Source organism: Nocardia sp. NPDC004151 (genome assembly GCF_042874235.1).
Lineage (GTDB): Bacteria > Actinomycetota > Actinomycetes > Mycobacteriales > Mycobacteriaceae > Nocardia.
Map to the genome: position 1 here is coordinate 675,406 of NZ_JBIAMR010000003.1, position 52,175 is coordinate 727,580.

A 52,175-nucleotide genomic window follows, 5' to 3' on the forward strand; every position below is an offset into this window, starting at 1 on the left:
GGATCGCCTTGAGCAGTTGCCACAGGAATTTCACGTCACCGTGCCGGGCGGCCAGCTTCACGGCGCGGTCGTGCAATTCCTTGGTGGACAGGGTCGCCAGATCCGGAGTTTCGGCCATGGTCTCGACTGTAATGGAGGCCATGACACAGCAACCGGGATACCGGGTCAAGCGCGTCTTCGACGCCCCCGATGCCGCCGACGGCCGCCGCGTGCTGGTGGACCGGCTGTGGCCGCGCGGGATCAGCAAACAGCAAGCGGCCATTGACGAATGGGCCAAAGACGTGACCCCATCGAACGAACTTCGCAAGTGGTATCACGCCGCGCCGGAGACACGCCGTGCCGAATTCGAGCGCAAGTATCGAATCGAGCTCGGTGCGGACGTGGCCCGCGAAGGTCTGGCGCACCTCCGGGCGGAGGCCGCGGCCGGTCCGTTGACCCTGGTCACGGCTACGAAAGAACCGGAGCACAGCCATGTCCCGGTGCTTCTCGCGGAATTGGGCGAAACACCCTAACGGGACTCCCGTTAACCCGATCTTCACGAATGTGCCCGATAGACGGGCGGCCGGATCGCGAATTCGGCGGTAGCGTCGGGGGTGCGGGCCGCGTAGGTGTGGCTCGTACGGGAGGTCCTGATCGTGACTGAGCAACTCAGTACGAGGGGGCCGGCACCCGGCCCTCGGGTCGTACGACCCCAAGGCTGACCGGCCCAGCGAGAACGCTCGCGCGGTGTCGCGCGAGTGGCAAAGGAGCCCACCGTGACTGATGCACGCTCCGTCAACGCTCCCACCAGGGACGCCGGCTCTGACCAGAGCCCGCGGCCCACGACACGGGGAGTTCGCGCCTCGCAGTCGTCCGATTCCGGACCGAAAACCTTCGTAGTCGACACGTCGGTGTTGCTGTCCGACCCCTGGGCCCTGACCCGCTTCGGCGAGCACCACGTGGTGCTGCCGCTGGTGGTGATCAGTGAGCTCGAGGCCAAACGCCACCACCACGAACTCGGCTGGTTCGCTCGCGAGGCGCTGCGCATGCTGGACGATATGCGCTTGGCGCACGGTCGGCTCGATCAACGGGTGCAGGTCGGCACCCAGGGCGGGACACTCCAGGTGGAGTTGAACCACACCGACCCCGCGGTACTGCCCGTCGGATTCCGCACCGACACCAACGATTCCCGCATCCTGGCGTGCGCGCTCAACCTGGCCGCCGAGGGCCAGCGGGTCGCGCTGGTATCCAAGGACATTCCCCTGCGGGTCAAGGCCGGCGCGGTCGGCCTGCAGGCCGAGGAATACCACGCCCAGGATGTCGTCATCTCCGGGTGGACCGGCATGGTGGAGCTCGAGGTGGCCACCGCCACCGTCGACAAGCTCTACGCCGATTCGGTCATCGATCTCGACGAGGCTCGGGACATGCCCTGCCACACCGGGATTCGCATGGTCAGCCCGCGCGGCAGCGCCCTGGCCCGGGTCACCCCGGACAAGCGGGTGCAGCTGGTGCGCGGCGACCGGGAGGCGTTCGGACTGCACGGGCGCTCGGCCGAACAGCGGATCGCACTGGATCTGCTGCTGGACGAGAGCGTCGGCATCATCTCGCTCGGCGGGCGGGCCGGTACCGGTAAATCCGCGCTGGCGCTGACGGCCGGACTGGAGGCGGTGCTGGAGCGCCGCACACATCGGAAGGTGGTGGTGTTCCGCCCGCTCTACGCGGTGGGCGGGCAGGAGCTCGGTTACCTACCGGGCTCGGAGGCCGACAAGATGGGTCCGTGGGCGCAGGCCGTCTTCGACACCTTGGAGGGGCTGGCCAGCCCCGAGGTGATGGAGGAGGTGCAGGCGCGCGGCATGCTGGAGGTGTTGCCGCTCACCCACATTCGCGGACGCTCGCTGCACGACTCCTTCGTGATCGTGGACGAGGCGCAGTCGCTGGAACGCAATGTGCTGCTCACCGTGCTGAGCCGGTTGGGCAGCGGATCGCGGGTGGTGCTCACCCACGATGTGGCCCAGCGCGACAACCTGCGGGTGGGCCGGCACGACGGCGTGGCCGCGGTGATCGAGAAGCTCAAGGGGCACCCGCTGTTCGCGCACGTCACCCTCACCCGCAGTGAGCGGTCGCCGATCGCGGCTCTGGTCACCGAGATGCTGGAGGAGTTCGGACCGAATTCCTGACAGTCGGCAGGTAGTTCACCCGCCCGGCCGGAGAGCGGCGCGCCGCCCTCCGGCCGGGCGGGGTCACCGAGAAGTAGCCCGGCCGCTCCGGGGCGTCCCGTGCGGGCGTCCCGGACCCGGGAACGGCCATAGCGAAGACGAATACTCGCGAAGATCCCCGCGGTAGCCGATCTGCCGCTAGGTTGTTCGCGTGCACAACGTTTTGGCCGATCGGGACCTGCTGGATTCACTCGAGGCGGAGGTGGAGACCAACCTCACGCGGCATATCGACGCCAGCCCGGAGTGGCAGCCCCATGATTACGTGCCGTGGTCCGACGGCCGCAACTTCCAAGCCATGGGCGGAACCGATTGGGACCCCGCGCAATCCGAGCTGAGCGAGGTCGCCAAGACCGCCCTCACGGTGAGCGTGCTGATCGCCGACAACCTGCCCTCCTACCACCGTGAGCTGGGCAAGCACCTGCGCACCGGCCCGTGGTGGCGGTGGGTCGGCCGTTGGACCGCCGAGGAGAACCGGCACGAGATCCTCATCCGCAACTTCCTCATGGTCACCCGCGCCGTCGACCCCATCGCGCTGGAGCGCATGCGCATGGCGGCCATGACCGCCAGCTTCAACCGTCCCGGCATGCACCTGCTCGAGGTGCTCGCCGTGGCCGCCTTCGAAGAGGCCGCCGCCGCCGTCCGGCACCGCAACACCGCCCGCCTCGCCGGCGACGTCATGGTCGCGTCGATCGCCGACCGCCTGGCCGCCGACGACGAACTGCAGGCCGTCTTCTTCGCCAACCTGATCTCCGCCGCCCTGGACCTGGCCCCCGACCAGACCCTGCGCGCCATCGCCGACCGCGTCGCCGACTTCCAGGTGCCGGTGATCGAACTGTCCGACGGCCGCTCCAGCGACGAGGTGCTGGCCGCGGCCGGGATCTACGACCGCGCCCGGGAGCCCGAGCTGGTGTTCGGACCGCTGCTCGAGCAGTGGAAGGTGTTCACCCGCACCGACCTCGGCGAGGACGGGGAGAAGGCGCGCGCCGAACTGGCCCACCTGCGCCCCTGAACCAGCCGATACGGCCGGCTCGGTCGAGGCGCCAGGACAGCCGCCGCGACCGAACCGCCTGCCGCGCCCCGGAATCGCCGGGGTACCCGACCTGACGCCGCGCCTCGTGCGCGGTTTCGATGCCGACGCCCGCCGCGAGAATCGTGGCGGGCGTTGTGCTTTCACGGGGTAGCCGTTGCCTGCGCGGTTCAGTGTGGAAGGATCGCGCGCACCACGCCGGTCGCGGTGCCGCGCAGGACGTTCTCCCACGAGAAATGGTCGTGCCAGAGCGTGATGCGGCCATTGCGGAACTCGAAGGTGCCGCACACCCAGAACGCGATCTCGATCGGGCCCACCCGCAGGTAGTCGGTGCGCTCGGTGAGCACCACCCCGTCCTCGGTCGCGGCGATGTGGTGCATATCGGCCCGGAAGCCGAAGCGCGGGTTGTTGAACAGGCCCAGCACCCAGCGCACCCGGTCGATACCGCGCACGTCGGGCAGCGAGGTGTTCTTCCAGACGATGCCCGGGTCGGCCAGTTCGAGGGCCTCGGGCACGATGTTCATCTCCAGCGCGGCGAAGAATTCGCGCACGGTGGTGACCGGATCCTGCTTCAGCTCGGGTAGCTCCGCCATCTGCCGAGCGTAAGCCGAATCAGGGCCGCGGCACAGACATTCCCGGCAACTACCGCCGTGTCGCGATGAGCGCCGCCACCCCGTCCAGGATGCGCTCGATGCCGTAGTCGAGGGCGTTGTCGCGGCCCGCCTCGGCCGCGCTCTCGGTACCGGGCACGGCTTCGGCGAGCGCCACCGCCGCGTGCGGGAAGCGGTCGGCCTGGGTGAGGAACACCGCGGTCATCTCCCGCGCCAGTTCGCCCTCGAGGTCCGCGCCCGCGGTCCCGGTCTGCAAGCCCATCCCGCGCACGTGGTTGAGCAGCAGGACGACGGTGTCGAGGCGTTCCGCGTGGGTCAGGCCGCTGCGGTCCAGCACGGCGAGAGCGGTCTCCAGCCAGGCCAACTCGTTGGGGCCCATCACCCGGACGCCGGTGGCCAGTTCATTGAGCCACGGGTGGGCGACGGCATTGCCGAAGAAGGTCCCGGACCACTCCCGCAGGTAGGCCCGCCACGATTCGGGATCGGCGGGGTCGGTGTGGTTCTCCGGCGGCGAGCTCAGGGCGGCGTCCAGCATGAGCGCGGTGAGCTCGGTCTTGCCGGGGACGTAGCGGTACAGCGCCATCTTGGCGCAGCCGAGCCGTTCGGCGAGCCGGGCCATGGACAGGCTGGCCAGGCCTTCGGCGTCGGCGAGGTCGACGGCCTCGGCGACGATGCGCTCGAGGGTGAGCGAGGGTTTGGGCCCGCGCCGGGGGCGGTCGGTGGTGCCCCAGAGCAGTTCGCGGGTGGTGGGTGCCGGCATGGTCGCCATCCTTCCGGATTTCCGAGTTGACACCTAACTGCGTCCACCATACTCTATTAATCATCAACAGCGTCCGCCGGACGCAGTTACTGAAGGGGTCACCACCATGCGCAACACCACCGTCCTCGTCTCCGGCGCCAGCGTCGCCGGTCCCGCGCTCGCCTACTGGCTGCACCGCTACGGCTTCCAGGTGACCGTGGTCGAGAAGGCCCCCGCCCTGCGCACCGGCGGACAGGCCATCGACTTCACCGGCGAGACCCACATGACCGTGCTCGAGCGGATGGGCGTGCTCGCCGACATCGAACGCCGCCAGACCGGCAAGACCGACATGGTCATGCTCGACGAGTCCGGGCAGCGGCGGGCCCTCATCTCCGGCGATTTCACCGGAGGCGACATCGAGATCCTGCGCGGCGACCTGGCCGCGATCATGTACGAGCACACCGCCGACACCTGCGAATACCTGTTCGGCGACACCGTCACCGCGCTCACCGAGACCGCCGACGGCGTGGAGGTCGAATTCGCGCACGCCCCGGCCCGGCGCTTCGACCTGGTCTTCGGCTGCGACGGAATCCACTCGCGGGTACGGAAACTGGCCTTCGGGCCCGAATCCGAATTCCTCTCCTACCGCGGCTACTACTACGCGCTCGCGGGTGCGTCGCAATGGGAGGACGCCGACGGATCGCGCGAGCGGGCAGTGTCCCACGGCTGGACCGCGCCCGGGCGGCTCGCGGTCAACGGTGGGGCGAAGGCCGTGCAGATGTACATGTTCGCCTCACCCGAACTCGACTACTCCCGAGACGATTTCGACGAGCAGCGACAGATCGTCGCCGAGCGGTTCGCGGGCATGGGCGGCGACGTGCCCGCCATGCTGGCCGACCTCCCGCACCTGGACGGGTTCTACCTGGACTCGCTGAGCAAGGTGACGATGAAGAACTTCGTCTCCGGACGCGTGGCCCTGGTCGGCGACGCCGGTTACGGCAACACCCTCGCCGGATTCGGCACCGGGCTCGCCGTCGTCGGCGCGTACGTCCTGGCCGGTGAACTGGCCGTCGCCGACGGCGACCACACCGTCGCCTTCGCCCGCTACGAGGACATCATGAAGCGCTACCTGCGCAAGGCCGACGACGCCCGCCCCGGCCCGTTCCTGGCCCCGAAAACCGCCCTGGGCCTGCGTTTCCGCAACTGGTTCCTGGGATCCTGGGCCTTCGACATGATGTTGAAGTACGCCGACTCGGCGAAGAACGACATCGAGTTGCGGGACTACCCGGCGCTGGTCTCCCACTGAGTGGGCCGCCGTGGGTTCAACGCCAGGGCCCGAACAGCCCGTTCGCGTATTCGGTCAGCGCGTTCTGCAGGAACGGCCCGAAACTCACTCGGGCCACACCCAATTCGGCGAAGTACTCCCGCCCGCCCTGGGTGGGGATGCCGATGGAATTGATCGGCAACGGCAGTTCCCCGGTGAGCCGCCGCAACACCTCGGGCTCGTGCCGGCCGACCGGATAGAGCACGTCGGCCCCGGCGGCCGCGGCGAGACGCAACCGCTCGAGCGCGCTGTCCAACCGCTCCGCCGGAGTCCCGGTATCGGGACGCAGGAACACATCGGTGCGCGCGTTCACCACGACATGCACCCCCGTCGCGTCAGCGGCCCGCCGCAACTCACCGACCAGATCCGCATGCTCCTGCGGCTCCCGCAACCGCCCACCCTCGCTGTGCACGGTGTCCTCGATATTGAGACCCACCGCCCCGGCCTCCAGCAGACCCTCGATCAGAGTCGCGGGCTTCTGCGCATACCCGGATTCGATATCCACCGAGACGGGAATGTCCACCGCGGCCGTGATCTCCCGAATCCGCGAGGTCACCTCGGAGAAGGTCATCCCCTCCCGATCCGCCTTCCCCAGCGAATTCGCGAGCGGATGGCTCCCGACGGTGATCGCCGAGAACCCGGCCTCCCGTACCAGAGTCGCGGACCAGGCATCCCACACGGTCGGCAGGATGACGGGATCACCGGGCTGGTGAAGAGCGAGAAAGTCGGCGGCTTGCTGCTCGAGGCTCATGGTTCGATCCTGCCTGATGGTGTCGATCGGCGAAAGGTGGACTGCGCCACCGGCACCGGTCTCACGCCGGTGCCGGACGGTGCCGAGGTCAGTTGCCGTCGACCTCGGCCATGGAGAGCACGTTCAGGCGGCGGTCGAGTTCCTCGAGGGAGAGGTTGTCACCGATCAGGCCGCGGTCGATGACCGTTTGGCGGATTGTCTTGTGTTCCTTCAGGGCCTGCTTGGCGACGGCGGCCGCTTCCTCGTAGCCGATGGCCGAGTTCAGGGGGGTCACGATGGACGGGGAGGATTCCGCGAGGTGCCGGAGGCGGTCGACGTCGGCGACCAGGCCGGAGACGCACTTGTCGGCGAACAGGCGGGAGACGTTGGCCAGCAGGCGGATCGACTCGAGGACATTGCGGGCCATCACGGGGATGTAGACGTTCAGCTCGAACGCGCCGTTGCCGCCGCCCCAGGCGATGGCGGCGTCGTTACCGATGACCTGCGCGGCCACCTGCGTAACCGCTTCGGGGAGGACCGGATTCACCTTGCCGGGCATGATCGAGGAGCCGGGCTGGAGGTCCGGGAGCCGGAGTTCGGCCAGGCCGGTGAGCGGGCCCGAACCCATCCAGCGGATGTCGTTGGCGATCTTGGTGAGGCTGATCGCGACCGTGCGCAGCGCGCCGGACAGCTCCACCAGGGCGTCGCGGGCGGCCTGGGCCTCGAAGTGGTCGCGGGCCTCGGACAGGTGGTCGAGGTCGGTCGCCTTCGCCAGCTCCGCAACGACTTTCGCGCCGAAACCGGCGGGCGCGTTGAGGCCGGTGCCGACCGCGGTGCCGCCGATGGCCAGCTCACCGACGCGCGGCAGGGTGGCGAGCAGGCGTTCGACGCCCGCGCCCACCTGCCGGGTGTAGCCGCCGAACTCCTGACCCAGGGTGACCGGGACCGCGTCCATCAGGTGCGTGCGGCCGGACTTGACCACCGACTTCCACTCCCGCGACTTGTCCTGCAAGGCCAGCCGCAGATGATCCAGGGCCGGGATCAGTTCCTTGACCACCGCCTCGGTGGCCGCGAGATGCGTTGCGGTGGGGAAGGTGTCGTTGGAGGACTGTGACATGTTGACGTCGTCGTTGGGGTGCACGGTGACGCCGTCGCGGGCCGCGATGCTCGCGATCACCTCATTGGCGTTCATGTTGGAACTGGTGCCCGACCCGGTCTGGAACACGTCGATCGGGAACTGGTCGTCGTGGCGGCCCTGAGCGATCTCGTTGGCGGCGGCGATGATGGCGTCGGCCTTGGCCTTGTCCAGCAGACCCAAATCGCGGTTCACCGCGGCGCAGGCCGCCTTCAGCAGGCCGAGCGCGCGAATCTGCGCGCGCTCCAGGCCCCGTCCGCTGATCGGGAAGTTCTCCACCGCGCGCTGTGTCTGCGCGCGCCACAGGGCGTCGACGGGGACACGAACCTCACCCATCGTGTCGTGCTCGATCCGGTACTCGGTCATGAATTCGACCCTAGGCCGGTGCCGCGCCGCGCGGGAGAGGCACGCCTGAGGGAATCGGCACACGGCGGCCGGGAATAGGGCCGCCGCGCCGCCGGAAAAGAAGCCGCCCCGGTGGATGTATCCACCGGGGCGGCAATCAGTTTGGCGATGCCGATCAGGGCAGCGGCGGGGTGGCGTGCTCGTCGCCGACGAAGTCGACCGAGGCGTACTCGCGCAGCTTGGTCAGGCGGTGGAAGCCGTCGATCATGCGGATGGTGCCGGACTTGGCGCGCATCACGATGGACTGGGTGTAGGCGCCGCCACCGTAGTAGCGCACGCCCTTGAGCAGGTCACCGTCGGTGACGCCGGTGGCGCTGAAGAACACGTCGTCACCGGAGACCAGGTCGGTGGTGTTCAGGATGCGGTCCAGGTCGTGGCCGGCGTCGATGGCCTTCTGGCGCTCCGCGTCGTCCTTCGGGGCCAGCTTGGCCTGCAGCGCGCCGCCCATGCAGCGCATGGCGGCCGCGGCGATGATGCCCTCGGGGGTGCCGCCGATGCCGATCAGCATGTCGACGCCGGACTCCGGGCGGGCGGTGGCGATCGCGCCGGCCACGTCACCGTCGGAGATCAGGCGGATGCGGGCGCCCGCGTCGCGCACGGCCTTCATGTGCTCGGCGTGGCGGGGGCGGTCCAGGATGCAGACCGTGAGGTCGGAGACCGAGGAATTCTTGGCCTTGGCGACCCGGCGCAGGTTCTCCGCGATCGGCGCGCCCAGGTCGATCACATCGGCGGCGTCGGGGCCGACGGCGATCTTCTCCATGTAGAACACGGCCGACGGGTCGAACATGGCGCCGCGCTCGGCGACCGCCAGCACGGAGATGGCGCCGGGGGAGCCCTTCGACATCAGGGTGGTGCCGTCGATCGGGTCGACCGCGAAGTCCAGTTCGGCGCCGGTGCCGTCGCCGACCAGCTCGCCGTTGTACAGCATGGGCGCTTCGTCCTTCTCGCCCTCACCGATCACCACGATGCCGCGCATGGAGACGGTCGCGACCAGCTGACGCATGGCGTCCACGGCAGCGCCGTCGCCGCCTTCCTTGTCACCCCGGCCTACCCAGCGGCCCGCGGCCATGGCGCCGGCCTCGGTGACCCGGACCAACTCGAGTGCGAGGTTGCGGTCCGGTGCCTCGCGGCGGCTGGATGCGGTCATGAGAGGAGCCTCCTTGTTGTCAACTGCTGCGTAAATTGTCGCATTGCGGTTTTGGGCTCCATGCAAGTACTGACGTTTCACTTTCGCGCCGGTCGTGGACGTTTACGGGAAACGCCGGACACGAACGGGTTCGTCGACGGCACCACAGGGATTCGTTGACGGCAGTGTGAGCCGGGTCGCATCCGGGGGCCGTGGATACTGTGTGCGTGTCGTACCAAAAGCCGCGCAGCCAGAACGACTACAAGGACCTCATCTGGTCCTTGCTCCCGCTGGTGCTGATCTGCCTGGTCATCGCGGGCATCGCGAGCCAATGCTCCTTCACCACGAAGGGGCCGACACAGGGCCAGATTCCGAACTTCGACGTGAAGACCGCCCTCACCGACGATGCGCGGCACCTGTCGTTCCCGATCCGGCTGCCCGCCCTCCCCGACAGCGGCCCTGACAAGTGGACCCCCAACTCCGGCAGCCACGACACCATCACCGGCACCGGCGGCGGCGAACTCAGCACGGTCGGGTTCATCAGCCCCGAGGGCACCTACATGCAGCTGACGCAGTCCAACGCCACGGTGGACGCGCTCGCCAAGAAGTACGCGCCCGTGAAGGTCGCCACCGGCAGCGAGCAGCGCGGCGACCACAAGTGGAGCGTGTTCGCCGAACCCGGCTCCGAGCCCGCCTGGATCTCCGACTTCGGCGACGTCCGGATCCTGATCAAGGGCGCGGGCAACGGGGCGGCCTTCAACACCCTGTCGACCGCCATCGGCCAGGCCCAGCCGCTGCCGCGCAGCTGATCCCGGCGGCGCCGGGCCCGCTGTCCGGGCCAGGCGTCCCGCGTAGTGCCGTCTACTCCGCCGAAGTGCGGTGCGCGAGGGCGTCTTCCACGCGCTTGCGCGCACCGGCGAGATGCTGTTCGCAGCGGGTGGCCAGCGCCTCGCCGCGCTCCCACAGCGCCAGCGACTCGTCCAGATCCATGCCGCCCTGCTCCAGCATCTTGACCACGTTCACGAGCTCGTCGCGAGCGCGCTCGTAGCCGAGCCCGGCGATCTCGGTGCGTTCGTCGTCGGTCATCAGGAGTCCTTCCGGGTCGGGCGGGGAGCCAGGGATTGGGAGCCGAGGGCCGCGGCGGAGATCGCGCCGTCGGCCACCCGGATACGGAGCTGGGTGCCGGGCGGCGAGTCCTCGATGGCCCGGACCACCTCGCGGTCCTTGCCGTTCACCCGCTGCACCACGGCATAGCCGCGGGCCAGCGTGGCGGCCGGACCGACCGCCGCGAGTTTCTCGCGCAGGTGCCGGGTGGTGGTGGACTCGCCCGAGAGCCGATGATCCACCGCGCGCTGGGCGGCGGTGCGCAAACGCTCCACCTCGTCGTGACGCTGGTCGAGCAGGCGCAGCGGGTCGGCCAGCACCGGGCGCGAACGCAATTGGGTCAGGGCGCGCGCCTCCCGGTCCACCCAGCCGCGCAGGGCCGCGTTGGCGCGCGACCGAAGCTCCTGCAGCAGTGCGGTTTCCGCGGCCGCGTCGGGGACGATCCGCTTGGCCGCGTCGGTGGGGGTGGCGGCGCGCAGGTCCGCCACATAATCCGAGATCGGATTGTCCGGTTCGTGGCCGATGGCGCTGACGATCGGGGTCTTCGCGGAAACGATGGCGCGGCACAGGGTCTCGTCGGAGAACGGCAGCAGATCCTCCACGCTGCCGCCGCCGCGCGCCAGCACGATCACATCCACCTCGGGATTCGCGTCCAGAGCCGTGATGGCCTCCAGGATCTGCGGCACCGCGGTCGGGCCCTGCACGGCGGTATTGCGGATCTCGAAGCGCACCGCGGGCCAGCGCTGCGTCGCCACCGTCACCACATCGTGCTCGGCGGCGCTGGCGCGGCCGGTGATCAGGCCGATCCGATTGGGCAGGAACGGGATCGGACGCTTGAGCCGCGGATCGAACAGGCCCTCCGCCGCCAGCAGCGCCTTCAACCGCTCGATGCGGGCCAGCAGCTCGCCGATGCCCACCGGGCGAATCTCGGTGACCCGCAACGACACCGTGCCGCGACCGGTGAAGAACGACAACTTGCCGTACACGACGACCCGGCTGCCCTCCTGCAACGGCACCGCGGAACCGCGCAGCAGCTCCGGATCACAGGTCACCGACAGCGACATGTCCGCGGCCGTGTCCCGCAGCACCAGAAACGCGGTGCGGGTGCCCGGACGCAGATTCATCTGGGTGATCTGGCCCTCCACCCACACCGCGCCCAGCCGGTCGATCCACTGCGCCACCTTGACGGCGATGGTCCGCACCGGCATCGGGTTCTCGGCGGATGAGCTCGGCGGCTTCGCGGCGCCCGGCGTCGTATCGGTGCTCACGCCGACGATTCTGTCAGTGCCCACCGACGCGACGGCGCAGCGCCCACCGACGCGACGGCGCAGGGCCCACCGATGCGACAGCGCATGGCCCGCCGACGCGACAGCGCCGACCGTCCGGGGCGTGTGCCGTACGGTCGGCGCCGATCGAATGATTACTGCGCCGAGACCGTCGCGATGCGGTTGGTCAGCATGGTGACGAAGGGGGCGCGGTCGAGCGTCTGCTTCTCGTAGTCGAGGAGGGTTGTCAGATCGTCCATGGACAGTTGACGTAGTCGCGCGCGCAGCTGGGCGATGGTCATGTCCCCGTACGCGAAGCGGGTCGCCACTTCGGGCTCGGTGACGGAGGTCTCGGTGACGGAGGTCTCGGGCTCGGCGGCGACCTCCGGCTCGGCCGGGGCGGGCTCGACGTCGGCCACGAGTTCCAGCTTCGCCGGGGCGCTGCCGTTGTGGCCGTTGGTGGCGGCCTTGGAAGCCATTGTGGGCGCGGGGGTCTCGGTGGCCTCCGGTTCGGCAGCCTCCTGCGCGGCCGATTCGGCGGGCACCGGAGCGGGTTCGGGCTCGGTGAAGAGGTCGAAACGGCTCCGGTAAGCCGATTCGGCGCCGAAGCCAGGAGTTAGCTCGTCGTCATCGTCCTCGTCGAAGGTGGCCCAGGCGGGCTGCTCCTCGGACTGGGTGAGCAAACGGTCGAAGACGGCGTCGCCTTTGAGGGCGAGGCTGGTCACGAACTGCTGGAGGTGCATGGTGGTCTGCAGCATCTGGCTGATCGCCGTGATCGGGAAATTGATCGCGGTCGCCGGTAGCCGACGAGTTTCCTCGAGGGCGTAGACGGCGGCCCCGGCGGCGACCCGGGCCAGGAACGGAGGTCGGAACATGCCCCTAGCCTGCCCGAAACGCCGTGTGATGCAAAGGTGACAGACCACGAAAAGTGATTGTGATGCCAACCTCCGCGCGAATGCGCACCGGGCCGCACCCGTATTCTGTGGGGCATGTCCTCGGGTATCCCTTTGAACGTCGGAATCGTCCGGTCCGCGGCGGGTGATGCCGGCGCGCCGCTGAGTCCTTCGCACAAGCGCGTACTACTCGCCGAACCCCGCGGTTATTGCGCCGGTGTGGACCGGGCGGTCGAAACTGTGGAGAAGGCGCTCGAAAAGCACGGCGCCCCCCTCTATGTCCGCAAAGAAATCGTGCACAACCGGCATGTGGTGGAAACACTGCGGGACCGCGGTGTGATCTTCGTCGACGACACCGAGGAGGTGCCGGAGGGCGCGCTGGTGGTGTTCTCCGCGCACGGCGTCTCCCCGGCCGTGCACGAATCCGCCGCCGCCCGCAAGCTGCGTACCATCGACGCCACCTGCCCGCTGGTCACCAAGGTGCACCAGGAGGCCAAGCGCTTCGCCCGCGACGACTTCGACATCCTGCTCATCGGCCATGAGGGCCACGAGGAGGTCGAGGGCACCGCCGGTGAGGCGCCCGAGCACGTGCAGCTGGTGGACGGCCCGGACGCCGTCGACGCCGTCACCGTGCGCGACGAGAACAAGGTGATCTGGCTCTCCCAGACCACGCTGTCGGTCGACGAGACGATGGAGACGGTCAACCGGCTGCGGCAGAAGTTCCCCAAGCTGCAGGATCCGCCCAGCGACGACATCTGCTACGCCACCTCCAACCGTCAGACCGCGGTGAAGGCGATGGCCCCCGAATGCGATCTGGTGATCGTGGTCGGCTCGCGCAACTCGTCCAACTCGGTGCGGCTGGTGGAGGTCGCGCTCAGCGCGGGCGCCCGCGCCGCGCATCTGGTGGACTACGCCCGCGAGGTGGATACCGCCTGGCTGGAGGGCATCGGCACGGTCGGCGTCACCTCGGGCGCCTCGGTTCCGGAGATCCTCGTCGAGGGCGTACTGGAACTGCTGGCCGAGCACGGTTTCGGTGAGGTGGTGCCGGTCACCACCGCCAATGAGACGCTGGTCTTCTCGCTGCCGCGCGAACTGCGCGCCGCGCGCGGGTAATCCCGCGGCCGGGTTTATCCGGCTACGAAAACACATTCGCGCCTGCCACATTCGTTGTGGCGGGCGCGAATTGCTATCCGGATGATCTTATTTCGTCCCGAATTTCGTGATTGCCGGAAATCTACGGCGATCGTCGCTCGGGTGTCGCGGTCAGCGTTCGATGCGGCCGGAATCGCGTTCGCGATAGCGCACATTCGGACGCGGGTGCGGGGGCACCTCGCCCGGCTGCGGGCGACGACGGCGGCCGCCCTCGGCCGCGGGGGCCGGATTGGCGCCGGGAGCCGCGCCGCGGCCCGCGGCCTGTTCGGGACTCTGGGCGCGCCGGCGGCGGCCGTCTCCCGCGGCGGGCTCCGGCGCGGGCTGCGCGGCCCGGCGTTCCCCGGTGCGGGTGCGGTCGGCCGGGGCGGCGCGACGCTCGCCGCCGCGGGGCGGCTCGGCGGGGACCGCGCGGCGTTCCCCGGTGCGCGGCGGCTGCTGCTCGCCGTACTGGCCGCGGCGGCGGCCCTCGGCGGGGGCGGCGGACTGGTCCGGGCGCGCCGGGCGGCGGCGGCTCTCGGTGGCGGGCGGGGTGCGATCGGCGGCGGCCGGATCGGCCTCGCGGGAGCGGCGGCGGGTCTCACCGGACTGCCGGTTCGCGCCCACCCGCGGCGGTCCGGCGGCGACCCGGCCGGTGGCGCGGCGGGACGAACGGGCGGACTCGGTTTCGGTGGGCTCGGTCACGCCCGCGCCCGTGGTGTCGTCGCCGGGCCGGAAGCGGCGTCTGGCGGGGTCCTTGGCGTCGGTGGGCCGGGTGCGCTGGGCGCGGGCGCCGCCGGACCGGGTGGCGCGACCCCGGAGCGTGCGGGCCTCGCCGTCGCCGCCGTCCTTGCGGTGCATGGCGATCCGGACCCCGCCGACGATCAGCACCAGCGTGGTGGCCAGCGCCATCGTGGGGAACCGGTTCACCAGCGGGATGGCCAGATTCAGCAGGATCTCGCGCAGCTTGAAGCTGCGGGCGGAGCCCAGCAGGAGCTGGTACGACACCGGCACCGCGATGAACAGCAGCAGCGGCGGCAGCACCAGCGCGGTGAACAGTCCCCGGAAGCGGACCGCGAGCACGGCCAGCAGACAGCCGATCACGTACAGGCTGGCGAACGTGCCGGTGAGCTCGTCGCCGCCCATCGAATCGATCAGGAACCCGACGAACGTGCACGTCACGGCGATCAGGACCGCGATGAGGGCCGAGACGCCGGGAACCGACGGCAGGATCGAACGGTGCGACGGGGGCACCTCGGTTCGCTCGCGTTGGGTAACTGCCACGTCAAGCACACTAAGGCATATCGGTGTTTCACGAGGCAGGCGACATCGGGCAGGTATTCCGAATCGTGTGAACCAGGAGTTAGCTACGGCGTGTGCGCCCTGGGACCGAGCGGTTGCTCAGGCCTCACCCGCCGCGTCGCCGCGGAACCGATAGTCGTCTCCGGCGAAGCTGACCGCGCGGGGCCAGCTGTCGATACCGCGGACCTCCGGCGGGGCGGCGTCCGCGACACCGAGATCGTGCATCTTGCGGGCCGTCACCAGCACGCGCGACTCCATCGACGCGACCGTGTGGTTGTAGGCGTCGACCGCCTTGCCCAGCTGGGACCCCAGCCGGTCCAGGTGGCGGCCGGTGGTGCCGAGCCGGGTGTAGAGCTCGCGGCCGAGCTGCTGGATCAGGGCCATGTCCGCCGACATCGCCTCCTGCCGCCAGCCCAGCGCCACCGTGCGCAGCAGGGCCATGAGCGTGGTGGGCGTCGCCAAGACCACATTGCGACCGAAGGCGTACTCGAGCAGTCCGGAATCGGCGGTGAGCGCCGCGTCCAGGAACGGATCACCGGGCACGAACAACACCACGAAATCGGGGGAGGGGTCGAAGGCCGCCCAATACTCCTTGGCCGCCAGCTGATCCACGTGATTGCGCAGGTGCCGCGCGTGCAGGGCCAGATGACCGGCGCGCTCGCGCGGGTCCTCGGTCCCCGCGGCGTCGAGGAACGCGGTGCACGGCACCTTGGCGTCCACCACGATCTGACGACCGCCGGACAGCCGCACCACCAGGTCCGGCCGCACCACCGTGTCGCCGCGGCGGGTCACCTGGGTGTCGAAATCGCAGTGCCGGGCCATCCCGGCCAGCTCCACCACCCGCTCCAGCTGGATCTCGCCCCAGCGGCCGCGCACCTGGGGCGCGCGCAAGGCGGCTACCAATTGACCGGTCTGGGTGGACAACTGGTGCGACATCCGCTGCATGCCCGCGACCTGTTCGCGCAGGCCCGAATACGCGTTGATGCGGTTGTGCTCGACCTCCCGGATATGCCGGTCCAGGCTGCCGACCGCGTCGCGCAGCGGTTCCACCAGCGCGCCGATCGCATGCGACTGCCGCCGCGCCGCGTCCTCACTGGCCGCCCCGAGTGATTGCCGCAACAACTGCTCGTTGTCCCGCATGGCCGCCAGTCTCGCCTCGGCCATCGCACCCCGCTGGCCCGCCCGCGCGGCATGCCCCAGCCAGCCCAGGGCCAGCCCCGAAATGAACACCAACAGCAGCGCGAACAGCATCGGTGCGGTCATGGCCTGTGATAGTGCCGTACGGCACCGACAATTCGGTGAAGCTCGCCCGCCTCCCCGTGTCTTCGGCGGACGGCAGCGAGCCGTCGACCCTGCCGGATCCACGCCGACGGCTGGGTGCCGAACCAACTCCGGGCGTACCCGGCGAGTTACCCGGACCGTCGCGAAAACAGTTGTCTCCTTGGCGGACGCTGAATCGCCCGGGCATACATCGGCGTGTTTCAGTCGACTCGCCAGGGTGTAGCCCAACCTGTCGGAGCGATCGCCTAGCGTTCTCCGGCATGCGGATCCTGCACACCTCCGACTGGCATATCGGGCGCACCTTTCACGGCGTCGATCTGCTGACGGATCAGGAGTGCTCGCTGCGGGCCATCGCGGAATTGGTGGGGGCCGAGGGGGTGGACGTGGTCGTGCTGCCGGGGGACGTGTACGACCGTTCCATTCCCAGCGCGGACGCGATCGCGGTGTGCAATCGGGGATTCGAGGCAATTCGGGCAGCGGGGGCGACGATTATCGCGACCTCCGGAAATCATGACTCGCCGACTCGGCTGGGTGCGCTCGGCAGTTTCGCGGCGGCGGGCGGATTGCATTTGCGCTGCCGGATCGCGGATGTGGCGCGGCCGATCGTGCTTTCCGACGAGTTCGGTGAAATTGCCTTTTACGGCATTCCCTACTTGGAGCCGGAGATCACCCGGGTGGAATTGGGTGTACCGCAGGCGCGTTCGCACGCCGAGATTCTGGACGCGGCCATGGGGCGGGTGCGCGCGGATCTGGCGGGGCGGACCGGGGCGCGTTCGGTGGTGCTGGCGCACGCGTTCGTGGTGGGCGGTGAGGCGACGGGCTCGGAGCGTTCCATCTCCGTGGGCGGGGTGGAGACGGTGTCGCTGTCGGCGTTCGACGGGATCGACTACACCGCCCTGGGGCACCTGCACTCGCCGCAGACGCTGTCGGAGTCGGTCCGGTATTCGGGATCGCCGCTGCCGTATTCGTTCGGCGAGCGCTCGCACCGCAAGGCCGTGTGGATCGTGGATCTCGACGCCTCCGGGCTCGCGGAGGTGCGGCGCCACGACCTCCCGGTGGTGCGCGGCCTGTCCCAGCTCACCGGACCGCTGGAATCCCTCCTGGAATCGCCGGAGCACGCCGAAGCCGAAGGCCACTATGTATCGGCCACCCTCACCGACACCGCGCGCCCCGTGGACGCCCTGCGCCGGCTGCGCGACCGCTTCCCGCACGCCGTCCACGTGGAATGGCAACGCCCGGACGGCAACCCGGAACTCCGCTACCGCGAACGCGTCCACGGCCGCCGCGACACCGAGATCGCCCAGAGCTTCCTCGCCGACGTCCGGGGCGTCCCGACCGCGGGCGAGATGACCTGGCTCGAACGCGCCCTCTCCGCCGCCACCCGCGAGAAGGACGGTCCCCGCCGCTTTTCCGCGCCGGATGAGCGCACGGCATCTCCTGCCGTGGCGGCCGCACCCGCGGCGGCTGCCCCCGTGGAGACCGCATCCGTGCCGGCCGAGGCGGTTTCCGCGCGGACGGCCGCGGTGCCGACCGAGGTGAGTGCCACTCAGGGCGCTGCCGCGTCCGCGGCGGCGGATGCCGCCCGGCCGGGGGCGGCCGAAGCGGAGCGGGTGGTCAGCGCGGCCGGATTCGACGGGTCGGTGCGCGGGGCGGACGCGGCGGAGGCCGATGCGGCGCTCGGGTTGTTCGATGTGGAGGAGTTCGGTCTCGGGACGGGTGAATCCGGCGAGACCGCGGACGGGATGACCGCGTGAGCGTTGGGGTGCGGGGCATTTCGGCGTGTCCCGCCGCCGCGGGCGCGCGATCGGTTGTCGAATGGGTCGAAGCGTTGCGGGAAGGGGTCACGGCATGCGGCTGCATCGGCTGGAGCTGACGGCGTTCGGGCCGTTCGCCGAGACGGCCGTGGTGGATTTCGACGAGCTGGGCGCGGACGGGCTGTTCCTGCTGCACGGGCAGACCGGGGCCGGGAAGACCACGGTGCTCGACGCCATCGCCTTCGCGCTGTACGGGAAGGTGCCCGGCGCGCGCGAGGAGGGCAAGCGCCTGCACTCCGATCACGCCGACGAGCAGACCCCGCCCCGGGTGCTGCTCGAGGCCACGGTCGGCGGCCGGACCCTGCGCCTGATCCGATCCCCGGAATTCCTGCGGCCCAGCAAACGCGCCAAATCCGGGTGGGTGAAGGAGAATTCGGTCGCCACCCTGGAATGGCTCGACGGCCGCGGCCAGAACCTGTCCCGCATCCCCGATATCGGTGACGAGGTGCTGCGCCTGCTCGGCATGAGCGCCGACCAGTTCTTCCAGGTCGTTCTGCTGCCCCAGGGCGATTTCGCGCGCTTCCTGCGCGCCGACAACGAGGAACGCGAGAAGCTCCTCGAAAAGCTCTTCGACACCGAACGTTTCGGCACCGCCGAACAGTGGCTCATCGACAAGCGTCGCGCGAGCACCGCCGAACTCGACACCCGCAAGCACGGCATCGATGCCTTGATCGCCCGCGTCGGAACCGCCGCGGGTCTACCCGCCACCGATTCCGCCACCATCCTCGAATCGGTCGCCTGGTCGCAGTCCCTGCTGACCGCCGCCCACGCCACGCTGACCGCCACCTCCGCGGACCTCCGACAGCGCCAACAGGATTCGTCGAAGGTCCGTGCCGCCGCCGAGGCCGAGCGCCGCCGCCACGACCTGTTCCGCCGCCGCGCCACGGCCCGGACCCAGCTCGCCGACTTCACCGCGACCGCCACCCACCGCGCGGCCCGCCAGTCCGAGCTCGACCGAGCCCGCCGTGCCGAACCGGTCGCCGCCGCCCTCGCCGAGGCCCGCACCGCCGCCGTCGCCCTGCGCCGCCGCACCGACGACGCCACCCGTGCCGCCGAACAACTGGCCGACCGCCTCCTCGACCCCGCGACCGCCGAACTCCCCGGAACCACGTGGGCCGCAGCCGACCTGGCCGCCGCCGAACTCGCGGGCACCGACCTCGCCACCGACCTGGCCGACCTCCCCGCGCCCGGAATCCAGCCGGGAACGGACGCCGGTTGTCCTGTCGAACACGATGAGCCCGGTCGTGACGGCGAAGCCCCCCGGGGCAGCGGCAACGGTGTGGACCCGACACGGCCGTCGGCCGCCGACACTCCAGGTCAGGTCGCCGGTGACGAGGTTCCACACCTTCGCGCGAACCGCCTTGGCACGCAGATCGATACGGGTTCGGCGGGCGCCGGTGGAAAGGACGACCTGTCCCGGGCCGGTTCCGGCGGCGGGCTCGAGGCCGCGGTGCAGCGGTGGAGTGCGCAGGTAGGGGCGCTGGACGAGGTGCGGGCCGATGCCGAGTCGGCGAATCGGCTGACTCGGGAATTGGCGGGGCTGCGCACCGAGCAGAAGGATCTGGCGGGTCGGGCGGCGACGTTGATCACGCGGCTGGGGGAGTTGCCGGAAGCTGTTGCGGGGGTGGAGGTCCGGTTGCGTGGGGCCGCGGATGCGGCGGCCGCGCTGGCCGGGCTGGAAGCCGATTGTCTGCGGTTGCGGACGTCGGCGCAGGCCGCGGTCGAGCTGGAGCGGAAGCGAGGTGAGCTGGCGCGGGCGGGGACCGGGTTCGAGCAGGCGAAGACCGCGCACGCGGAGGCGTGGAAGCGGACGCAGGCGCTGCGGGAGCAGCGTATGGCGGGGATGGCCGCGGAATTGGCGGAGGCGCTGGTCGAGGGGGAGCCGTGTGCGGTGTGCGGGTCCGACGCGCACCCGAATCCGGCGCGGCCCGCGGACCACGCGGTGTCCAAGGCGGACGAGGACGCGGCGCTGGCCACCGAACGGGCCGCGGAGGCCGCCCGGGAGCGGGCGGGTCAACTGGTCGCGGACCTGGAGCGGGACGTCGAAGTGCTGGTCGAGCGAGGCGGCGACGTCGACAAGGCGGAATTGGCGGCGGCGCTGGATGATTCGACGCGGCAGTTCACCGCGGCCCAGCGGGCGGCGGGGCTGGTGGGCGGGCTCACCGCCGAACTGAACACGCTGCGGGCGGATCAGACCCGGCTCCAGAACGAGGCGCGCGAGTGCGAGAGCCGCGTGAGTGCGACGACCGAGCGGATCGTGGCCACCGATCGTCGGCTGGCCGAACTCACCGAGCGGCTGCGCGCCGCCGCCGGAGCCGACGGCACGGTCGAGCGGCGGCGCGCACGGCTGGCGGCCCTGGTCGAAGAGGCCGGTGTGGTCCGCGCGGCCCGCGTCGAAGCCGTCACCGCCCGTGAGCAGGTGGCCGCGGCCGCCGTGCGGGTCGAAAAGCTGTCTTACGAAGCGGGTTTGGTGGAATCCGCGCCCCCGGTGATGGGGGAGTCGGGCCCGGATTACACCGTGCTGGGCGAGTACGCCCGCGCGGTCGACGCCGCCTCGCGCACGACCGCGCAGCAGTCGGAGATCGAAGACGAACTCGTGGCCGCCGATCGCGCTCGCGCCCACGCCGAGGCCGTCCTCGCCGAACCGGAGATCCGCGCCGCCGGGGACACGGAACCGGGTGATCCGGGTGAACTGGAAAACGCTGTGGCCCAGTCGGAATCGGAGCTGAACCGAGCGGTCGCGGCACACGCCGAAGCGGAGCGGCAGGTCAGGCAACTCACGGGCCTCTGCGCGCAATTGCAGTCCGACGTCGAACACATCGCCCCGCTGCAACGCGCTCACGACGAACTGGCCCGCCTGTCCGAGGTGGTCGCGGGCCGCGGCGAGAACAACCGCCGCATGTCCCTGCGCTCCTACGTCCTGGCCGCCCGCCTGGAAGAAGTGGCCCTGGCCGGATCGGTCCGCCTGCGCCGAATGTCCGGCGGCCGCTACGAATTCGTCCACACCGACGCCGCGGGTCCCCGCGGCCGTCGCGGCGGCCTGGGTCTCGACATCCGTGACGATTACACCGGCGCGGTCCGCCCCGCCAAAACCCTCTCCGGTGGCGAGACCTTCATGGCCTCCCTGGCCCTGGCCCTGGGCCTGGCCGACGTCGTCTCCGCCGAATCGGGTGGTCTGGTCATGGACACCCTCTTCATCGACGAGGGTTTCGGCAGCCTTGACGCCGACACCCTCGACTCGGTCATGGGAGTCCTCGACGAACTCCGCTCCGGCGGCCGTGTGGTCGGCGTGGTCAGCCACGTCGACGAAATGCGCCAGCGCATCCCCAGCCGCCTCCACGTCATTCGCGGCCGCACCGGCTCCCGCCTGGAAACCTCGGTCGGCGTCTGACCGCCCGCCTGCGCGGCCTCGCGGTGTCGGTCAGCTGCGGGCGAAGCGGACTTCGGCTCGGGCTCGGGCCTTGGCGGCTTCGACCTCGCGGTCCTTGGGCGGGGCGCTGGTGGTCAGGCCCTCGAGGAGGCGGGTGGTGGCGGCGGTGATCTCCTCGACGGCGAGGTCGAAGGCGGCCTGATTGGTTTGGGAGGGTTTGTTGGTTCCGCTGATCTTGCGGACGTATTGCAGGGCCGCCGCGTGCACCTCGTCCGGGGTGGCCGGCGGCTCGAAGTTGTGCAGGGTGTGGATGTTGCGGCACATGGTTGCGAGCGTACGCCGGGGCACCGACACCCCGGTCGGGGCGATACCGCTGGTCGGGGGTCGGATCAGGCGGATTCGTGGTCGAGCAGCCAGCGTTTGACGGGCAGCCCGTAGCGGAAGCCGCCGAGGCTGCCGTCGGTGCGGATGACGCGGTGGCACGGGACGAACAGGGCCGCGGCGTTGCGGGCGCAGGCGTTGGCGGCGGCGCGGGTGGCGGCGGGGCGGCCGGAGATGACCGCGAAGTCGGTGTAGGTGACCGGCTCGCCCGCGGGAACCTTGCGCAGGATCTCCCAGGCGTGGGTGAGGAACGGCCCGGAGACCTGCCGGACAGGAATGGCGTCGATGGCGGTCAGATCACCGGCGTGATAGTCGGTGATGGCCCGCGAGACCGGCCCGAGCGAGTCACGGGCTCGCAGTTCGGCGGGCCGGATGCCGGGGTGGATGAGCACGCGCAGTTCCTCCGCCGAGGCGGTCCAGCCGGAGGCCAGGACCACCCCGTCGGCGTCCACCACGGCCGTGAACGGCCCGGCCGCGGTGGTCGTGGTGGCGTAATCCGCTGGTGCGTGGGTGTTTTCGGAGCTCATGAGGGGTGTCCTCCGGGTGGGAGTCGGCGGCGTGCTCACTGGGCGGCGCGTCGGCCGAGTGGTTCGATTTTCGCGGAGGCCCGTGGCTCGGGGTTGGCCAGGGCGTGCTTCCACAGGTGCATGGTCAGGTAGGACCGCCACGGCGACCAGCGGGCCGTCGAGGTGAGATCCACGCCGAGCAGGGCGGCCCCACGCCGCACCACCAGATCGGACGGCAGCAGTACGTCAGGGTCGGCGAGCAGGCGCATCGTCACGTAGTCGGCGGTCCACGGCCCGACGCCGTCGAGGGCCAGCAGGTCGCGGCGCAGTTCGGCGGCGGTGCGGCCGGAGTGCAGCACCAGGTCTCCGGAAGCGAGGGCCTTGGCCGCGCCGACGATGGCGTCGATCCGCCGCCCGGGCCCGGTGAGCACCTCGGAGCCGCGTTCGGCGATGGCCTCGGCGGTGGGGAACAGGTGCGGGATGGGCCCGTCGATGGGCTCGCCCAGGTGCTGCACCAGTCGCGCGGTGTGGGTATTGGCGGCCGCCACCGAGATCTGCTGCCCGATCATGGTGCGCAGCAACAGCTCCGGACCGTCCAGACAGCCCGGCACACGGATGCCCGCGGGCAACACGATGTCGTTCGCCCGAACACCGCCGTTCGTACGCGGCACGACACCGTTCGCGGGCGACCCGGCACTGCTCGCCGCCGAGGCGCTGTTCGACCGCTGCGCGGTCGGATCCGCCCCCGGCGCCTCACCGGGTAGACCCAGACGTAACGGCATCCCCGCCATACCCGCCGTCAACGCCTCGTCGATACCGACCGGATCGGCGTCGAGGTCGAGGAAATGCCGGATGCGCGCCACGGTCGGCGCGAGGTCCCGCATGTCCTGCAACGACAGCGCCGCCCGCACGTGCCCGGGCTGAATCGACAGCCGAATGGTGGTGTGACCGTGTGGCGTTCGCAGGCTGCGCGTGTACACCCCGTTCTCGTACAGCTCCAGCCCGGGCGTCGCGTGCGCCGCGAGGAACCATTCCAGCCACGACCGGTCCAGCGGTTCGCGGTAGGGCAGGCGCAGGGTGAGCAGCCCGTTGGTGGCGGGCAGGGTGTCGCCGTTGCGGCGCCGGGATTCCTCGCGCAGCGCGGTGGGGCTGACCGCGAAGACCTCGCGCACGGTGTCGTTGAACTGCCGGATGCTGGCGAATCCGGCCGCGAACGCGATGTCGGACATGGGCAGCCGGGTGGTCTGGATGAGCAGTCGCGCGGTGTGGGCGCGGTGGGCGCGCGCCAAAGCCAGTGGGCCCGCGCCGAGTTCGCCGGTGAGCACCCGGGTGAGCTGGCGTTGCGAGTAGCCGAGGGCGTTGGCGAGGGCGGGTACGCCGCCGCGTTCGATGACGCCGTCGCCGATCAGCCGCATGGCCCGGGAGGCCAGGTCGGCGCGGGTGTTCCACAGTGGTGACCCGGGGGCGGCGTCGGGCAGGCAGCGGCGGCAGGCCCGGAATCCGCCCTGCTGGGCGGCGGCCGCGGTCGGCAGGAAGGTGACGTTGGCCCGTTTGGGGGTGATTGCCGGACAGGAAGGGCGGCAATAGATTCCGGTGGTGCGCACCGCGGTCACGAAGTGTCCGTCGAACCGGGAGTCCCGGGTGGCCACGGCGCGGTAGCAACGCTCGAAGTCCAAGTCGTTCGCACTCACGCATACCACCATGTCAGCCCGAGCTCACCCGCGCTAGCGGAAATCGGACACCACTGCCCCGCCTCCCCGATTCAGCGGGCGACTTGGGGCCGCCGACCGTCGGGCACCCGTGCCAGCGGTTCGGGAGCGAACCGATTTCGGGTGTACCCGGGGAGTTACCCCGAACGTCGCGGGATCAGCGGGCGCCGTGGCATTCGGATCAGCAGCAGCGGTTGGCTGGATTCCTGGTCGCGGCGGCGTGCCGGTCGCGCCAGTAGTCCCGCTCGGTGGGAATCTCGCAGCCAGGATGGTGCAGGCGCTGATGCTGCACGTAGCGGGCGTAGTCGTTGCCGCCGAGGATCGAGTTGAACCACCAGGCAACGGCTTTCACGGCCCGGACGAGGGCGAGCCCCGCCCGCCGCAGCGGACCTGCGGTGGACGGGGCGTCGGGGGTGGTCATCGGCGCGTCAATGCCTCGCGCCGGGTGCGACGACCTTGCCCTCGGCGATCAGGGCGTCCCATTCCTGCTGGACCTCCCGCTCCGCCTTGGTGGCGATGAACCCCTTGGGGCCGAACAGCTTCGAGGGCACTTCCTCGGTCTCGGTGGTCGAGCTGCCGCCCGCGCGGATGGCCTTCACACAGACCCAGACGCCGACCAGGGCCACGATCAGCACCATCACCGCGAACACGATCGACAGCGTGCCCTGGATGAAGGTATTGCGGATGATCTTGTCCATATTGCTGATCTGCACGTTCAGCGCGTCGACATCCTTGATGCCCTTCGGCAGCTGGCCGGAGTCACGGGCCGCGATGTAGGCGTTCTGCTTGTCGATGGTGTTGTAGTGCAGCGTCCAGTAGCCGATCTTCGGGTCACCCGAGAAGATCTTCTGGAACGAGGCCGTCATGGTGACGATCAGGTCCCAGACCAGCGGAAGCGCCGGAATCCAGGCCCATTTCAGCAGGCCCTTCTTCACCACGATCACCAGCACCACCGTCAGCGCGATGGCCGCGAGCAGCTGGTTGGAGATGCCGAACAGCGGGTACAGCGTGTTGATGCCGCCCAGCGGGTCGGTGACGCCCATCAGCAGCACCGAACCCCACGCGGCCACCACGAGTCCGGAGCAGATGAACACGCCCGGCCACCACGACGGGTCGCGGAATTTCTTGGCGACGCCGCCCAGGTTGCCCAGCGAGTCCGAGAGCATGAACCGCGCGACACGGGTGCCCGCGTCGATGGTGGTGAGGATGAACAGCGCCTCGAACATGATGGCGAAGTGGTACCAGAACGCCTTGAGACTGTTGCCGCCGATGAACTTGTGCATGATCTCGGTCATGCCGATGGCGAGGGTGGGCGCGCCACCGGTGCGGGAGTAGACGCGGGACTCGCCCGTGCCCGCCGCCACGTCGTTCAGGTACTGCGCGTCGATCGGGTTGCCGCTGAGGCCGAGCTTGTTGACGCTGTCGGCCGCCGCCTGCGCGGAGGTCATGTTGGGGGTGTTGATCGCGAAGTACAGGTGCTGGTCCAGGATCGACGCGGCGATGATGGCCATGACCGCGACGAACGACTCCATGAGCATGCCGCCGTAGCCGATCATCCGCGCCTGCGACTGCTTCTCCAGCAGTTTGGGCGTGGTGCCCGAGGACACCAGCGAGTGGAAGCCCGACAGCGCGCCGCACGCGATGGTGATGAACAGGAACGGGAACAGGCTGCCCGCGAAGGACGGTCCGTTGGAGTTGCTCGCGAACTGGGAGACCGCGGGGGCCTTCAGCACCGGCATGGTGGCGAGCACACCGAGGGCGAGCAGGCCGATGGTGCCGATCTTCATGAAGGTCGACAGGTAGTCGCGCGGGGCGAGCAGCATCCACACCGGCAGCACCGACGCGACGAAGCCGTAGATGATCAGCATCCAGGAGATGGTGGTGCCCGACAGCGTGAACAGGTCACGGCCCCAACCGGATCCGGCGACCCAGTTGCCGGAGATGATGGCCAGCATCAGCGCCGCGAAACCGATGATCGACACCTCGCCGACCTTGCCGGGACGCAGGTAGCGCAGGTACAAGCCCATGAACAGGGCGATCGGGATGGTCATGGCGATGGAGAACACACCCCATGGGCTGCCGCCCTCGAGGACGTGGGTGGTCTTGTTCTCGGTCGCCGCAAGGGCATTCACGACGACGATGCCGAGCACGGCGAGCAGGATCATCATGATGACGAGCACGGCGACGATGGCCGCCACGCCGCCGACCACACCGAGTTCGTCGCGCGCCATCTGGCCCAGCGAGCGGCCGCGGCGCTTCACCGACGCCCACAGGACCAGGTAGTCCTGCACCGCGCCGGCGAGCACCACGCCGACGATGATCCAGATGGTGCCGGGCAGGTAGCCCATCTGGGCGGCGAGCACCGGGCCGACCAGCGGGCCCGCGCCGGCGATGGCGGCGAAGTGGTGGCCGAACAGGACCCGCCGGTCCATCGGCATGTAGTCCTTGCCGTTCTCCATCTCCTCGGCGGGAGTGGCGATATCGTCACGCGGCTTGGTGATCTTGTATTCGATGAGCCGCGCGTAGAACTGGTAGGCGAGCACGTACGTGCACAGGGCCGCGATGACGATCCACACCGCGTTCACGTTCTCGCCGCGCACGAACGCGAGGATGGCCCAGGCGATCGCGCCGACGACGGCGATGGCGAGGAAGATGCCCTTCTTCGCTGCTGTCATGGGTGTCCGGTCCACGACGCCCACCGGTGGTAGGTCGGGATCCGTCCGGAGGTACTCGATGGTCGCCATGCGCCAACTCTCCCGTGCGGTACAACGGTCACTGATTCAAATGGTCACAACGTAGCCCAACCGACATGCGTCTGAACCGGCTTTGACCAGCCGTTCACCTGCATCTCGTACCGCCGGGTTCGGTTGGCCCGGGGGACGCTGTACCGGGGTCGGCGGGGGTGTTGCGATCCGGTGCGATGCCCGCGAGTTCGCGTGTTTTCGACGTGTCGCGGGTAGCTCCCCGTATGCTGCCATGCTGGTTCGAGATCCACGTCACGGTGGTGGCATTAGTTCGTTTAGTTCACGGATATATCCTTCCGGCCGCCCCGTCACCCGAGTCATGACCCCCGCCGCGATCGTCCGCGACCCGAGGAGACGCGATGCCGCAGCACCCCCGCCCGGCCGGTGTACGGGAGATCGGCGGTGCGCGCGGCGGTTTCGACCGGCGGACCCTGCTGCGCTCGGCCGCGGCCGGTGCGCTGCTCGCCGCCGGCGGCTGCGCGGGCGGGGACGACGACGCGGTCACCTTCTTCTTTCAGGCGCGGCCCGAGGAGGCGCGGGCGCGGCAGCGGATCATCGACGAATTCCAGCGGCGGCGACCCGACATCCGGATCCGCACCATCATGTCCGGACCGGATCCGTTGCAGCAGATGCTCACCTACTGCGCGGGCGGCAAATGCCCGGACGTGCTGATGGCGTGGGAGCTGCTGTACGCGGGGCTCGCCGATCGCGGGGTGCTGGCCGACCTGCGTGAATTCCTGGATCGGGAACCGGATTACGCGGCGCGGCTGCGGGCGGACGGATACGCCACGCTACGTGACACATTCGTGTGGGGCGGCGGGCAGTACGCGCTGCCGGAGCAATGGTCCGGGGTGTTCCTCTACTACAACCGGAAGCTGTTCGCCGAGGCCGGGATCCAGCCGCCGGTGCGCTGGTCCGCGGCCTGGACCTTCGACGAGTTCCTGGCCGCCGCGCGGACCCTCACCCACCGGGACGCCGACGGGCGCACTCGCCAATGGGGTTTCGTGGACGCGTGGGTGTCGTACTTCTCGGCGGCCTGCTTCGGGATGAACAACGGCACCGAATGGTTCAGCCCGCCGGTGCGACCCGACCACACGAATCTGGGGGACCCGCGGTTCGCGGCCGGGCTCCAGTTCTACGCCGACCTCGCGGTGCGGCATCGAGTCGCGCCCAGTGTCGGCGACCGGCAGTCCGTTTCGGCGCAGGACCTGTTCCGCAGCGGGAAGGCCGCCATGCTCATGGGCGGGCACTGGCTGTACTCGGAGTTCGCCGACCGGGACGGGCTGGACTTCGACGTGACGGTGCTGCCGGTCGGGCCGCACGGGGGACCGGGGGCGATCACCGACATCGGCAGCACCGGGCTGGCCATCGCCGCGAGCAGTCCGCGGCGGGAACAGGCGTGGGAGTTCGTGAAGTTCGCGACCGGGCCGGAAGGGCAGGCCATCATCGCCGAATCGGGGCTGTTCGTGCCGGTATTGCGGTCGGCCATGCGGTCGGCCGGATTCGCGGCGGCGCATCCGGGGGTGCGGAATCTGGAGGTCTTCACCGAGGGACCGGAGAATTCTCGTCCGCTGGCGGTGACGCCCTTGTGGGGCAAGGTGGAAGCGCTGCTCGAGCGGGGCTGCAATCGAGTGTTGCGGGGTGCGGCGTCCGCGGAATCGCTGGGTGGGCAGACGTCTTCCGATATCGACCAGTTGTTGCGGGCGGCGGTATGAGACGGGGATCGGAGCTGGATCGGCGGCGGGCTCGGGCCGGGACGTTGTTCGTGGCGCCGAATGTGGCCGCGATCCTCGTGTTCATGCTGTTCCCGCTGGGGTTCTCGCTGTATCTGAGTTTTCACTCGTGGGATCTGTTCAGTCCGCCGCGGTTCGTGGGGGCGACGAATTACCGGCGGTTGTTCTCCGAGGATCCGCTGTTCTATATCGCGCTGCGGAATACGGCGGTGTTCACGGTGCTGACCCTGGTGCCGACGGTGGTGATCAGCCTTGCCGTCGCCGCGCTGCTGAACCGGAAGTTGCGGGCCATCGGGGTCTTCCGCACCATCGCGTTCCTGCCGTTGGTGGCGTCGACCGTGGCGATGGCGGTGGTCTTCCGCTTCATCTTCGCCAGTGATGACGGTCTCGCCAATATCCTGCTGGGCTGGATCGGCGTGGGCCCGATCCCGTGGTTGACCGACCCGCACTGGGCCATGGTGTCCTTGAGCCTGGTCACGGTGTGGAAGTCGGTGCCCTTCGCGACGGTGATTCTGCTGGCCGCCATGCAGGGCGTACCCGAAAACCTCTACGAGGCAGCGAGGATCGACGGCGCCCGCGGCTTCCGCCGGTTCGTCTCCATCACGATTCCGCTGATCCGAGGCGCTCTGTCCTTCGTCCTCGTCATCACGGTCATCAACTCCGTCCAGGCCTTCGACCAGGCGTACGCCCTCACCGGCAGCAACGGCGGCCCCGAAACCGGTACCTATGTCCTGGGAATCATGCTGTTCCAGAACGCCTTCCGCTTCTACGAAGTCGGCTACGCGTCGGCCCTGGCCTGGGTGATCTTCGCGATCCTGCTGGCCTTCACCCTCATCCAGCAGTGGCTGTCCCGTCGCGCCGAGGTGGACCGATGAACCGTCGCCTGATCTCCGCCGTCCTCACCTACCTGGCCTTGATCGCCGTGGCCTGGTGCGCCCTCACCCCGATTCTCTGGTCCATCTCGGCCTCCCTGAAATCCGACGGTGAACTGACCGACGCCGCCCCGCTGCCGTCCCACCCCCAATGGTCCAACTACCGCGAAGCTTTCGCTTCCATCCCCCTCGGCCACATGCTCCTGAACACCGTCATCTACGCGGCTTGCGTGACCATCGGCCAAGTCTTCTTCTGCTCCCTGGCCGGCTATGCCTTCGCCCGCCTGGAGTTCCCCGGCCGCGAGGCCCTCTTCCTCGGCTACCTGGCGACCCTCATGGTCCCGCTGACCGTCACCGTCATCCCGCAATTCCTGCTGATGCGCGCCTTCGGCTGGATGGACACCCCCTGGTCCATGATCGTCCCCGGCCTCTTCGGCAGCGCGTTCGGCACCTACCTCATGCGCCAGTTCTTCCGAACCCTCCCAGTGGAATTGGAAGAAGCCGCCACCCTCGACGGCTGCACCCCCTGGCAGACCTATTGGCGAGTCCTCCTCCCACACACCAAACCCGCCGTCATGGTCCTCGCGGTCCTCACCTGGATCACCGTCTGGAACGACTTCCTCTGGCCCCTGATCATGATCCAACGCAACGACTACGCCACCGCCACCCTCGGCCTCGTCCACCTCCAAGGCCAATACTCCACCAACTGGCCCCTCCTTATGGCAGCGGCCACCGTCATCCTCCTCCCCCTCCTCCTTGTCTACGCCCTCGCCCAACGCGCCTTCGTCCGAGGCATAGCCCTCTCCGGCCTCGGCGGCCGCTAGCCGACCGCCGGGCGCTCGAATCCGTCATTGTGCCTGGTCACGGCAGTTGGTAGCCTTGGATATCCGACTAGGAGTTCCTGGACATCTGGAGGTTGCGAAATGGCCGGCTCGAAGACTCCCATCGAGATCGACGAAGAAGCTCTGGCGATCGCCGCCGAGGTGCTAGGTACCAAGACCAAGAAGGACACGGTCAATGCCGCGCTTCGGGAAGTGGGACAGCGGCTGGTGCGCGTTCGTGCCCTTGCCCGGCTGGGTGAGATGGCCGATCGCGGCGACTTCGATGAATTCCTCGACAACAAGGCGGCCTACCGCAAGTGACTCCAGCCCTCTATCTCATCGACACGTCGGGCCTCTTTCGGATTCTGCAGGACAAGCTTCGTCAGTCGTGGATGGATCAGCTGACGGCAGGAGTCATCGCGACCTGCCCTGCTGTCGAACTCGAATTCCTTTATTCGGCAAGGTCATTGGCGGACAGGCTGGAGAAGCGGCGACTGCTGCGGGACCTGTTCGGGTGGGTTGCGATGCCGGACCGGGTCTACGAACGCGCGGAAGCCGTTCAACAGCTGATGACCGAGCAGGGAACGCATCGGTCGGCCGGGCCCGTCGACCTACTCATCGCCGCCACCGCGGAACATCACCGGCTCACAATCCTCTGTGACGACCATGATTTCGCCACCATCGCGCGCATCACCGGCCAGCCGGTTGTCTTTGTCGCCGACCCTCCTCGTTAGCCGACGATATTGGATAGACGACATCGATACCAGGAACCTGAGCATGGAGTAACTCAGTTGGTAGAGGTCATCCAGGCTGTGGGGACGTCACGGGTTTGATCCCCGCCTCCATGCCCGCCCCACAAATCGTCCCAGCGCTATCCGCGGTAACCGGTGCCGGGGATGCGGACTCGGTACTGCGAACATAGATAGGTTTCGGGCACCGTCTCGGTCGCCGGGACATTCCAGATGTCAGGCTCGGCTCTGACCGCCAGATACTGCTCCTTGGCCTCGCGGTAACAACGCATACCCATGATCGGGCCGCTCACCGGAGGGTAATCGGCATACAGGCAGGTGTAGCAGCACACCAGCGATGTGCCCTCCGGCAACGCCGTGATCAGTTCCCGTAGCCCGGTTTCAAAAGCGTGGCAATCGGTTTCGTACGTTGCGCCGTTCAATGCCAAGCTGAGAAGCAGCGTGTCGCGCTGTGTATCGGGCGTGAGATCCAACGTGAACCGGACGACCTCCGCTCGCCGAACCCCCGAGACCGCGACAGTGCACGGCAACTCGCCGGTGAGCCTGCATCGTGTGAGTGCGTCGAACCGATCATCGAGCGACAGCACCGTCCGCGCCCGGGGGTCCGGCGGATCCGGCTCGATGCAATCCAAATCACCCCCGCTGAGCGGTATCCCCCGAACCACCGTCGAAATCTCGTACCCTCCCGCCCACCCCGCCACCGCAAACGGTTCGATCCGCCACTTGATCGCCACCCGCCCCCGCCCATCCTCGTAACTGCCAGGAAACGACCACGCCCGCATTCGATCCTCCACGAAATCAATTGTCCTGCTGTAGGTCTGGATGCCGCTCGCTTTCGAACACGAATCCGGGCGGTCCGGTAGGGCAGGATTGGCGGATGTTCGCCACCGCGTTCCTCCAGTACTCCGGCAAGGGGCCGATGCGGCACGAGGAGACGCTGCTGGAGCAAGGGTTGACGCGGCGCGGGATTCCGGTGCGGTACTACACGATCAAGCGGATCCATCGTCGGCAGTTGGCGTTGGGCCCGGACGTGTTCATCGCGGGCGACATGGACGCGATGCACGGAGCCATGCGCCAACTGGGAGTCCCGGTACCCGAGCCCGACGACTATCCCGCCGTTCTGACCGAGTTTCTCCGGCGGAAGGTGTGGACCGCGACTCTGGGAGAAGTCGAGCGTGCCTTCGACAGCGGCTCCATCCCGGCCACCTTCGTCAAGCCCGCCGACCGGCGCAAGAGCTTCACCGGCGCGGTCTGCTACTCGGAGCGAGATATCGCCGCATTCGGCAACATCAGCCGCCGCCAACGGGTTTGGTGCTCCGAGCTGGTCGACTGGGTCGCCGAATACCGGGCCTACGTCACCGATCAACGAGTCGTCTCCATCGATCACTACGCCGGCGACCCAGCCATCTCCCTCGACCTGACCGTCGTGCAAGCCGCCGTCACCGCCTACCACCGTTCGGGCACCGCGCCCAGCGCATACGGCATCGACTTCGGCGTCCTGGCCGACGGCCGAACCGCGCTGGTCGAAGCCAATGACGGCTACGCCCTGGGCGCGTACGACATCACCGCCGACCTCTACACCGACTTGATCATGCGCCGATGGAGCGAACTTCTCATCTACATGAGGGCTTGAGACTCGGTCCCTGGCGACGGCCGACCTGTGCAACCGGTACCAGTTGTCGGAAGTCGCCTGAAACAGCCCTGGTTGGGATAGTTATTCCTATACTTCGCGGGTGCCGTGCCACTGGCAGAAGCAGCGGGAGAGCCACTCGATCCGGCGGGGCGGAAAGTAATGGAGGGGAACCGATGAGCGGGTACTCGCGGTGGAAGGACATCCGCGGGGAGTTCGTCGAACGGGCGGGCGGTGAGGAAGCCGTTGCCGCCGGGAAAGAAGAGCTACTCGCGGATGATCGGCCATCGGCTTGCCGAGATTCGGCGCTCCATGGGGATGATGTAACAACAGCGCGCGCAGCGGGGGCGTGACCGAGGGGCGGATCTCCCAGATGCCGAACTGCGCCACTCTCGCGGCGGACAGCGCCGAAACCTCGGCTTCCAGATTCGTTGTCGAGTCCGCGATCCTGAGATCCGCGCGAAGTTCCTGGCGCAAAAGCCAGACCGTGTTCGAGATAGGTTCATCCAGCCATCGGTGCGGCATCGACAACGAATCCGTATCCGCGTGGTCGATCATGTCGCGGACCGCCCTGTACGTATTACCCAGGCCGGAATTATCAGGTCATTGTGGCCGGTCCGGCCGGCTCGTCAGTTGGTGGTGACGGCGGGTGGGTTCCAGGTGCCGTCGATGATCTTCTGGTCGGGCCAGTAGGTTCGCAGCATCAGGTTGAAGTCGCCGGTGGCGGGGGCGGGGAGCCAGTTGGATTCTTTGGCGGGGCCCGGGGTTTCGCGCTGGATGTAGATGTCTACCGAGCCGTCGGGGTTCTTGGGGAGGCGTTCGCCGCGGAGGGCGTAGCGGTTGATGGGGTTGGGGACGAAGAAGCCTTTGCCGTCGTACAGGGTGAGGGACCAGAAGCCGTGGACCGGGGGGATCTTGTCGGCGGGGAAGTGCAGGACGTAGTTGTGGTCGGCGTTGAGTTGGATGTTCTTGTCGTCGACGTGGGTTCCCGGGTAGAGGGCGTCCTGGGGGAGGTTCGCGCCCAGGCCGGCGTAGGCGACGATGGCGCGGGCGCTGAAGTCGGTGCCGTAGTTGCCGATATCGGTGCGCGCGGTCTTCCAGCCATTGACCGGCTTGTTCTGGATGTCGGTTTCGATCTTGCCGAGGGCCGTCGGATACGCCTGCTCCCAGCGGGTGCGGTCGGCGCTCGGCAATGTGGACAGGTCCAGTTTCTGGTTCGGGCTCCAGTCGATGTCGGAGAATTGGCGCAGCGCGTCCTTGTCGTCAGGGCGCGCTTGGGTGTGGGACAGGCTCTCGTAGTACAGGTCCCAGTACTGCTGCGGGGTCAGTTTGTGGATGTACTCGGCGACGGGCTGATTCGACGGCCACTCGGGGTGCAGGTCGGCGTTCTGCGGTGGGGAGTAGGGCTGGTTGTAGGAGCTGAGCGGGACCACGGTCATCTTGTCCTGGATGGCGGTCACGTTCGGGATGTCGTCGGCGCCGTCGATCTGGATCCGGCCGAGCATCCAGCCGCCGTCGGTCGGCAGCCTGTACTCGTGGACGCCCGCGGGGAGGTCGCCCTTCCAGTTCGGGCCGACGATGGCGAACTGGTAGCCCTTGCCCGCGTCGTCGATGGTGCGCGGACCCGCGGAGTGGTCCACATTGGTCCACATGTCGAGAATCGGGAACAGGTGGTAGCGATCGCCCATGGCGGGCACGGTGACCACGAGTGGTTCCTTGGCGACATCGAAGAGCATCGACGTGTAGAGGGTGTCGACGTTCGGGCGGACGACATTCTTGAAATTCGCGTCCGGCAGGAAGTTCAAGGGCGCCAGCTGATTCATCGGGGCGACGCCCTTGGCGGGATCCGGGGCCGGGACATTGGTCTGCTGCCGCCGAGTCAGTTCCATGGTCACCAGCGGGTAGGTGTAGACGTACGCGTTCACCGCGGCCTCGTCGCTGTCGGCGGCGGTCGACGACGTGGACTTCGAGGACGAGGAGTCCGACGAGCAGGCCGCCGCGGTCGCGGCTACCGCCACGGTCGCGAGCAGGGCGAGGGTCGTGCGAGTGGGACGGAACTTCGATCGTCTGGGCAACGCATCCTCCATCGGTTGAGTGCAGGACCCCGCACATCGGTGAATTCAGCTAATTTTTAGCAATGATAGTGCTCGTTAATTGAAGGGCATGAGATCGGGTCAGGCCAGGGGACTGACCTGCCCGCGTGGGTGTATACAGCCCCGAGTGTGTCCACCGATGAGTGTTACGGCGAACCTGTGGCAACTGATAGCGGCGATCAATCCCGGCCGAGCATCGATACGAGTGCGGCCGTGATCGCGTCACGGAGGGCATCGTGCTGCGGTCCGAGGAGATGCTCGGGAGCGTTGCGCGCCGAACCGTAGAGGTGAACCGGGCCGGTGCGGAATCGGTCCGGTTCCCAGCGATAGCGGGCGTGAACATGGCCGTGCAGGTGCGGCCAACTATTGCCGAGGACTTCGTAATTGATTCGCCAGAACGCGGGATCAGCTGCACGACAGGCTTGTTCGACCGCCTCGCCGAGGATGATCAGGTCGCGCATGAAGTCCAGACGGTCAGGGCGGGGGAGGTCGGTCAACTGGTCGGCGGTGCCGTCATGGAGGAGGAGGCAATAGCCGGGGAGGTGCTGGGTGGAACCGATGACCGCCCAGCCGGTTTGCATACGGGTGAGGACGGTCGGGTTGGTGCCCTGGCGGGCCGCGCCGATCGAGTCCGTGCGGTAATCGATAGGCTCGCCGCCGATTCCGTCGCTCATGTCCCCTCCGAGGCACATTCGGATCGTCATCGGATCATCCCCCGTGGGCGGAATCGGTGCTCGCGGTTGACGAAATCGACCGTCGTATGGGAACGATCACGTTCGGGTTTAGGCACTGGTGGCGTAGGGCGGGGGTGGGGCGTTCGCGGCCGTCGCGGTTTGTGGACAGTTAGCGTGGGTATCGGTTTGTTACATGCGAGAGATGACGGAATCGAGCAACGCCGGGCTTCCGTTGCGGAGGTCGGTTGCCGCGAGCGCCATGGGCAATGCCACCGAGTGGTTCGACTACGGGGTCTATGCGGCCACGGCCGGGTATCTCACCTCCGCCTTCTTCCCGGGATCACTGGGGACGCTCGGGACCATGCTGGGGTTCGCGGTCTCGTTCCTGCTGCGGCCGTTGGGCGGCATGGTGTGGGGGCCGCTGGGCGATCGGATCGGGCGGAAAGCCGTGCTGGCGACCACGATCCTGATCATGTCGGCGGCTACCGGGGCCATCGGTCTGCTGCCGACTCATGCCGTGGCCGGGGTGTTCGCGCCTATACTCCTGATTCTGTTGCGCATAGTGCAGGGCTTCTCCACGGGCGGCGAATACGGCGGCGCCGCAACATATCTTGCCGAATGCGCGGAGGATCGCCGCCGCGGATTCCTGGGCAGCTTCCTCGAATTCGGCACCCTCGCGGGTTTCGTCGGCGGTTCGGCGGTCGTGCTGGCCTGTCAGCTGGCCCTCGGCTCGGACGCCATGTACGCGGGCGGCTGGCGCATTCCCTTCCTGCTGGCCGTGCCGCTGGGCCTGACCGGCTGGTACCTGCGCGGCAGGCTGGACGAGTCGCCGGTGTTCACCGAGCTGTCCGAGGAGGAGACCCCGCTGGGCGGGCTGCGCGCGGTGCTCACCACCTACCGGCGTGAACTACTCACCTTGATCGGCCTGGTCGTGGCGCTCAACGTAGTGAACTACACGCTGCTCACGTACCAGCCCACCTACCTGCAGCGGACGATCGGCCTCGGTGAATCCACCACGACCGCCATGATGTTGATCGGCCAGCTGGTGATGATGGTGTCGCTGCCGTTCTTCGGCCGGCTGTCGGATCGGGTCGGCCGGCGTCCGATGTGGCTGGTCTCGCTGGTGGGGCTCGCGGTCGCCGCCATACCCATGTATTGGCTGATGGGGCGCGGAACCGTCTGGGCTGTCACCGGATTCGTGGTGCTCGGACTGCTGTATGTGCCGCAGCTGTCGACGATCAGCTCCACTTTCCCGGCGATCTTCCCGACTCACGTCCGGTACGCCGGATTCGCCTTGGGCTACAACGTGTCCACGGCTCTGTTCGGCGGTACCGCGCCGCTGGTGAACGAGGCCGTTATCGAACACACCGGTTGGTCGCTGTTCCCGGCGGGCTATATGGTCGCGGCTTCACTCATCGGACTGGTCGCCTGCGTGTTCCTCCGCGAAACCGCCGGAACCTCGCTGCACGGCACCGAGATTCCCGAAACCGAGTTCGTACCCGCTCTGGAAAGGTGACCGCGATCGCGAATTTCGCGGCGCGGCGGCTACGTGTCGGCAATCGGGCCTTGAATAATCCGGTGGATGGACATGATCCGCTGGAATCGTCGATCCGTACTGGCTTCGATCGCCTTGTTCTCGCTAGGAGCCGGGGCCGGGGCGCGGCCGGCGGTAGCGCGGGCAGCCGCGGGGACCCGGTACACGATGACCGCGTTCACCAACGGCAGTGACTCCGAGCTGTATGTCTATGAATCCGAGGACGCGACCAACTTCGAGCTGCTCGGTGCGAATGCCTATCGGCCCCCGGCCGGGCTGGTTCGAGACCCCAGTCTGCTGAGACATACCGACGGGTCGTACTACATCACCTACACCACGGCCGGGGACGGCCATACGATCGGATTCGCGCGCAGTACCGACCGGATCAACTGGACCCATGTCTCCGACTATCCGGTCCCGGTTCCGAAAGCCGAAGCCGCCTGGGCGCCGAAGTGGTTCACCCACATGCCCGGCTTCGTCGGTGTACTCGTCTCCATCTCGCAGGGTCACGGGTTCACCCCCTACCTGGTGATCGCGACCGACCCGGCTCGACCGATCTGGAGCCCGCCGATTCCGCTGATCGGCATCGGACCGCAGCGGCCCGGTCACCTCGGCTTCATCGACACCACCATCGTGGCGAACAACGGGAGCTACTACGCCTTCGCCAAGAACGAATCCACCAAGTTCATCGAGCTCGCGGTCGCCCCGCATCCGCTCGGGCCGTACCGGTTCATCGGCCTCGGCGACTGGGCCGGATGGGGTGCGCCCCGGGAAGGACAGTGCGTGGTCGCGCCGCCGAGCGGCGGCCATCGGATCTACTTCGACGCGTACACCGAAGGAAAGTACTTCTACAGTGACAGTGTCGACGGATTCCGCACCTGGACGGCACCCGTCGAGCTACCGGAACTGTCGGGAACGGTCCGTCATTTCACGGTGCTGTCCGAGCAGACGATCGCGCGGTAACCCTCACTCCGTGGCGGCCGCGTAGCGGCGGGCGAGGGTGCGCAGATGCGCGACGAGTTCCGGCGGCTCGGCGACGCGGAAGTCCATCATCAGCATGCTGAGGTAGATGGCGATCGTCTCCAGGCGGTCGGCCCCGGTCAACAGCAGGCAGGAGGAGTCGTCGAGCGGCTCCACCACGCCGACCGTCGGGTTGATTCGGGCGATGACGGTCTCGGCGGGCTCCAGCACCGTGACCCGGGCGTGGACTTGCCAACCGGTGGAGGCTATTTCACGCAGCACGAAGGCGACGAGATCGGCGTCGGGTAGCGCTCGTGCGGCGAAATGGCGTGCACCGGGCCGGATCTCGGACATCGACGCCACGGGCAGCGCCTGCCAGGCATGCGTGGCGAGGCTGTAGGCGACCAGATACCAGCGGCGCTGCCAGCTGATCAGCCGGTAGGGCTCCAACTCCACACCATCGGCGTGGAGGGTGGTGGCGCCGCGGATGGCGGTCGCCAGGGTGGCGAGGGTTTCGGCGGGCACGGGAGCGTCCGGCTCCCGGGAGCCGGTGACGGCCGGGCCGATATCGGTCACCGTGCGCAGGGCGGTGACCTTCCGTTGCAGCCGTTTCGGGAGGATACGGTCCAGCTTCGATTGGGCGCGTTCGAGATTGGCCTGGATATCGGTGATTCCGGTGCTGCCGTCGGCCGCCACATTCATGGCGACGGCCACCGCGACGGCCTCGTCGTCATCGAGCAGCAGCGGCGGCATGGTGGCCCCCTGCCCGAGCCGGTACCCGCCGACCGGCCCGCGGGCGGCGTGCACGGGGTACCCGAGATCGCGCAGCCGAGCGATGTCCTGACGCAGTGTGCGGTCGGTGACATCCAGGCGTTCGGCCAGGTCACGGCCGGTATGGGTGCCTTCCTGAAGGAGTGTCAACAGGCGGAGCAAACGGGTTGTGGGGGAGGTCACACCGATTCCTTTCGCTCGGCTGTAAGTATTAGGAAGAAATCTAGCCTAATCGGGTCATACCTTTGTCTCAACGGATCGAAACGACCTGAGAGGCAAGAACAATGAACGCGAACCCGCAGACCGACAACTCGCCCGCCGCCACCCTCGCCCCGGTCTGGCGCGATGTGCTCGCCGCCTCCCACCGGGCGCTCGCCGACGTCGTCGCCGGAGTCGGGCCGGACCAGTGGGACAACCCCACCCCCTGCTCCGACTGGACGGTCACCCAGGTGGTCCAGCACGCCGCGGGCGACCAGCTGGCCTACGCCAAGTTCCTCGGCATCGGCGACGGCCCCGCCTACAACCCCTTCGAGCCGTCCGGCAGCATCGACAGCGGCGCCGTCGAACTGGTCTTTGCCGCAATCGAACCCACCGCCATTGCCTGGGCCACCGTCACCGACGACACCGAGACCGTCCCCACTCCGCTCCCGCACGGCGAACTCCCCACCCCGGTCGCCGCCGTCATGTGCGCCCTCGACGCCGCCGTCCACGCCTGGGACATCGCCATCGGCACCGGCCAGCCCTCGCCCCTCACCGACGAGCTGGCCGCCCACCTGCTCACCGCCTCCCGCGGCCTCATCGAGCCGCTGCGCGACTACGGCGTCTTCGCCCCCGTCGTCACCGACGCCCCCGCGACCGACACCCCCGTCGTCGCCGAACTGCTCGCCTACCTCGGCCGCACCCCGCGGGCCTGAACGGCGTGGCAGCCCCGGACCTGGGGTGACCGCCCGGTCCGGGGCGACGGGTAGACTCCCACTCTCGTGAGTCTCACCCTCGGAATCGTCGGCCTGCCCAACGTCGGAAAGTCGACGCTGTTCAACGCCCTGACGCGCAATGACGTGCTGGCCGCGAACTACCCGTTCGCCACGATCGAGCCGAATGTCGGTGTGGTGCCGCTGCCGGACCCGCGGTTGGGCAAGCTGGCCGAGATCTTCTCCTCCGAGCGGCTGGTGCCCGCCGTGGTGTCGTTCGTCGACATCGCGGGCATCGTGAAGGGCGCGTCCGAAGGCGCGGGGCTGGGCAACAAATTCCTCGCCAACATCCGTGAGGCCGACGCCATCTGCCAGGTGGTGCGCGTGTTCGCCGATGACGACGTGATCCACGTCGACGGCAAGGTCGACCCGCTGTCCGACATCGAGGTCATCGAGACCGAGCTCATCCTCGCCGACCTGCAGACCCTCGAGAAGGCCGTGGTCCGGCTCGAGAAGGAAGCCAAGGTCAAGAAGGACCGCAAGCCGGTCGCCGACGCCGCCAAGCAGGCGCAGGAGATCCTCAACGGCGGCAAGACGCTGTTCGCCGCCCGCGCGCAGATCGACACCGACCTGCTCAAGGAACTGTCGCTGCTCACCATCAAGCCGTTCCTCTACGTCTTCAACGCCGACGAGTCGATCCTCACCGACGAGGCCAAGAAGGAAGAACTGAAGGCCGCCGTCGCCCCCGCCGACGCCGTCTTCCTCGACGCCAAGGTCGAAGCCGAACTCCTCGAACTCGACGAGGAATCCGCCCTCGAACTCCTCGAGTCCATCGGCCAGACCGAACCCGGCCTGCACGCCCTGGCCCGCGCCGGCTTCCACACCCTCGGCCTCCAGACCTACCTCACGGCAGGCCCCAAGGAAGCCCGCGCCTGGACAATCCACCAGGGCGACACCGCCCCCAAGGCCGCCGGCGTCATCCACACCGACTTCGAACGCGGCTTCATCAAGGCCGAAATCGTCGCCTTCGACGACCTCGTCGCCGCCGGCTCCATGTCCGCCGCCAAGTCCGCGGGCAAGGTGCGGATGGAAGGCAAGGAATATGTGATGGTCGACGGCGACGTCGTCGAATTCCGCTTCAACGTCTAGTCTCGGTCGAATCGCCACGCGCACAGACTGATTGAGCCCCGCCCGGTGTTCGGCGGATTCCGGGGGTCGTTGCAACACGGTGTTGGTCAACTGGCTTCGGTCAGGAGCTTAGCCAGACGCTCGGCTGGGGTTTCCCAGCCGAGCGTTTTGCGTGGGCGGGAGTTGAGTTCGGCAGCGACTGCATCGAGGTGTTCTCGGGTGTGGGTTGATGTTCTGTGATCAACACGACGAGGGCGGAGCCCGCGCGGCGCTCAGCGGGGCACCGGGTAACCAATCCGTGTGCGGCGCAAGCCAGTCCCGGTAGTCATCGCCCCACACTGTAACCGAACCCACCGATCTCGGTCATTGACCTCGAGCGGGGTTGGGGTTCGAAGATTGCCACATGACAACCACGGAACTCGATCGGACCGAAGACATCACCGCCATCCACGCCGTCGTGGCCGCGGTGGCCGAGGCGCAGCGCGCCGAGGACGCCGACGCCTTCCTCGCCCTGTTCCACCCCGACGCCATCTGGACCACCGGCGGCGGCAAATTTCTCAACGGCCTCACCGAGATCTCCGAGTTCACCCGCGCCGTACTCCCCGGCGCCACCAAGGACGGCTACGCCACCTACGAGCCGTTCTTCATCCGCTTCATCCGCCCCGACGTGGCCGCGGTCAAGGTCCGCCAGCAGTACTTCAACCATGCCGACGAACTCCAGGCCCAGGGCTCGCCGCTGTACGGCATGACCAAGGAGGACGGCCGCTGGCTGCTCACTTTCTGCCAGAACACCCCGGTCGCCGACCACTGACCGACCCCGCCCGCCACGGAGAACCACAGGACTGAGCCTCGCCCGGATCACCGGGCGGGGCTCGATCAGTCTGTGCACGTGGCGGTTTCGCCGGCGAGGCACTCTCGCTCGCCTCGACAACTCATCGGCTTCGTACTGCTTGGCGGTATGAATGCTAGGGAGCTCCGAAAAGAAGCTGAAACAACATTTTCCGAACTATCCATCAGGTTTTATTGTCAATAACCTGCCGCCCGAGCAGCGGGTTTTACTCGCAAAGAACAACAATTGACGGTTGTGAGTGGATCCGAAAATGTGATTTCTCTTGAAATCCGGTCCTGACTAACGTCTCCGGCGTGAGCATAGCTCGCTCACAAAGAACACCCGATAGAAGGAGACGAGAAATGGGTTCCCTGGGCAACTTTGGACTGGACGCCATCCTCGCGGAGCTGAAGAAGCTGATGAGCAGCGGCTCGGCTGGTACGCACAAGCCGAACTGACCGCAGCCGAGGGACGGTTCCGGTTCGACACTCCCCCGAGCCGGAACCACCCTATGAGCTGTAGGCATAGGTCGCGGCAACTATAAAGACACAATTGCGCTTTTCGTGGGTCGAAGCATTTCCCGATATGAACGAATCCCCATATGCGTGCGCCCCCGAGCCCGGATAATCCCATTGTTTTCGGTGGGCGGCGGCGGTGGTAGCCGGGCAGGTCATGACACCCGGCTCGGCCCTGACGCCCTTGCCATGCCGGAATACCTCATCCGAAAGACCTCCATGCGTAGTACCCATATTCGGCGTGCCGCGATGATCGGCACCGCGGCCTTCCTCCTGGCCGCGCCCTGCGCGATCCTCGGACAGGCCGAACCCGCCCCGCCGACGCCCGCGCTACCCGCGGACCTAGCTGCCGCGATGGGGCCGAAGGCCTGAAATTCCTTGTTCTGCTTCGGTTTCTGCCCGGAATGCGGTTCCTGGCGACCTCGCCGCAGGGGTCGGCATGTCATCCATTCAACGACAAAGGACATCAGCATGACGCACGCAACCACCCGCATCGCCGTCGGTGCGGCCGCCACCATCGCCCTCGGCGCGGGCACGCTGCTGGGTTCCGGCGCGGCCGGTGCGGCCCCCGCGACGATCACCTGGGACGACGGCACGAGCCACTACACCCGGACGGTGAGCAACACGACCCCGACGGTCGGCGAGACGATCACCATCAGCACCAAGTTCGAGCAGAAGGGCTCCGCCGACGAGACGATCGACTATGTCGCGGACTACCACCCGCAGTGCCTGACCTACGTCGCGAAATCGGCGAAGATGACCGACAACAGCGGTGACCACGCGGTCGAGAACATCAACCTCATGGTCGACGACGAGGTCATCTCGGCTGATTTCACCGCCACCAGCTACAAGATGGTCGTGAAGCACGGTGGCGCCCAATCGCCCACGTTCAGCGCCCAGTACAAGGTCGGCGCCGACTGCACGAAGCAGAACGGTGCGCTCGACACCGGCTTCAACTACCTGTCGAGCCTCGGCTACCACACCTTCGACACCAAGGGGCCCTCGATCACCATTTCCAAGACCCCGGGCGGCACGGCCAACACCGGCAGCGCGGACGGCGTTCTCGCCGGCCTCGGCGCGCTGCTCGGCGGCTTCGGGTCCAGCAAGTAGCGCAGGACTCGCCTCCGAACCGGCCACGGCAGACGGCCGGGCACGATCGAGCCCCGTCCGGATCACCGGGCGGGGCTCGATCACTCTGCGCGCGAAGCGGTTCGACCGCCGACCACATGTTCCCCGGTGCTGCTTTCGACGGATGTCGCGGCGGCTTCACCCGAACTGTCCGACGGGCGGGCGCGATCGGCGTGGCCGGAGGCGACGGGCGGCGATATTCTGGCTGACGTGCCGCGGTTGCGAGCGACGGATGGTTGACGGCGACCCCCTCGAGACGCAGCGTGATGTCGGAGTCGGTGTCATCACGGAGTTGAACGCGGCCGGGTTCACAGACGCCGAGGAGATCGGCCGGGGCGGTTTCGGTGCGGTGTACCGGTGCAGTCAGATCGCCGCCGGCCGCACGGTGGCGGTCAAAGTTCTCACCGGCGAACTTCCGGAGAATCGCGAGCGCTTCCTGCGCGAGCAGCACGCGATGGGCCGGCTGACCGGCCATCCCAATGTCGTCGGGATGCTCGAGATCGGGGAGACCGGGACCGGGCGCCCGTATCTGGTGATGCCCTACCATTCCCGGGGCTCCCTCGACGCACGCATCCGACGCGACGGTCCGTTGCCGCTGGCCGAGGTCCTCCACCTCGGGGTGAAGACAGCGGGGGCGTTGGAGTCGGCCCACCGAATGGGTGTTCTGCATCGTGATGTCAAACCGGCCAATATCCTGCTGACCGACTACGGCGAGCCGGCGCTGACGGACTTCGGGATCGCTCACTTCGCCGGCGGATACGAGACGACGTCCGGCGCGATCACCGGCTCGCCGGCCTTCACCGCACCCGAAGTTCTCGAAGGCCGGGCACAGACTCCCGCTTCGGATGTGTACGGACTGGGCGCCACGCTGTTCTCGGCATTCACCGGGCACGCCGCATTCGAGCGCCGCAGTGGCGAACAAATGGTGGCTCAATTCGTGCGGATCACCACTCAGCCGATCCCGGACTTGCGCGAATCCGGCATTCCCGACGATATGTGCGCGGTCATCGAGGCGGCGATGGCTCGTGACCCGCACGGCCGGCCGACCGCGGCGGAGTTGGGTGAGCGGCTGCGCCGGCTGCAAAACGACCACGGATTCCCGGTCGACACGATGGTGCTGCCCGCCGAGCCGGAACCCGCCGCGACTTCGGCCGAAGCGAAGCCGCACGCGGTCACGCATTTCCGCGGCGACCGCTTGCGGGCGGGGACGGGGAATCTCCCCTTGGAGATGACCAGCTTCGTGGATCGGAGGACCCCGCAGTCCGATGTCAGGAACCTGTTGTCCGACTCACGTCTGGTGACGTTGACCGGGATCGGGGGTGTGGGCAAGTCACGGCTCGCCTTGCGAGTCGCTCACACCCTGCGGCGGAAATTCGAGGGCGGGGTCTGGCTGATCGAACTGGGCGACCTGCGTGCCAACGAATCGCTGCCGAACGTCGTGGCTGCCATCTTCGGTGTGTCCGACCACGGCGGTGGATCGACACTCGACACGCTGATCGAGTTACTGGCACCCCATGATCTGCTCCTGGTACTGGACGACTGCGAGCACATGGTCGAGCCGGTCGCACAGCTGGCCGAAGCACTCATCCGAGCCTGCCCAGGCGTGCGGATCCTGGCGACCAGCCGTGAAGCCCTGGATATCGAGGGCGAAGCGGTATACCGGCTGCCGCCGCTGGATATACCCGAGTTGGCCGCCGATCCGGCGGTCCGGACCGTGGCGGGCGACACCGCGGTGACGCTCTTCGCGGAACGAGCGGCCGCGGCGGTGCCCAGGTTCGAGCTGAGCGATCACAACAGGGCGTACACCGCCAAGATCTGTGCCCGGCTGGACGGCCTACCTCTGGCCATCGAACTGGCCGCGGCACGCCTGCGGACCATGTCCGTCGAACAACTCCTGGCCCGGCTGGACGACCGCTACGCCTTCCTGACCCGGGGTAGCCGCAGCGCACCCAGACGGCAGCAGACCATGCAGTACTGCATGGACTGGAGCCATGACCTGTGCACACCGGACGAGCAGCGGCTGTGGAGTCGACTGTCGGTGTTCACCGGCGGGTTCGAGCTCGACGCGGTGCTACAGGTGTGTTCGGCTGACATGACCGAGCCGGATTTGCTCGATACGTTGTCGGGCCTGGTGGACAAATCGATCCTCGTCCGCAAGGAAGTGGCCGGCTCGGTGCGGTTCCAGATGCTCGAGACAGTCCGCGAATTCGGTCAGCAGAAGGCCGAGGAGTCCGGAGAGTATCCGCTCCTGCGCCAGCAACATCTGGAATGGTGCGAGCAACTGGTGCAGGCGGCCGATGTCGACTGGATAGGGCCGCACCAGCTGGACTGGGTCGAACGGCTCGAGCGCGAGCTGCCGAACATTTCGAAAGCGCTGGAGTTCAGCCTGACCGAGGCCGATGAGAGCGGACTGCGAATCGCCAATCCGCTGTACATGTTCTGGATGTTGCGGGGACGGCTCGGTGAGGGTCGCCAATGGTACGAACGGGTTCTCGCCCGCGTTCCCGGAGGCCGGCCGATCGACCGGGCCAAGGCGCTCCACGCCGCCACCTTGATGGCCGGGCTTCAGGGTGACCTGACGGCCGCCGCCGGCCATGTCACGGAGCTGGCAGGGCTGGCGGAGCAGGCGACCGACCCTATGGTTCCGGCGCTGCTCACGCATATCCAGGCCGATTACGTTCTCACCAGTGGAGTGGGTGATCTGTCCGGCCCGGTCGCCGACCTGAATCACGCGCTGCGCACCTACGAGCTGTGCGGTGACAGCACCATGCAGTTGGACGCCCGGGTCTCGCTGGGATGGGCCTATGCGCTGCAAGGCGATACCTCCCGAGCCCTCGACTGTCTGGACAGGGCGCTCGACCTCACCGAATCCGCCGGTGAAACGATCTATCGGTCGTGGACACTGTGGTCGGCGGGATTCGCCGCGTGGCGCGCCGGTGATCCCGACCGTGCCACGCGCTCACTCGCGAAGGGAATTCGATTGGCCCGCAAGGCCTCCGATCCGCTGGTCGCCACCGGCTGTCTCGCGACGCTGGCCTGGATCGCCGCCGAGCAGCTCGATGCTCAGCGCGCGGCCGTCCTCATGGGCGCGGCCGATGCGCTGGGACGCCTGGCCGGCAGCTCCACCATCCTTGGCCGCCATGGCCCCTACCAGGACGAATGCGAGCAGCGCAGCCGCCGAATCCTCGGTGCCGGCGCGTTCGACGCGGCACGGCAGGAAGGCGCCTCGATGAGTCTCGACGCCGCAGTCGCTTTCGCACTCGGCGAGCAACCCCGAGTCACCTCGTCGGCCGATCATTCGCCCGAGCTCCTCAGCCCGCGCGAACGCCAGGTCGCCGAGCTCGTCGCCGAAGGACTGACCAGCAAGGCGATCGCCGATCGCCTCGTCGTCTCGCCGCGCACCGTGCAGGGCCATATCGAACACATTCTCACCAAACTGGGCTTCACCTCGCGCGCCCAGATCGCGGTATGGGCCGCAGCCCAAACCCATGACACCGCCGAGTAATCGGGGGGTGAGGGACATCGCGTAGTGTCCACCGATCCTACTGCGGCCAGTCCCGCCCCTGGCGCTAGCTCTAGTGAGCCGAAGTGCGCGCTCATGCCGATCTGGGCGTGTCGGCCGCAGACCTCTCATGGGGACGCCGTGCCGAGGTCACAACGGGCGGAAGGTCTTAGCCCGCCCGAAATCCAGTGCTTCGCTCATGATTTCGCCGAGCGCGGCGCGGGTGGTGGCCACCTGTTCGGCGCCGATGCGTCCGGCGAGCCGGCGCTCGTAGTCGGTGTGGAACTCGCGGACGATGCGAAGCATGTCGTCCCCTCTCGGGGAGAGGTGCAGCCGTTTGGCGCGCTTGTCGATCGGGTCCGGTCGGCGCTCCACGTACCCGTGCCGGACCATCTCGTCGACAACCTTGGCCGCACCTTGGGCGGTGATGCCGAGCTGCTCGCCCAGTTGGCTTGCAGTGCAGGGGGATTCGGCCAGCGCGCGCAGGACGTACCCGTAGGAAGCGCCGAGGATCACATGACCGTGCTCGGCGAGGTGGGCGTGCAGCTGCTGCACGAACGACTGATAGGCCTGGCCCAGCAGTACGCCGAAATCCATGTGTTGACGCTCCTTTCTCGAAGACATATATTCAACCATAGTTGAACACCTTGGTTGAATATCCAGGAGGCATCATGCCACTCATCAAAGCCGCCGACGCCCCCACATTCGAAGCTCCGCTCATGACCGCGGTCGGCCTGGCCGCACCCAGTCGTGGCTCCGAAGAGAACAGCGTCTGGCGCTTCACCATGCACCCCGGCAACCCCGGTCACGCGCACGCCGTGTCCCGTGAGGAGATCTTCGTCGCCCTCGCCGGAGCCGCCCGCGTCGAGATGGACGGCCAGACATGCGATTTCCGCGCCGGCGACGCCCTGGTGATCCCGGCGAACACCGTTTTCAAGGTCTCCGTCCCCGGCGACGGGCCCTTCGAGGCCGTGGCCATCCTCCCCGTCGGCGCCTACGCCCAGGCCCCCGGCGGTGACCGCGTCAGCCCACCCTGGGCGCAGTAACCCACCACCGCCGGACGCCGCTACATCGCCGGACCGGTCACCGACGCCTTCCTCCACAGCCGACCAGACGCACGCTGTAGCCGATTTCCGTGCGCCGCCGCCGGGGACAGCCACCGGCGAGGGTTGCCCCCAGGGGGTAGCGGCGTCGGTCTTATGCGGTGCAGTCCTCGGGATCCCGCTCAGTGCTCGTCATAGTGGCCTTCATGCGGGGCGTGGCGGTGACCGTCGTGGATGTAATCCACGTGGTCACCGTGCTGGACCGCGTCGTGGCCGCAGCCATCGCCGTGTTCGTGGGGGTGGCCGCTGTGTTCGGTGTGGCCCTGCGGTTCGCATTCGTCGTAGTGGCCGTCGTGTTCGCGGTGAAGGTGCCCGTCGTGTGCGTAGTCCACGTGGTCACCATGCGCGAACGCGGTGTGGCCGCAGTCCGGGCCGTGGACGTGGTCGTGCTGGCCGTGTTGGCTATGTGCCGCTGTCATCGAACTCTCCTTCTCCAGTGCCTGGTTTCGCAGGTTGATGATGCTGTGAGACGGGGGATCGACACCCACGCGTCAGCCTACCCCCGGGGTTTCTGCCGGTTCGGCCGGTCTGAGCCACGCGGAATGCGCGCTCAAGCCGATGAGCGAACGCCTGCTGCAGATCATCTGGACCAGCCATCAACCGGCGCGAGCTGCATGCCGACTAAACAGTCAGTATGCTTTCGCGGTCATGGAACAGGTCTTCGCTTCAGCGGCATTGGATCCGGTCTCGTTCGGCACCTCCGCCGCGCCAGGCCCGCACCTTCCCGCTGTGGCCGAACCACACTGAGACAGGAACGACCATGCTCAACCCCACTGTGCCAGGTTTCTATCCCGACCCCAGCATCTGCCGCGCCGGGCAGACCTACTACCTGGCCTGTTCATCCTTCGAGTACTTCCCGGGCGTGCCCCTGTTCTCCAGCACCGACGCCGAGCACTGGACCCCGATCGGGCACGTGGCCACCCGCCCCGGCCAACTCGCCCTCGAAGACGTGCCCACCGCCGGCGGCGTCTGGGCGCCGACCATCCGCTTCCACGACGACCGCTTCTGGCTCGTGGTCGCCGACGCCTTCGGCCGCGGGCCGCTGCTGTTCACCGCCGACCACGCGGAAGGGCCATGGAGCGACGGGATCGAGCTCCACGGCGTGGAAGGCATCGACCACGACATCGCCTGGGACGCGGACGGTACCTGCTACATCACCTTTTCCGGACTCACCCTCGAAGGCGAACAATCCGGCACACACCACGGGATTCAACAAGTGCGGATGGATACCACCACCGGCCACGCGCTCGAAAAACCCCGCTCACTGTGGTCGGAAACCGGCCTGAAATTCCCCGAAGCCCCACACCTCTACGACGTCGACGGGACCTGGTACCTGCTGATCGCCGAGGGCGGCACCGAACGCGGCCACAGCATCAGCATCGCCCGCGCCGACCACCCCGAAGGCCCGTTCCACGGCTGCCCGGCCAACCCGATCTACAGCCACCGCAGCACCAACCACCCCGTCCAGAACACCGGCCACGCGGACCTGGTCCGCACCGACGACGGCTGGCGTGTCGTCTTCCTCGGCACCCGCCCCACCGGTCTGACCCAGGCTTTCGCAGTGATGGGCCGCGAGGGCTTCCAGTCGACCCTGCACTGGGTCGACGGGTGGCCGGTGATCGACCCCATCACACTGACCCCCGACCTTCCGGGCACCAAGGCCCACACCGACTTCGACGAACCCCTCGGCGTCGAGTGGGTGTCGGTGCGCGATGCGAAACGCGACTGGGCCTCCCTCGATACCCGCCCCGGGTGGCTGGTGCTGCAAGGCTCGACCCCCGACACCCTCGGCCCGGCGATGGACGCTTCGCACCCGCATTTCCTCGGCCGACGCCAGCAGCACATCCGCTCCCACTACGCCACATCGATCGACGCAGCCGACGGCATCGGCGGCCTGAGCATCCGCTACGACGAACTCCACCACTACGACATCGAAATCCAGCCCGACCACGACACCGGCGACTACCTCGTGCGGGCACGGGTACGCCTCGCCCAGGTCGAACAGACATGGGAACGGCGGGTGCCGGCAGGCCCGACCGTCCTGTGGATCACCACCACCCCGGTCCTCACCAACGGATTCGACCCGCACGCGATGTCCTGCGACACCGTCAGATTCGGATACGGACAAGGCCCCGACACCACCGAAATCGCCGACATGGACGGCCGCTACCTCACAGCCGACACCGCAGCCGCCTTCACCGGACGCGTCGCCGGCATCTACGCCGCGACCGGAACCGTCGCATTCGACTGGTTCACCTACGAAGGCGAACATCACTGACCCACAAGGTCAGCGGCCAAGCCTTGCACATCGATCGATGGACCGATGATCCACAGCGCACTGGCGATCACACCGATGACGACGGCAAGCAAACGCACGCTACTACCGCATACCGCGCTGACCGAACCGGCCAGCGCGGGGTGCCAGCCGCCGGATCCCGGTGCGGTGCAGAACATCCGCTTCTGCCGATTACACCGCGACAGCGGTAGGGCCCGATGTAGGTGGCATGGGCATACCGCCTCAACCTCGTGGAGCTGGTGATGTCGTCACCGCTCTGGCCGAGGCGCCGGCGTTGCGACCCGATGTCACCATCCTGGATGTGCGGCTGCTCGGCGGGGCGCGCATCACCGAGAAACCAGTTGGGGGCCGTCGAAACTTGGACCCAAAGCCGCTGTGCTGGCCGGTAACGGAGCGCCCGTGTAGGTCCATACGACCGGCAGCAGCACGCCGACGGCTCGGTTGTGGCAACGGTGATGTGCCCTTCGGGGTCCCCACAACTGACCTTCGGCCCCTGTGGTGAGCCAGCGTGGCGGGCGATCTTGGATCAGGCAGCGCCAGCGTAGTCGCTGCCCCTTCCGGAATGTTCGTGCACATCAGGAGAATCGCATGAGCGACACCACCGCCCAGCCCGCCATCGGCCGCGTACGGAACTCGGTAGTCTGGCCCGACCCCAGCCCCTTGGACTCTTGGTGGCACGGGGTGATGTACGCCGAAACCAGCTCGGCCCTGCAGACACTCCGAACGGCACGCTGACCGGCGACCCTATGCATGCAAATCGACACCTGAGCCGAAGAAGGAGAATCGGAGATGATCCGAAAGCAGTGGCATGATCTGAATGCGCGCACTCGCGGGCTGATCGTGGGCGCGGGCGTGATCGACGGTATCGCGAAGGTCGCGGCCCTGCTGGATCTGCTCCAACGGCCGCCCGAGCAGATCCGCGGCTCCAAACGCGTATGGGCAACCTCGATCGTGCTGGTGAACTCGATAGGCGCCCTCCCCGTCGCATACTTCCTCCTCGGACGCCGCGCACCGGACGACAACGCTTGACCTGCCGCTGTACGTTCCGCCCAATCCCACTGAAGGTTACCGAAAGCGGTGCGGCAGACGGCGAGACCGACAGCGGCGCAGAGACATCCGCTACTGCCGAGATTCGGTCGAGACAGAGCCGGTCGACACTTGTTGCCCAAGAGCCGCTCTCAACTGCCCGGTAGTGCGAGGAGTTCCCACTCCGACTGCGACACACCCGGAGAAACCGGTATCGAGTCGGACCTGATGGCGCGTTACGGGATCTTGGGTTGTTCTATGCGGATGAGGCCTTCAGCTGTCGGCCGTCCATGTGATCATGTCTACACGGTTCCCTCAGTACCGATTCGGTCGTGACGGAAGGGTTTTGACATGCCCCCCAGTGCTGGAAAAGCTCAGTTGTTCGTCGATCGCGACTACGGAGGTAGGAGTGGCACACTCGAGGTCGGCGAGTACAACATCAGCCGCCTGAAAGAAAAGGATCAGGCCGGCAATGACACCGTCAGCTCGCTGAAGGTCGCCGACGGCTACGTCGTCACCGCCTACACCGACGCCAACTTCCAAGGCGACAGCAAGGAATTCACCGCCGACACCCCCTATGTCGGTGACGCGTTCAACGACAAGATCTCCTCCGTGACGGTGCGGGCTGCCGACAAGGAGCAATCGTCCTCTACGGAGTACGGCGACGACTGGTTCTACTTCGAGGACACGAGCACATCCGGATAGAGAGACCGAACAACGGCGGCGGCCGGGCTTCCAGATCCGCCCGCTGTCGCCGGCCCGCTACCGTCCGCCCGCAAGCCGGGCTGCGGTTCACCCAAAAAGCCGAACCTGCACACCGCGTCCTTGCCTCGCATATCGCGCCCAGGACTGAACGCACTGTCATGGCGCCCCTTTAGGTCAAGACGTGGATGTGGTCGCGGGGTTAGTCTTGGTGACGGGTCCGGGGTGTGGCTTGTCCGAAGGGCCGGTGTGCGGGTTGGAACCGGTCGCGTTGGAGTGAGTAGTCGTTCCCGATTGCCCTCCCGGGCCTGTTGATTCGCGGCGGCGTTGGTCGGTGAGTATCCGGACATAGACGACGTTGGACAACCGTCGTTTCAGCGCGCGTAGTGCTTCCATCGAGGTCTTGCCG

At 68.0% G+C, this 52,175-nt stretch carries 50 protein-coding genes and 2 pseudogenes (1 of these 52 running past the window's edge); 27 read left to right on the forward strand and 25 right to left on the reverse strand.

Annotated elements, in window-relative coordinates:
* Positions 1–118, reverse strand: partial view of a hypothetical protein gene (locus ACFYTS_RS10490; RefSeq protein ID WP_379093418.1) — the beginning only. It extends 155 nt beyond the left edge of the window; only the first 118 of its 273 coding nucleotides appear in the window; its start codon is at positions 116–118; the stop codon falls past the left edge of the window.
* Between the two features lie 22 nt (positions 119–140).
* Here ACFYTS_RS10490 and ACFYTS_RS10495 point away from each other — a divergent pair, with 22 nt between their 5' ends.
* From ACFYTS_RS10495 to ACFYTS_RS10505, 3 genes are all read left to right on the forward strand, one after another.
* On the forward strand, positions 141–512 hold the full coding sequence (locus ACFYTS_RS10495; RefSeq protein ID WP_387302736.1) for a DUF488 domain-containing protein: 372 nt from the start codon (positions 141–143) through the stop codon (positions 510–512).
* A 243-nt stretch (positions 513–755) separates the two neighbouring features.
* Positions 756–2,156, forward strand: coding sequence for a PhoH family protein (locus ACFYTS_RS10500; protein WP_357280111.1), 1,401 nt, complete (start codon positions 756–758; stop codon positions 2,154–2,156).
* Between the two features lie 190 nt (positions 2,157–2,346).
* Positions 2,347–3,204, forward strand: coding sequence for an acyl-ACP desaturase (locus tag ACFYTS_RS10505; protein WP_357280109.1), 858 nt, complete (start codon positions 2,347–2,349; stop codon positions 3,202–3,204).
* Between the two features lie 188 nt (positions 3,205–3,392).
* Here ACFYTS_RS10505 and ACFYTS_RS10510 read toward each other — a convergent pair whose 3' ends face one another.
* Positions 3,393–3,815, reverse strand: coding sequence for a limonene-1,2-epoxide hydrolase family protein (locus ACFYTS_RS10510; protein WP_387302739.1), 423 nt, complete (start codon positions 3,813–3,815; stop codon positions 3,393–3,395).
* A gap of 49 nt (positions 3,816–3,864) precedes the next feature.
* Complete coding sequence (locus ACFYTS_RS10515) at positions 3,865–4,593, reverse strand: TetR/AcrR family transcriptional regulator (RefSeq protein WP_357280104.1); 729 nt, start codon at positions 4,591–4,593, stop codon at positions 3,865–3,867.
* 106 nt (positions 4,594–4,699) lie between these two features.
* On the opposite strand from ACFYTS_RS10515, the gene ACFYTS_RS10520 reads away from it, so the two are divergent.
* Positions 4,700–5,878, forward strand: a complete 1,179-nt coding sequence (locus ACFYTS_RS10520; protein WP_387302741.1) for an FAD-dependent monooxygenase — start codon at positions 4,700–4,702, stop codon at positions 5,876–5,878.
* A gap of 16 nt (positions 5,879–5,894) precedes the next feature.
* Here the strand turns inward: ACFYTS_RS10520 and ACFYTS_RS10525 are convergent, their stop codons facing one another.
* The 3 genes from ACFYTS_RS10525 to glpX all read right to left on the reverse strand — a co-directional run bounded on the left by ACFYTS_RS10525 (position 5,895) and on the right by glpX (position 9,313).
* Positions 5,895–6,647, reverse strand: a complete 753-nt coding sequence (locus tag ACFYTS_RS10525) for an isocitrate lyase/phosphoenolpyruvate mutase family protein (protein ID WP_387302743.1) — start codon at positions 6,645–6,647, stop codon at positions 5,895–5,897.
* Between the two features lie 88 nt (positions 6,648–6,735).
* Entirely contained in the window at positions 6,736–8,127 is a 1,392-nt protein-coding gene (locus ACFYTS_RS10530; protein WP_387302746.1) for a class II fumarate hydratase, read from the reverse strand.
* A gap of 154 nt (positions 8,128–8,281) precedes the next feature.
* On the reverse strand, positions 8,282–9,313 hold the full coding sequence (gene glpX, locus ACFYTS_RS10535; RefSeq protein WP_357280095.1) for a class II fructose-bisphosphatase: 1,032 nt from the start codon (positions 9,311–9,313) through the stop codon (positions 8,282–8,284).
* 206 nt (positions 9,314–9,519) lie between these two features.
* Here glpX and ACFYTS_RS10540 point away from each other — a divergent pair, with 206 nt between their 5' ends.
* Positions 9,520–10,101: a DUF4245 domain-containing protein gene (locus tag ACFYTS_RS10540; protein WP_357280092.1), complete on the forward strand. Its 582-nt coding sequence runs from the start codon at positions 9,520–9,522 to the stop codon at positions 10,099–10,101.
* Between the two features lie 52 nt (positions 10,102–10,153).
* Here ACFYTS_RS10540 and ACFYTS_RS10545 read toward each other — a convergent pair whose 3' ends face one another.
* The 3 genes from ACFYTS_RS10545 to ACFYTS_RS10555 all read right to left on the reverse strand — a co-directional run bounded on the left by ACFYTS_RS10545 (position 10,154) and on the right by ACFYTS_RS10555 (position 12,536).
* Positions 10,154–10,378 (reverse strand): exodeoxyribonuclease VII small subunit, encoded by a 225-nt coding sequence (locus ACFYTS_RS10545; RefSeq protein ID WP_357280090.1) that lies wholly within the window; start codon positions 10,376–10,378, stop codon positions 10,154–10,156.
* Positions 10,378–11,604 (reverse strand): exodeoxyribonuclease VII large subunit, encoded by a 1,227-nt coding sequence (gene xseA, locus ACFYTS_RS10550; RefSeq protein ID WP_357280829.1) that lies wholly within the window; start codon positions 11,602–11,604, stop codon positions 10,378–10,380. The genes ACFYTS_RS10545 and xseA overlap by 1 nt, the downstream gene beginning before the upstream one ends.
* A 212-nt stretch (positions 11,605–11,816) precedes the next feature.
* A complete protein-coding gene (locus ACFYTS_RS10555; protein WP_387302750.1) occupies positions 11,817–12,536 on the reverse strand; it encodes a lipid droplet-associated protein in 720 nt (239 codons plus the stop codon).
* A 114-nt stretch (positions 12,537–12,650) separates the two neighbouring features.
* Here ACFYTS_RS10555 and ACFYTS_RS10560 point away from each other — a divergent pair, with 114 nt between their 5' ends.
* A complete protein-coding gene (locus ACFYTS_RS10560) occupies positions 12,651–13,667 on the forward strand; it encodes a 4-hydroxy-3-methylbut-2-enyl diphosphate reductase (RefSeq protein ID WP_387302753.1) in 1,017 nt (338 codons plus the stop codon).
* A 150-nt stretch (positions 13,668–13,817) separates the two neighbouring features.
* Here the strand turns inward: ACFYTS_RS10560 and ACFYTS_RS10565 are convergent, their stop codons facing one another.
* Entirely contained in the window at positions 13,818–14,966 is a 1,149-nt protein-coding gene (locus ACFYTS_RS10565; protein ID WP_387302756.1) for a DUF6542 domain-containing protein, read from the reverse strand.
* 117 nt (positions 14,967–15,083) lie between these two features.
* Complete coding sequence (locus ACFYTS_RS10570) at positions 15,084–16,247, reverse strand: DNA recombination protein RmuC (protein ID WP_387302759.1); 1,164 nt, start codon at positions 16,245–16,247, stop codon at positions 15,084–15,086.
* Between the two features lie 278 nt (positions 16,248–16,525).
* On the opposite strand from ACFYTS_RS10570, the pseudogene ACFYTS_RS10575 reads away from it, so the two are divergent.
* A pseudogene (locus ACFYTS_RS10575) lies at positions 16,526–17,686 on the forward strand (exonuclease SbcCD subunit D); the annotation flags it as partial.
* Positions 17,687–18,113: 427 nt separating this feature from the next.
* Complete coding sequence (locus ACFYTS_RS10580; protein WP_387302761.1) at positions 18,114–21,470, forward strand: AAA family ATPase; 3,357 nt, start codon at positions 18,114–18,116, stop codon at positions 21,468–21,470.
* 30 nt (positions 21,471–21,500) lie between these two features.
* Here ACFYTS_RS10580 and ACFYTS_RS10585 read toward each other — a convergent pair whose 3' ends face one another.
* From ACFYTS_RS10585 to ACFYTS_RS10605, 5 genes are all read right to left on the reverse strand, one after another.
* Positions 21,501–21,773: a DUF2277 domain-containing protein gene (locus ACFYTS_RS10585; RefSeq protein WP_387302764.1), complete on the reverse strand. Its 273-nt coding sequence runs from the start codon at positions 21,771–21,773 to the stop codon at positions 21,501–21,503.
* A gap of 65 nt (positions 21,774–21,838) precedes the next feature.
* Entirely contained in the window at positions 21,839–22,357 is a 519-nt protein-coding gene (locus tag ACFYTS_RS10590; protein ID WP_387302767.1) for a methylated-DNA--[protein]-cysteine S-methyltransferase, read from the reverse strand.
* Positions 22,358–22,392: 35 nt separating this feature from the next.
* Positions 22,393–24,039 (reverse strand): DNA-3-methyladenine glycosylase 2 family protein, encoded by a 1,647-nt coding sequence (locus ACFYTS_RS10595; RefSeq protein WP_387302770.1) that lies wholly within the window; start codon positions 24,037–24,039, stop codon positions 22,393–22,395.
* 187 nt (positions 24,040–24,226) lie between these two features.
* Positions 24,227–24,466 carry a YbdD/YjiX family protein gene (locus tag ACFYTS_RS10600; RefSeq protein WP_357280065.1) on the reverse strand — a complete coding sequence of 80 codons (240 nt, stop codon included), beginning with the start codon at positions 24,464–24,466 and terminating at the stop codon, positions 24,227–24,229.
* 7 nt (positions 24,467–24,473) lie between these two features.
* Positions 24,474–26,789 carry a carbon starvation CstA family protein gene (locus ACFYTS_RS10605; protein WP_387302773.1) on the reverse strand — a complete coding sequence of 772 codons (2,316 nt, stop codon included), beginning with the start codon at positions 26,787–26,789 and terminating at the stop codon, positions 24,474–24,476.
* Between the two features lie 359 nt (positions 26,790–27,148).
* On the opposite strand from ACFYTS_RS10605, the gene ACFYTS_RS10610 reads away from it, so the two are divergent.
* The 5 genes from ACFYTS_RS10610 to ACFYTS_RS10630 all read left to right on the forward strand — a co-directional run bounded on the left by ACFYTS_RS10610 (position 27,149) and on the right by ACFYTS_RS10630 (position 30,949).
* The gene (locus ACFYTS_RS10610; RefSeq protein WP_387302776.1) at positions 27,149–28,504 is read left to right on the forward strand and encodes an ABC transporter substrate-binding protein; all 1,356 of its coding nucleotides are present in this window, start codon (positions 27,149–27,151) and stop codon (positions 28,502–28,504) included.
* Positions 28,501–29,397, forward strand: coding sequence for a carbohydrate ABC transporter permease (locus tag ACFYTS_RS10615; protein WP_387302778.1), 897 nt, complete (start codon positions 28,501–28,503; stop codon positions 29,395–29,397). Before ACFYTS_RS10610 ends, ACFYTS_RS10615 begins: the two co-directional genes overlap by 4 nt.
* Positions 29,394–30,218 (forward strand): carbohydrate ABC transporter permease, encoded by an 825-nt coding sequence (locus tag ACFYTS_RS10620; RefSeq protein WP_387302781.1) that lies wholly within the window; start codon positions 29,394–29,396, stop codon positions 30,216–30,218. The genes ACFYTS_RS10615 and ACFYTS_RS10620 overlap by 4 nt, the downstream gene beginning before the upstream one ends.
* 99 nt (positions 30,219–30,317) lie before the next feature.
* Positions 30,318–30,536: a type II toxin-antitoxin system VapB family antitoxin gene (locus ACFYTS_RS10625; protein ID WP_357280055.1), complete on the forward strand. Its 219-nt coding sequence runs from the start codon at positions 30,318–30,320 to the stop codon at positions 30,534–30,536.
* Positions 30,533–30,949, forward strand: a complete 417-nt coding sequence (locus tag ACFYTS_RS10630) for a PIN domain nuclease (protein WP_387302785.1) — start codon at positions 30,533–30,535, stop codon at positions 30,947–30,949. Before ACFYTS_RS10625 ends, ACFYTS_RS10630 begins: the two co-directional genes overlap by 4 nt.
* 137 nt (positions 30,950–31,086) lie before the next feature.
* On the opposite strand, the gene ACFYTS_RS10635 is transcribed toward ACFYTS_RS10630, so the two are convergent.
* Complete coding sequence (locus tag ACFYTS_RS10635; protein WP_387302787.1) at positions 31,087–31,758, reverse strand: DUF6304 family protein; 672 nt, start codon at positions 31,756–31,758, stop codon at positions 31,087–31,089.
* A gap of 83 nt (positions 31,759–31,841) precedes the next feature.
* Here ACFYTS_RS10635 and ACFYTS_RS10640 point away from each other — a divergent pair, with 83 nt between their 5' ends.
* On the forward strand, positions 31,842–32,597 hold the full coding sequence (locus ACFYTS_RS10640; RefSeq protein ID WP_387302790.1) for an ATP-grasp domain-containing protein: 756 nt from the start codon (positions 31,842–31,844) through the stop codon (positions 32,595–32,597).
* An 87-nt stretch (positions 32,598–32,684) separates the two neighbouring features.
* Here ACFYTS_RS10640 and ACFYTS_RS10645 read toward each other — a convergent pair whose 3' ends face one another.
* From ACFYTS_RS10645 to ACFYTS_RS10655, 3 genes are all read right to left on the reverse strand, one after another.
* Complete coding sequence (locus tag ACFYTS_RS10645) at positions 32,685–33,152, reverse strand: hypothetical protein (RefSeq protein ID WP_387302792.1); 468 nt, start codon at positions 33,150–33,152, stop codon at positions 32,685–32,687.
* A gap of 71 nt (positions 33,153–33,223) precedes the next feature.
* Entirely contained in the window at positions 33,224–34,669 is a 1,446-nt protein-coding gene (locus tag ACFYTS_RS10650; RefSeq protein WP_387302795.1) for a DUF1254 domain-containing protein, read from the reverse strand.
* 197 nt (positions 34,670–34,866) lie between these two features.
* The gene (locus tag ACFYTS_RS10655) at positions 34,867–35,361 is read right to left on the reverse strand and encodes an HIT domain-containing protein (protein ID WP_357280038.1); all 495 of its coding nucleotides are present in this window, start codon (positions 35,359–35,361) and stop codon (positions 34,867–34,869) included.
* Positions 35,362–35,563: 202 nt separating this feature from the next.
* Here ACFYTS_RS10655 and ACFYTS_RS10660 point away from each other — a divergent pair, with 202 nt between their 5' ends.
* Together ACFYTS_RS10660 and ACFYTS_RS10665 are read left to right on the forward strand one after the other, a co-directional pair.
* Positions 35,564–36,877, forward strand: a complete 1,314-nt coding sequence (locus tag ACFYTS_RS10660; protein ID WP_387302798.1) for an MFS transporter — start codon at positions 35,564–35,566, stop codon at positions 36,875–36,877.
* 186 nt (positions 36,878–37,063) lie between these two features.
* Positions 37,064–37,858: a family 43 glycosylhydrolase gene (locus ACFYTS_RS10665; RefSeq protein ID WP_387302801.1), complete on the forward strand. Its 795-nt coding sequence runs from the start codon at positions 37,064–37,066 to the stop codon at positions 37,856–37,858.
* Between the two features lie 3 nt (positions 37,859–37,861).
* On the opposite strand, the gene ACFYTS_RS10670 is transcribed toward ACFYTS_RS10665, so the two are convergent.
* Positions 37,862–38,809, reverse strand: coding sequence for a helix-turn-helix transcriptional regulator (locus tag ACFYTS_RS10670; protein WP_387302804.1), 948 nt, complete (start codon positions 38,807–38,809; stop codon positions 37,862–37,864).
* Positions 38,810–38,910: 101 nt separating this feature from the next.
* On the opposite strand from ACFYTS_RS10670, the gene ACFYTS_RS10675 reads away from it, so the two are divergent.
* The 6 genes from ACFYTS_RS10675 to ACFYTS_RS10700 all read left to right on the forward strand — a co-directional run bounded on the left by ACFYTS_RS10675 (position 38,911) and on the right by ACFYTS_RS10700 (position 46,642).
* Positions 38,911–39,540, forward strand: a complete 630-nt coding sequence (locus ACFYTS_RS10675) for a TIGR03086 family metal-binding protein (RefSeq protein WP_387302806.1) — start codon at positions 38,911–38,913, stop codon at positions 39,538–39,540.
* A 66-nt stretch (positions 39,541–39,606) separates the two neighbouring features.
* On the forward strand, positions 39,607–40,686 hold the full coding sequence (gene ychF / locus ACFYTS_RS10680) for a redox-regulated ATPase YchF (RefSeq protein ID WP_387302808.1): 1,080 nt from the start codon (positions 39,607–39,609) through the stop codon (positions 40,684–40,686).
* Positions 40,687–41,068: 382 nt separating this feature from the next.
* Positions 41,069–41,476 carry an SgcJ/EcaC family oxidoreductase gene (locus ACFYTS_RS10685; protein ID WP_357283247.1) on the forward strand — a complete coding sequence of 136 codons (408 nt, stop codon included), beginning with the start codon at positions 41,069–41,071 and terminating at the stop codon, positions 41,474–41,476.
* A gap of 722 nt (positions 41,477–42,198) precedes the next feature.
* On the forward strand, positions 42,199–42,381 hold the full coding sequence (locus ACFYTS_RS10690; RefSeq protein ID WP_357283245.1) for a hypothetical protein: 183 nt from the start codon (positions 42,199–42,201) through the stop codon (positions 42,379–42,381).
* A 99-nt stretch (positions 42,382–42,480) separates the two neighbouring features.
* Positions 42,481–43,119 (forward strand): hypothetical protein, encoded by a 639-nt coding sequence (locus tag ACFYTS_RS10695; protein ID WP_357283243.1) that lies wholly within the window; start codon positions 42,481–42,483, stop codon positions 43,117–43,119.
* A gap of 250 nt (positions 43,120–43,369) precedes the next feature.
* Positions 43,370–46,642: a protein kinase gene (locus ACFYTS_RS10700; protein WP_387302901.1), complete on the forward strand. Its 3,273-nt coding sequence runs from the start codon at positions 43,370–43,372 to the stop codon at positions 46,640–46,642.
* A 147-nt stretch (positions 46,643–46,789) separates the two neighbouring features.
* Here ACFYTS_RS10700 and ACFYTS_RS10705 read toward each other — a convergent pair whose 3' ends face one another.
* Positions 46,790–47,236 carry a MarR family winged helix-turn-helix transcriptional regulator gene (locus ACFYTS_RS10705; protein WP_387302812.1) on the reverse strand — a complete coding sequence of 149 codons (447 nt, stop codon included), beginning with the start codon at positions 47,234–47,236 and terminating at the stop codon, positions 46,790–46,792.
* A gap of 74 nt (positions 47,237–47,310) precedes the next feature.
* Here ACFYTS_RS10705 and ACFYTS_RS10710 point away from each other — a divergent pair, with 74 nt between their 5' ends.
* Entirely contained in the window at positions 47,311–47,685 is a 375-nt protein-coding gene (locus ACFYTS_RS10710; RefSeq protein ID WP_387302815.1) for a cupin domain-containing protein, read from the forward strand.
* Between the two features lie 179 nt (positions 47,686–47,864).
* Here the strand turns inward: ACFYTS_RS10710 and ACFYTS_RS10715 are convergent, their stop codons facing one another.
* Positions 47,865–48,161 (reverse strand): hypothetical protein, encoded by a 297-nt coding sequence (locus ACFYTS_RS10715; protein WP_357283236.1) that lies wholly within the window; start codon positions 48,159–48,161, stop codon positions 47,865–47,867.
* Between the two features lie 341 nt (positions 48,162–48,502).
* Here ACFYTS_RS10715 and ACFYTS_RS10720 point away from each other — a divergent pair, with 341 nt between their 5' ends.
* On the forward strand, positions 48,503–50,020 hold the full coding sequence (locus ACFYTS_RS10720) for a glycoside hydrolase family 43 protein (RefSeq protein WP_387302818.1): 1,518 nt from the start codon (positions 48,503–48,505) through the stop codon (positions 50,018–50,020).
* Here the strand turns inward: ACFYTS_RS10720 and ACFYTS_RS10725 are convergent.
* Positions 50,014–50,196, reverse strand: a complete 183-nt coding sequence (locus ACFYTS_RS10725; protein WP_387302820.1) for a hypothetical protein — start codon at positions 50,194–50,196, stop codon at positions 50,014–50,016. The two genes, ACFYTS_RS10720 and ACFYTS_RS10725, sit on opposite strands and share 7 nt — an antisense overlap.
* Before the next feature lie 430 nt (positions 50,197–50,626).
* Between ACFYTS_RS10725 and ACFYTS_RS10730 the strand changes: the two genes are divergently transcribed.
* The 3 genes from ACFYTS_RS10730 to ACFYTS_RS10740 all read left to right on the forward strand — a co-directional run bounded on the left by ACFYTS_RS10730 (position 50,627) and on the right by ACFYTS_RS10740 (position 51,769).
* Positions 50,627–50,773: a hypothetical protein gene (locus ACFYTS_RS10730; protein ID WP_387302822.1), complete on the forward strand. Its 147-nt coding sequence runs from the start codon at positions 50,627–50,629 to the stop codon at positions 50,771–50,773.
* 54 nt (positions 50,774–50,827) lie between these two features.
* A complete protein-coding gene (locus ACFYTS_RS10735; protein ID WP_387302824.1) occupies positions 50,828–51,067 on the forward strand; it encodes a hypothetical protein in 240 nt (79 codons plus the stop codon).
* A gap of 348 nt (positions 51,068–51,415) precedes the next feature.
* A complete protein-coding gene (locus tag ACFYTS_RS10740) occupies positions 51,416–51,769 on the forward strand; it encodes a peptidase inhibitor family I36 protein (protein ID WP_387302826.1) in 354 nt (117 codons plus the stop codon).
* Positions 51,770–51,943: 174 nt separating this feature from the next.
* Here the strand turns inward: ACFYTS_RS10740 and ACFYTS_RS10745 are convergent.
* Positions 51,944–52,175: pseudogene (locus tag ACFYTS_RS10745) on the reverse strand (IS110 family transposase); the annotation flags it as partial.

What these genes read in the sequence shown, in the direction of transcription:
- ACFYTS_RS10605 (WP_387302773.1), bottom strand. Translation starts at nt 26,789, where the DNA reads ATGGCGACCATCGAGTACCTCCGGACGGATCCCGACCTACCACCGGTG.
- ACFYTS_RS10590 (WP_387302767.1), bottom strand. Translation starts at nt 22,357, where the DNA reads ATGAGCTCCGAAAACACCCACGCACCAGCGGATTACGCCACCACGACC.
- ACFYTS_RS10530 (WP_387302746.1), bottom strand. Translation starts at nt 8,127, where the DNA reads ATGACCGAGTACCGGATCGAGCACGACACGATGGGTGAGGTTCGTGTC.
- ACFYTS_RS10625 (WP_357280055.1), top strand. Translation starts at nt 30,318, where the DNA reads ATGGCCGGCTCGAAGACTCCCATCGAGATCGACGAAGAAGCTCTGGCG.
- ACFYTS_RS10715 (WP_357283236.1), bottom strand. Translation starts at nt 48,161, where the DNA reads ATGACAGCGGCACATAGCCAACACGGCCAGCACGACCACGTCCACGGC.
- xseA (WP_357280829.1), bottom strand. Translation starts at nt 11,604, where the DNA reads ATGCCGGTGCGGACCATCGCCGTCAAGGTGGCGCAGTGGATCGACCGG.
- ACFYTS_RS10610 (WP_387302776.1), top strand. Translation starts at nt 27,149, where the DNA reads ATGCCGCAGCACCCCCGCCCGGCCGGTGTACGGGAGATCGGCGGTGCG.
- ACFYTS_RS10665 (WP_387302801.1), top strand. Translation starts at nt 37,064, where the DNA reads ATGACCGCGTTCACCAACGGCAGTGACTCCGAGCTGTATGTCTATGAA.
- ACFYTS_RS10525 (WP_387302743.1), bottom strand. Translation starts at nt 6,647, where the DNA reads ATGAGCCTCGAGCAGCAAGCCGCCGACTTTCTCGCTCTTCACCAGCCC.
- ACFYTS_RS10710 (WP_387302815.1), top strand. Translation starts at nt 47,311, where the DNA reads ATGCCACTCATCAAAGCCGCCGACGCCCCCACATTCGAAGCTCCGCTC.
- ACFYTS_RS10620 (WP_387302781.1), top strand. Translation starts at nt 29,394, where the DNA reads ATGAACCGTCGCCTGATCTCCGCCGTCCTCACCTACCTGGCCTTGATC.
- ACFYTS_RS10695 (WP_357283243.1), top strand. Translation starts at nt 42,481, where the DNA reads ATGACGCACGCAACCACCCGCATCGCCGTCGGTGCGGCCGCCACCATC.
- ACFYTS_RS10595 (WP_387302770.1), bottom strand. Translation starts at nt 24,039, where the DNA reads ATGGTGGTATGCGTGAGTGCGAACGACTTGGACTTCGAGCGTTGCTAC.
- ACFYTS_RS10690 (WP_357283245.1), top strand. Translation starts at nt 42,199, where the DNA reads ATGCCGGAATACCTCATCCGAAAGACCTCCATGCGTAGTACCCATATT.
- ACFYTS_RS10645 (WP_387302792.1), bottom strand. Translation starts at nt 33,152, where the DNA reads ATGATCGACCACGCGGATACGGATTCGTTGTCGATGCCGCACCGATGG.
- ACFYTS_RS10720 (WP_387302818.1), top strand. Translation starts at nt 48,503, where the DNA reads ATGCTCAACCCCACTGTGCCAGGTTTCTATCCCGACCCCAGCATCTGC.
- ACFYTS_RS10705 (WP_387302812.1), bottom strand. Translation starts at nt 47,236, where the DNA reads ATGGATTTCGGCGTACTGCTGGGCCAGGCCTATCAGTCGTTCGTGCAG.
- ACFYTS_RS10560 (WP_387302753.1), top strand. Translation starts at nt 12,651, where the DNA reads ATGTCCTCGGGTATCCCTTTGAACGTCGGAATCGTCCGGTCCGCGGCG.
- ACFYTS_RS10600 (WP_357280065.1), bottom strand. Translation starts at nt 24,466, where the DNA reads ATGACCACCCCCGACGCCCCGTCCACCGCAGGTCCGCTGCGGCGGGCG.
- ACFYTS_RS10555 (WP_387302750.1), bottom strand. Translation starts at nt 12,536, where the DNA reads ATGTTCCGACCTCCGTTCCTGGCCCGGGTCGCCGCCGGGGCCGCCGTC.
- ACFYTS_RS10515 (WP_357280104.1), bottom strand. Translation starts at nt 4,593, where the DNA reads ATGCCGGCACCCACCACCCGCGAACTGCTCTGGGGCACCACCGACCGC.
- ACFYTS_RS10675 (WP_387302806.1), top strand. Translation starts at nt 38,911, where the DNA reads ATGAACGCGAACCCGCAGACCGACAACTCGCCCGCCGCCACCCTCGCC.
- glpX (WP_357280095.1), bottom strand. Translation starts at nt 9,313, where the DNA reads ATGACCGCATCCAGCCGCCGCGAGGCACCGGACCGCAACCTCGCACTC.
- ACFYTS_RS10510 (WP_387302739.1), bottom strand. Translation starts at nt 3,815, where the DNA reads ATGGCGGAGCTACCCGAGCTGAAGCAGGATCCGGTCACCACCGTGCGC.
- ACFYTS_RS10545 (WP_357280090.1), bottom strand. Translation starts at nt 10,378, where the DNA reads ATGACCGACGACGAACGCACCGAGATCGCCGGGCTCGGCTACGAGCGC.
- ACFYTS_RS10615 (WP_387302778.1), top strand. Translation starts at nt 28,501, where the DNA reads ATGAGACGGGGATCGGAGCTGGATCGGCGGCGGGCTCGGGCCGGGACG.
- ACFYTS_RS10520 (WP_387302741.1), top strand. Translation starts at nt 4,700, where the DNA reads ATGCGCAACACCACCGTCCTCGTCTCCGGCGCCAGCGTCGCCGGTCCC.
- ACFYTS_RS10495 (WP_387302736.1), top strand. Translation starts at nt 141, where the DNA reads ATGACACAGCAACCGGGATACCGGGTCAAGCGCGTCTTCGACGCCCCC.
- ACFYTS_RS10570 (WP_387302759.1), bottom strand. Translation starts at nt 16,247, where the DNA reads ATGACCGCACCGATGCTGTTCGCGCTGCTGTTGGTGTTCATTTCGGGG.
- ACFYTS_RS10660 (WP_387302798.1), top strand. Translation starts at nt 35,564, where the DNA reads ATGACGGAATCGAGCAACGCCGGGCTTCCGTTGCGGAGGTCGGTTGCC.
- ACFYTS_RS10730 (WP_387302822.1), top strand. Translation starts at nt 50,627, where the DNA reads ATGAGCGACACCACCGCCCAGCCCGCCATCGGCCGCGTACGGAACTCG.
- ACFYTS_RS10655 (WP_357280038.1), bottom strand. Translation starts at nt 35,361, where the DNA reads ATGAGCGACGGAATCGGCGGCGAGCCTATCGATTACCGCACGGACTCG.
- ACFYTS_RS10640 (WP_387302790.1), top strand. Translation starts at nt 31,842, where the DNA reads ATGTTCGCCACCGCGTTCCTCCAGTACTCCGGCAAGGGGCCGATGCGG.
- ACFYTS_RS10585 (WP_387302764.1), bottom strand. Translation starts at nt 21,773, where the DNA reads ATGTGCCGCAACATCCACACCCTGCACAACTTCGAGCCGCCGGCCACC.
- ACFYTS_RS10700 (WP_387302901.1), top strand. Translation starts at nt 43,370, where the DNA reads ATGGTTGACGGCGACCCCCTCGAGACGCAGCGTGATGTCGGAGTCGGT.
- ACFYTS_RS10725 (WP_387302820.1), bottom strand. Translation starts at nt 50,196, where the DNA reads ATGTTCTGCACCGCACCGGGATCCGGCGGCTGGCACCCCGCGCTGGCC.
- ACFYTS_RS10735 (WP_387302824.1), top strand. Translation starts at nt 50,828, where the DNA reads ATGATCCGAAAGCAGTGGCATGATCTGAATGCGCGCACTCGCGGGCTG.
- ACFYTS_RS10740 (WP_387302826.1), top strand. Translation starts at nt 51,416, where the DNA reads ATGCCCCCCAGTGCTGGAAAAGCTCAGTTGTTCGTCGATCGCGACTAC.
- ACFYTS_RS10685 (WP_357283247.1), top strand. Translation starts at nt 41,069, where the DNA reads ATGACAACCACGGAACTCGATCGGACCGAAGACATCACCGCCATCCAC.
- ACFYTS_RS10580 (WP_387302761.1), top strand. Translation starts at nt 18,114, where the DNA reads ATGCGGCTGCATCGGCTGGAGCTGACGGCGTTCGGGCCGTTCGCCGAG.